The sequence below is a fragment of the Parasphingomonas halimpatiens genome (assembly GCF_036663795.1).
Lineage (GTDB): Bacteria > Pseudomonadota > Alphaproteobacteria > Sphingomonadales > Sphingomonadaceae > Sphingomonas.
This window is the reverse complement of record NZ_JAXOJP010000024.1, coordinates 1-57671: the sequence shown is the minus strand read 5'-3', so window position 1 is coordinate 57671 and position 57671 is coordinate 1. Positions and strand designations below refer to the sequence as shown.

The 57671-nt window shown below is 65.1% G+C and carries 50 protein-coding genes and 1 tRNA gene (1 of these 51 running past the window's edge); 29 read left to right on the top strand and 22 right to left on the bottom strand.

Annotated features, from left to right (window positions below; genetic code table 11):
• The 19 genes from U1839_RS19410 to U1839_RS19320 all read left to right on the top strand — a co-directional run.
• A protein-coding gene (locus U1839_RS19410) for a peptide MFS transporter (RefSeq protein ID WP_332805231.1) crosses the window boundary here: on the top strand, positions 1-386 show its final stretch. It extends 907 nt beyond the left edge of the window; only the last 386 of its 1293 coding nucleotides appear in the window; the start codon falls outside the window, past its left edge; it ends in the stop codon at positions 384-386.
• Positions 383-1273, top strand: coding sequence for a M15 family metallopeptidase (locus tag U1839_RS19405; RefSeq protein WP_332805230.1), 891 nt, complete (start codon positions 383-385; stop codon positions 1271-1273). Before U1839_RS19410 ends, U1839_RS19405 begins: the two co-directional genes overlap by 4 nt.
• 56 nt (positions 1274-1329) lie before the next feature.
• Positions 1330-2175, top strand: coding sequence for a M55 family metallopeptidase (locus U1839_RS19400; RefSeq protein WP_332805229.1), 846 nt, complete (start codon positions 1330-1332; stop codon positions 2173-2175).
• A complete protein-coding gene (locus U1839_RS19395; protein ID WP_332805228.1) occupies positions 2172-3536 on the top strand; it encodes a peptide MFS transporter in 1365 nt (454 codons plus the stop codon). Before U1839_RS19400 ends, U1839_RS19395 begins: the two co-directional genes overlap by 4 nt.
• Positions 3533-3949 carry a DUF3830 family protein gene (locus U1839_RS19390; protein WP_332805227.1) on the top strand — a complete coding sequence of 139 codons (417 nt, stop codon included), beginning with the start codon at positions 3533-3535 and terminating at the stop codon, positions 3947-3949. The genes U1839_RS19395 and U1839_RS19390 overlap by 4 nt, the downstream gene beginning before the upstream one ends.
• Positions 3950-4221: 272 nt before the next feature.
• A complete protein-coding gene (locus U1839_RS19385) occupies positions 4222-6348 on the top strand; it encodes a TonB-dependent receptor (protein WP_332805226.1) in 2127 nt (708 codons plus the stop codon).
• A gap of 65 nt (positions 6349-6413) precedes the next feature.
• Positions 6414-7442 (top strand): amidohydrolase family protein, encoded by a 1029-nt coding sequence (locus U1839_RS19380; protein WP_332805225.1) that lies wholly within the window; start codon positions 6414-6416, stop codon positions 7440-7442.
• Positions 7427-8269, top strand: coding sequence for an urease accessory protein UreD (locus tag U1839_RS19375; protein ID WP_332805224.1), 843 nt, complete (start codon positions 7427-7429; stop codon positions 8267-8269). Before U1839_RS19380 ends, U1839_RS19375 begins: the two co-directional genes overlap by 16 nt.
• A gap of 4 nt (positions 8270-8273) precedes the next feature.
• A complete protein-coding gene (locus U1839_RS19370) occupies positions 8274-8576 on the top strand; it encodes an urease subunit gamma (RefSeq protein WP_332805223.1) in 303 nt (100 codons plus the stop codon).
• Positions 8573-8881 (top strand): urease subunit beta, encoded by a 309-nt coding sequence (locus U1839_RS19365; RefSeq protein ID WP_332805222.1) that lies wholly within the window; start codon positions 8573-8575, stop codon positions 8879-8881. The genes U1839_RS19370 and U1839_RS19365 overlap by 4 nt, the downstream gene beginning before the upstream one ends.
• Entirely contained in the window at positions 8881-10590 is a 1710-nt protein-coding gene (ureC, locus tag U1839_RS19360) for an urease subunit alpha (RefSeq protein ID WP_332805221.1), read from the top strand. Before U1839_RS19365 ends, ureC begins: the two co-directional genes overlap by 1 nt.
• A 9-nt stretch (positions 10591-10599) precedes the next feature.
• Positions 10600-11100 carry an urease accessory protein UreE gene (locus U1839_RS19355; RefSeq protein WP_332805220.1) on the top strand — a complete coding sequence of 167 codons (501 nt, stop codon included), beginning with the start codon at positions 10600-10602 and terminating at the stop codon, positions 11098-11100.
• Positions 11024-11800 (top strand): urease accessory protein UreF, encoded by a 777-nt coding sequence (locus U1839_RS19350; protein WP_332805219.1) that lies wholly within the window; start codon positions 11024-11026, stop codon positions 11798-11800. The genes U1839_RS19355 and U1839_RS19350 overlap by 77 nt, the downstream gene beginning before the upstream one ends.
• Before the next feature lie 3 nt (positions 11801-11803).
• On the top strand, positions 11804-12436 hold the full coding sequence (gene ureG, locus U1839_RS19345) for an urease accessory protein UreG (protein WP_332805218.1): 633 nt from the start codon (positions 11804-11806) through the stop codon (positions 12434-12436).
• A complete protein-coding gene (locus tag U1839_RS19340) occupies positions 12433-13038 on the top strand; it encodes a HupE/UreJ family protein (RefSeq protein ID WP_332805217.1) in 606 nt (201 codons plus the stop codon). The genes ureG and U1839_RS19340 overlap by 4 nt, the downstream gene beginning before the upstream one ends.
• Positions 13039-13276: 238 nt before the next feature.
• Entirely contained in the window at positions 13277-13507 is a 231-nt protein-coding gene (locus tag U1839_RS19335) for a hypothetical protein (RefSeq protein ID WP_332805254.1), read from the top strand.
• Between the two features lie 649 nt (positions 13508-14156).
• Complete coding sequence (locus tag U1839_RS19330) at positions 14157-15281, top strand: efflux RND transporter periplasmic adaptor subunit (RefSeq protein ID WP_332805216.1); 1125 nt, start codon at positions 14157-14159, stop codon at positions 15279-15281.
• A complete protein-coding gene (locus U1839_RS19325; protein ID WP_332805215.1) occupies positions 15265-15984 on the top strand; it encodes an ABC transporter ATP-binding protein in 720 nt (239 codons plus the stop codon). Before U1839_RS19330 ends, U1839_RS19325 begins: the two co-directional genes overlap by 17 nt.
• On the top strand, positions 15981-17225 hold the full coding sequence (locus tag U1839_RS19320; RefSeq protein ID WP_332805214.1) for an ABC transporter permease: 1245 nt from the start codon (positions 15981-15983) through the stop codon (positions 17223-17225). Before U1839_RS19325 ends, U1839_RS19320 begins: the two co-directional genes overlap by 4 nt.
• A 291-nt stretch (positions 17226-17516) precedes the next feature.
• On the opposite strand, the gene U1839_RS19315 is transcribed toward U1839_RS19320, so the two are convergent.
• The 14 genes from U1839_RS19315 to U1839_RS19250 all read right to left on the bottom strand — a co-directional run bounded on the left by U1839_RS19315 (position 17517) and on the right by U1839_RS19250 (position 35048).
• A complete protein-coding gene (locus U1839_RS19315) occupies positions 17517-18626 on the bottom strand; it encodes a hypothetical protein (protein ID WP_332805213.1) in 1110 nt (369 codons plus the stop codon).
• Between the two features lie 435 nt (positions 18627-19061).
• The gene (locus tag U1839_RS19310; RefSeq protein ID WP_332805212.1) at positions 19062-19994 is read right to left on the bottom strand and encodes an amidohydrolase family protein; all 933 of its coding nucleotides are present in this window, start codon (positions 19992-19994) and stop codon (positions 19062-19064) included.
• A gap of 5 nt (positions 19995-19999) precedes the next feature.
• A complete protein-coding gene (locus U1839_RS19305; protein ID WP_332805250.1) occupies positions 20000-20785 on the bottom strand; it encodes an HpcH/HpaI aldolase family protein in 786 nt (261 codons plus the stop codon).
• Complete coding sequence (locus tag U1839_RS19300; RefSeq protein WP_332805211.1) at positions 20785-21705, bottom strand: cupin domain-containing protein; 921 nt, start codon at positions 21703-21705, stop codon at positions 20785-20787. The genes U1839_RS19305 and U1839_RS19300 overlap by 1 nt, the downstream gene beginning before the upstream one ends.
• A gap of 110 nt (positions 21706-21815) precedes the next feature.
• The gene (locus U1839_RS19295) at positions 21816-22262 is read right to left on the bottom strand and encodes a nuclear transport factor 2 family protein (RefSeq protein ID WP_332805210.1); all 447 of its coding nucleotides are present in this window, start codon (positions 22260-22262) and stop codon (positions 21816-21818) included.
• A 112-nt stretch (positions 22263-22374) separates the two neighbouring features.
• Positions 22375-23661, bottom strand: coding sequence for an MFS transporter (locus tag U1839_RS19290; RefSeq protein WP_332805209.1), 1287 nt, complete (start codon positions 23659-23661; stop codon positions 22375-22377).
• Between the two features lie 170 nt (positions 23662-23831).
• The gene (locus tag U1839_RS19285; RefSeq protein WP_332805208.1) at positions 23832-25871 is read right to left on the bottom strand and encodes a nuclear transport factor 2 family protein; all 2040 of its coding nucleotides are present in this window, start codon (positions 25869-25871) and stop codon (positions 23832-23834) included.
• Positions 25872-26022: 151 nt separating this feature from the next.
• A complete protein-coding gene (locus tag U1839_RS19280; RefSeq protein WP_332805207.1) occupies positions 26023-26868 on the bottom strand; it encodes an amidohydrolase family protein in 846 nt (281 codons plus the stop codon).
• Between the two features lie 19 nt (positions 26869-26887).
• Positions 26888-27622: an SDR family oxidoreductase gene (locus U1839_RS19275; protein ID WP_332805206.1), complete on the bottom strand. Its 735-nt coding sequence runs from the start codon at positions 27620-27622 to the stop codon at positions 26888-26890.
• A 163-nt stretch (positions 27623-27785) separates the two neighbouring features.
• Positions 27786-30305 (bottom strand): TonB-dependent receptor, encoded by a 2520-nt coding sequence (locus tag U1839_RS19270; protein ID WP_332805205.1) that lies wholly within the window; start codon positions 30303-30305, stop codon positions 27786-27788.
• Between the two features lie 274 nt (positions 30306-30579).
• Entirely contained in the window at positions 30580-31515 is a 936-nt protein-coding gene (gene kce / locus U1839_RS19265) for a 3,5-dioxohexanoate:acetyl-CoA acetone transferase (RefSeq protein WP_332805204.1), read from the bottom strand.
• A 10-nt stretch (positions 31516-31525) separates the two neighbouring features.
• Complete coding sequence (locus U1839_RS19260; RefSeq protein WP_332805203.1) at positions 31526-32995, bottom strand: NAD-dependent succinate-semialdehyde dehydrogenase; 1470 nt, start codon at positions 32993-32995, stop codon at positions 31526-31528.
• A 117-nt stretch (positions 32996-33112) separates the two neighbouring features.
• A complete protein-coding gene (locus tag U1839_RS19255) occupies positions 33113-34132 on the bottom strand; it encodes an AraC-like ligand-binding domain-containing protein (protein WP_332805202.1) in 1020 nt (339 codons plus the stop codon).
• A gap of 130 nt (positions 34133-34262) precedes the next feature.
• Positions 34263-35048 (bottom strand): GntR family transcriptional regulator, encoded by a 786-nt coding sequence (locus U1839_RS19250; RefSeq protein WP_332805201.1) that lies wholly within the window; start codon positions 35046-35048, stop codon positions 34263-34265.
• Positions 35049-35323: 275 nt separating this feature from the next.
• Here U1839_RS19250 and U1839_RS19245 point away from each other — a divergent pair, with 275 nt between their 5' ends.
• A complete protein-coding gene (locus U1839_RS19245) occupies positions 35324-36445 on the top strand; it encodes an iron-containing alcohol dehydrogenase (RefSeq protein ID WP_332805200.1) in 1122 nt (373 codons plus the stop codon).
• Between the two features lie 694 nt (positions 36446-37139).
• Here U1839_RS19245 and U1839_RS19240 read toward each other — a convergent pair.
• The 8 genes from U1839_RS19240 to U1839_RS19205 form a co-directional block, all read right to left on the bottom strand.
• Positions 37140-37216, bottom strand: a tRNA-Arg gene (locus U1839_RS19240).
• 53 nt (positions 37217-37269) lie between these two features.
• Complete coding sequence (locus tag U1839_RS19235) at positions 37270-37644, bottom strand: hypothetical protein (RefSeq protein ID WP_332805199.1); 375 nt, start codon at positions 37642-37644, stop codon at positions 37270-37272.
• Positions 37645-37648: 4 nt separating this feature from the next.
• Complete coding sequence (gene nth / locus U1839_RS19230; protein ID WP_332805198.1) at positions 37649-38299, bottom strand: endonuclease III; 651 nt, start codon at positions 38297-38299, stop codon at positions 37649-37651.
• Positions 38296-39024: a 4-hydroxy-tetrahydrodipicolinate reductase gene (dapB, locus tag U1839_RS19225; protein ID WP_332805197.1), complete on the bottom strand. Its 729-nt coding sequence runs from the start codon at positions 39022-39024 to the stop codon at positions 38296-38298. The genes nth and dapB overlap by 4 nt, the downstream gene beginning before the upstream one ends.
• 92 nt (positions 39025-39116) lie before the next feature.
• Entirely contained in the window at positions 39117-42356 is a 3240-nt protein-coding gene (locus U1839_RS19220) for a DUF3857 domain-containing protein (protein ID WP_332805196.1), read from the bottom strand.
• A gap of 95 nt (positions 42357-42451) precedes the next feature.
• On the bottom strand, positions 42452-43081 hold the full coding sequence (locus tag U1839_RS19215; RefSeq protein ID WP_332805195.1) for a phosphatase PAP2 family protein: 630 nt from the start codon (positions 43079-43081) through the stop codon (positions 42452-42454).
• Between the two features lie 59 nt (positions 43082-43140).
• Positions 43141-45420 (bottom strand): TonB-dependent receptor, encoded by a 2280-nt coding sequence (locus U1839_RS19210; RefSeq protein WP_332805194.1) that lies wholly within the window; start codon positions 45418-45420, stop codon positions 43141-43143.
• A gap of 139 nt (positions 45421-45559) precedes the next feature.
• Positions 45560-48190 (bottom strand): DUF4118 domain-containing protein, encoded by a 2631-nt coding sequence (locus U1839_RS19205; protein ID WP_332805193.1) that lies wholly within the window; start codon positions 48188-48190, stop codon positions 45560-45562.
• A 417-nt stretch (positions 48191-48607) separates the two neighbouring features.
• Here U1839_RS19205 and kdpF point away from each other — a divergent pair, with 417 nt between their 5' ends.
• The 9 genes from kdpF (at position 48608) to U1839_RS19160 (ending at position 57527) form a co-directional block, all read left to right on the top strand.
• A complete protein-coding gene (gene kdpF, locus U1839_RS19200) occupies positions 48608-48697 on the top strand; it encodes a K(+)-transporting ATPase subunit F (RefSeq protein ID WP_281127651.1) in 90 nt (29 codons plus the stop codon).
• Between the two features lie 14 nt (positions 48698-48711).
• Positions 48712-50415 (top strand): potassium-transporting ATPase subunit KdpA, encoded by a 1704-nt coding sequence (kdpA, locus tag U1839_RS19195; RefSeq protein WP_332805192.1) that lies wholly within the window; start codon positions 48712-48714, stop codon positions 50413-50415.
• 130 nt (positions 50416-50545) lie between these two features.
• Complete coding sequence (gene kdpB, locus U1839_RS19190; RefSeq protein WP_332805191.1) at positions 50546-52576, top strand: potassium-transporting ATPase subunit KdpB; 2031 nt, start codon at positions 50546-50548, stop codon at positions 52574-52576.
• Between the two features lie 142 nt (positions 52577-52718).
• Positions 52719-53297, top strand: coding sequence for a potassium-transporting ATPase subunit KdpC (gene kdpC, locus U1839_RS19185; RefSeq protein WP_332805190.1), 579 nt, complete (start codon positions 52719-52721; stop codon positions 53295-53297).
• 151 nt (positions 53298-53448) lie between these two features.
• Positions 53449-54132 carry a response regulator gene (locus U1839_RS19180; RefSeq protein ID WP_332805189.1) on the top strand — a complete coding sequence of 228 codons (684 nt, stop codon included), beginning with the start codon at positions 53449-53451 and terminating at the stop codon, positions 54130-54132.
• Positions 54133-54202: 70 nt separating this feature from the next.
• Positions 54203-54895: a pentapeptide repeat-containing protein gene (locus U1839_RS19175; protein WP_332805188.1), complete on the top strand. Its 693-nt coding sequence runs from the start codon at positions 54203-54205 to the stop codon at positions 54893-54895.
• Between the two features lie 61 nt (positions 54896-54956).
• Complete coding sequence (locus U1839_RS19170; protein ID WP_332805187.1) at positions 54957-55877, top strand: MBL fold metallo-hydrolase; 921 nt, start codon at positions 54957-54959, stop codon at positions 55875-55877.
• A 138-nt stretch (positions 55878-56015) separates the two neighbouring features.
• On the top strand, positions 56016-56816 hold the full coding sequence (locus U1839_RS19165) for a hypothetical protein (protein ID WP_332805186.1): 801 nt from the start codon (positions 56016-56018) through the stop codon (positions 56814-56816).
• Between the two features lie 3 nt (positions 56817-56819).
• Positions 56820-57527, top strand: coding sequence for an NAD-dependent deacylase (locus U1839_RS19160; protein WP_332805185.1), 708 nt, complete (start codon positions 56820-56822; stop codon positions 57525-57527).
• The last annotated feature ends 144 nt before the right edge of the window (positions 57528-57671 follow it).

The window sequence follows — 57671 nt, the reverse complement described above, 5'->3', positions numbered from 1 at the left end:
TCGGCGCCGCCGGCATCGGCGTCGCCTATCTGCTGCTCGCCGTCACCAGCTTTGCGACCACCGCGCCGGGCGCGCAGACGAGCTGGGTGTGGTTGAGCCTGTTCCTGACTGTCCTCACGGCGGCGGAATTATGGGTGCTGCCGATCGGGGTGGGCCTGTTCGCCCGCCTCGCGCCGCCGCATATGAGCGCGACGATCATCGCGGCGTGGTTCCTGGCGACCTTCGCCGGCAATCTCCTGGCGGGCTTGCTGGGAACGTTGTGGAGCTCGATGCCTCCCGCTGCTTTCTTCGCGGTGATGGGAGGCGTCGCGGGAACCTCTGCGCTCGGCCTGTTGCTGCTCAAAGGCCCGGCGACCCGCGCCGAGGCGGCCAGGAGCGGCGCGTGACAGCGCCGCCTCCGCCCACTGCCGACCTCGCCCCAATGATCGGGCAATATGGCCGTTCGGGCGCGTTGCTCGACATATTCGAGGCCGACGGTGCGCTATGGGCGACGGGTCTCGGGAACGCACCCGAGGCGCTGGAACGGATCGACGCAACCCTGTTCAAAGGGCAGGGCGGGAAACGACACGTCGCGTTCGAAGCAAATGGCGGATGGGCTCTGGTCGACGGGGAACGGTTGCTGCGTTGCGACGTCGGTGCCGAGCTGGTCGCGGCCTTTCAGCAATCGCTTGACGCCGAAGCTTATGCTGCCTCGCCGCAATCGTACGCTTCGCCGTCGGAGGCACTTGTGTCGCTCGCTGACATCGCCGGTATCCGGCTCGACATCCGCTACGCGACCCCGAATAATTTCATGGGCTTTGCGATCTATGATCGCCCCTGCGCTTATGCGAGGCTGGCGGTGGTCGAGGCCGTTGCCCGAGTGCAGGCGGTACTGGCCGCCCAGGGCTATGGCCTGGTGGTTCATGACGCCTATCGGCCCTGGTCAGTCACCAAAATGTTCTGGGATGTGGTGCCACTGGCGTCTCGGGCGTTTGTGGCTGATCCTGCGATCGGGTCGAAGCATAATCGCGGCTGCGCGATTGATCTGTCGCTCTGCGATGCGAAAAGGGGCGCGCTCCTCGAAATGCCGTCGCGTTACGACGAACCGACCGGGCGCGCGCACAGCCTTTATCACGGCGGTACGAGCCTGGCCCGCTGGCACCGGGATCTGCTGCGCGCGGCGATGGAAGCCGAGGGTTTCGCGGTGCAGGCCGATGAGTGGTGGCACTTCGATTTCCACGCCTGGCGGGACTATCCGATCGAGAATGTCAGCTTCGCTGCCCTGGGCGGCTAATAGCGGCATTAGCTTTCGGCATTTGTCTTTGCGGGGCGGTTGGGCTGGCTTGGCCCATGACCCACAGCCTCTCCGCCAAGCGCTTCTACATCTCCGCCGACATCGAAGGGATCGCTGGCGTCGCCTCGCGCGACAATCTGGCGCCCGGTCGGTTCGAATATGAGCAGGCCCGCGACTGGATGACCGATGCGGTGCTCGCGGCGTGCGAGACGCTGAGCGAGTTCGGCGCGACCGAAGTGGTGGTCAGCGATTCCCACGGGAACGGGCAAAATATCCGGTACGAGCGGATGCCCGAATATGCGCGCCTGGTCCGCTCCTGGCCGCGGCCTTTGGGGATGATGCAGGGCATCGAGAGCGGGCGATATGATGGCGCGTTGCTCATCGGTTACCATGCCGGCGCGGGCAATATCGGCGGCACGCTGTCGCACACCGTCAGCGGCCATTTCTTCCAGGAGATTCGGCTGAACGGCGTGCCGGCTTCGGAGGCGCTGATCAGCGCCGCGATCGCCGGGCACCATGGGGTGCCGGTGCTGCTGGTCGCGGGAGACGATGTGGCGGTGGCGGAGACCAGCGCGCTCCTGCCCGGGATCGCGACTGCGTGCCTCAAGAGCAGCCACGGATTTCTTTCCACCAACACCCTCTCGCCGCGCGCCGCCGACCGGGCCCTGCGCGAGGGCGTCGAGGCGGCGATCGGGAAAGTCGGCACGATCGAGCCCCATGTCGTCTCCGGCCCGATCGACCTCGAGCTCCGCCTGCGCAGCCGCTTCATGGCCGAATGGCTGAGCTATCTCCAGGGTGTCGAGCGGATCGACGTCTTCACGATACGCCACGCCTGCCCGGATATCGTCGCAGTGTCCCGCTTCCTGCAATTCCTGACATCGGCAAAGGAAGCGCTGGCGTGACGCCGCCGACCTTTCTCGGCCATCCGCGGGGCATCGCGTTCCTCGCCTTTTCCGAGGCCTGGGAGCGTTTCTCCTATTATGGCATGCAGGCGCTGCTCGTCCTGTACATGGTCAGCGAGCTGCTGCTGCCGGGCCATATCGAGCATGTTGTCGGCCTGTCGCCGCTGCGGGCGCTGCTGGAAGATGGACGGGGGCCGCTGTCCGGTCAGGCCCTGGCGTCGGCGATCTTCGGGATCTTCGCGGCGTGCGTCTATCTCACCCCCATCCTGGGCGGACTGCTGGCGGACCGCCTGCTCGGGCGCCGGCGCACGGTAATCCTCGGGGCTGTCCTGATGGCGGTCGGCCATTTCCTGATGGCGTTCGAACAGCCATTCCTGCTGGCGCTGGTGCTCCTCATGCTCGGTGCTGGCTGCTTCAAGGGCAATATCGCGTCCCAGGTCGGCGGCCTTTACGCAGCTGGCGATCAGCGCCGCGCCGACGCGTTCCAGATCTTCTATCTCTGCATCAACGCCGGCGCGATTATGGCGCCCCTGGTCTGCGGGACGCTGGGCGAAATGGTGGGCTGGTCCTGGGGATTCGGCGCAGCCGGCATCGGCATGCTGATCGGGCTCGGCATCTATCTTGCCGGCCAGAAATATTATCCCGAGGAGGCGCCGCGCAAGGCGCGCCATCTCGCTGTGCCGCCGATGAGCAGGCGCGACTGGCAGGTCATGGCGCTGTTGCTGGCGATGCTGCCTGTGTTCTCGGTGCTGCTCGTTCCCAACCAGCAGGTCGGCAACGCCTATCTGCTCTGGGCGAAAGCGCATGTCGACCTACACGCTTTTGGTCACGACCTTCCGGTGACCTGGCTGCTGACGCTGGAATCGATCGCGACGATCATCTGCCTCCCCGGATCGGTAGCGTTCTGGCGGGCCTGGGCGCGGCGGCGGCCCGAGCCCGATGAAATGACCAAGATCGTGATCGGCGCCGCCTTTCTGTGCGCCGCGCCGGCGCTGCTCGCGCTCGGCTCGATCCAAGCGACAGCGGTCGGCGGCGAGGTCGGTATCGGCTGGCTGGTCGGTTTCGCTGTCCTCAACGAGGTCGGCTTCGCCAACGTCCTCCCGGTCGCGCTTGCGCTTTACGCGCGCGCGGCCCCGCGCCGCTTCGCCGCGACCATTATCGGCATTTATTATCTTCAGCTCGTCGGCGCAAACTTCCTGATGGGGTTGGTCGGCGGTCTGCTCGGTCCCCTCGGGCCAATCCGCTTCTGGAGCCTCCATGTCGTGCTGGCCGGCGGCAGCCTGGCCGCCTTGTTCCTCATCCGCACTGTTTCGCGAGCTCTGCTGGCGACGCAACCCACGCCAGCCACGAGTATGTCATGACCAGAATAAAGATCACTGCCGGCTCGCTTCACTTCGTCGCGCGCCTCGAGGAGGAGCTCGCACCCAAGACCTGCGCCGTGTTCCGATCCATGCTGCCCTATCGCGAAAGGCTCGTGCATGTGCGCTGGAGCGGGGAGGGTGTGTGGATCCCGCTCGGCGATCATGATCCCGGGCTGCCCTTCGAAAACGCCACCAGCTATCCGGCGCCCGGCCAGATCATCTTCTATCCCGGCGGCTATGGCGAAACCGAGATCCTGATACCCTATGGCGGGGTGCGCTTCGCCAGCAAGCTCGGCCAGCTCGCCGCCAACCATTTTATGTCGATTATCGAGGGACTTGACCAGCTACCGGAGCTTGGCCGCCGAGCGTTGTGGGAAGGCGCGCAGGAGATAGTGTTCGAGCTTGCCGATTGATCCGTCCCGGCCGGCGACGCCGCTAATGGATGCATTAGATAAGACAGGTTGTCTCGAAATTGTAAATCAATTCTCCTGCGCTGACGCCAGCAGGTAAATGCCGCGGCGCAACAAAGGGGTCTTATATGTCCTACCTCATGATCAATTTGAAAAGCGCACCCCGTCGCGGCGTTGCAGCAAGCTGCGGCATGCTCCTCTGCGGGGTGGTAATGTCTGTCATGATGAACTCCGCCGCGAGCGCTCAGTCGCAGGCCGGTGCCGGTGCGGAGACCGTGTCAAACGGTGATATCGTCGTCACCGCGAACAAGCGGACCGAACGGCTGCTGGACGTTCCGGCACCCGTCACTGCCGTCAGCGCCGAAGACCTGGCGCGCACCCATGCCAACAAGCTCGAAGATCTGGCCGCGCACACCGCCGGGCTCAACCTGGCGACGACGCGCCCCGGCGAGACGCAGATCATCCTGCGCGGCATCACCACCGGCTCGCCGATCAGCTCGACGGTTGCCACCTATATCGACGATACCGCTTTCGGATCGTCAACGACACAGGCGCTCGCCGGCTATCTGAGCCCCGATCTGGATCCGAGCGATATCAAGCGGATCGAAATTCTGCGCGGGCCGCAAGGCACGCTCTATGGCGCGAGCTCGCTTGGCGGCCTGGTCAAATATGTGACGGAAGAGCCCGATCTGAAAAAGATGCACGGGCGCGTCGAGGCCGGCGTCAACGGCGTCAGCAAGGGCGGAACGGGCTTCGATTTCCGGGGCATGGTCAACCTGCCCGTTGTCAGCGACATGCTCGCGCTGCGGGTCAGCGGCTATAAGCGCCGGGACGCCGGCTTCATCGACGACACGCAGCAAGCCAAAAGCGACGTCAACCGGGCCGATACCGAGGGAGGCCGCGCCGCGCTGCTCTTCAGGCCAAGCGACCATTTCTCGGTCGAGCTGACCGCGACGCTGCAGAATCTGGAAGGGCAGGGGACGTCCGACGAGGACGTCACCGTGACGGGGGCCAGTCTGGCGGCAACGCACGGCGATCTCACGCATGTCCGCTATACGCCGGAGCCGCTCAAGCTGCGCTCTCGCCTTTACAGCGGCACTATCGCCTATGATCTCGATTTTGCGCGGCTGGTGTCGATCACCAGCTACAGCACGCTCCGGCAGGTCGCGACCACCGACCAGACGAGCCAGCTTGGCCCCACGCTCAGCGGTCTGCTCGGCGTGCCGGGCGTCGGCTTCAGCGTGGGCTCGGATCTCAACCTGAGGAAATGGACTGAAGAAGCGCGCGTGGAATCCCATGCCAACACGACGCTGGAATGGCGCCTGGGCTTTTACTACACCCACGAGACGACCGCTCGGCTCGAGCCGAGCTCGACATTCTTGTATGCGACGCAGACGAAGGTCCTGCCCGACAATACGATCTTCTTCGCCAATCTTTACTCGCATTACACGGAATATGCGGGCTTCGGCGACCTGACCTGGCATATCAGCCCACGCTTCGATCTTTCCGCCGGGTTGCGGCACAGCGGCAACTCGCAGGATTTCAGCGAAACTTCGGGCGGTCTTGCTGTCGGGGCGACCAGCACGGTTGGCCAGACTTCGTCCGACAAGAGCACGACCTTCCAGGTGTCGTCGAAGTTCAAGCTTGATCCGGACAGCATCCTCTATGCGCGTATCGCGTCGGGATATCGTCCCGGCGGCCCCAATGCGGTGACGCCAGCGCAAACCGCCGCCGGCGTGCCCTCGCAATACCGCCCCGACACCCTCACCAGCTACGATATCGGCTACAAGGCGGCGCTGTTCCACCATGCCGTGACGCTTGACCTCTCGGCCTTCTATATTTCCTGGCAGGACATCCAGCTGCTGACCCGGTTCGGCGGGTTCACCAGCGCCGGCAATGGTGGCACGGCCCGCAGTCAAGGTGTCGAGGTGAGCGCGACATGGATTCCCGTCAGCGGCCTGCATCTGTCCGGCAACGCGAGCTACACGGATGCCACGCTGACCGAGAACGCAACGGGCGTGAACGGCCACAATGGCGATCGACTTCCCAACGTGCCCAAATGGGCAGGCGCCTTGTCAGCGGACTATGACTTCACGCTGGGGAGCGGTGTATCGGCCTATGTCGGCGGCGGCGTGCATGCTGTAGGTGCGCGTCGCGCTGGCTTCGTCTCGGGCTCGCCCGCTAGCTATGTCCGTCCGACGCTGCCGGCTTATGCGACAGTCGATCTACGCGCCGGTGTCGATCTGAAGAATTTCAGCGTGTCGGTCTACGCCAAGAATATCGGCGACAAGCGTGCCTTCAACTATATCGCCTCGCTCAACAACAGCGCCTATCTGGCGCCCTATTCAGCGACGGTCATTCAGCCGCGCACGATCGGGGCGACCTTTTCGGCTAAATTCTGACCATGTGCCGGGTGTGGTTTCGCAGACACGAAAGGATTTCGATGAAGGCGTTCCTCACCCGGTTCATGACTGCACTCGCTTGCATGACGGTCGCCGCACCCCTTGCGGCGCAGGTGGGCGTGCCGGCCGAAACGCCACTCGCCGATCACCATATTCATATCTTCTCGCCCGATGCCTCGGCGGTTCTGAAAGCGATTTGCAAGGCGGTCGGGCCGAAGCGCTGCCCGGAAGAAATCTCAAAAGAACCGTCGACCGGTGACGATGTCGTGCGTGCGCTCGATGCGGCCGGGATCAGGAAAGGCGTGTTGCTGTCGGGCGCCTATTTCTTCGCGTCGCCGGCGGCGGCGGTACCTCCCGACAAGCTGGCGCTCGAAATTCGCGCCGAAAACAGCTTCATCGTCGCCCAGGCAAAGGCGCATTGCGGCCGCCTGGTGCCGATCATCAGCGTCAACCCGCTCCGGCCCGGCGCGATTGCGGAAATCGATCATTGGGGAAAGGTCGGCGGCGCGGCCGGACTGAAACTGCATCTCGGCAATTCCGGCTTCGATTTCCGCGACCCGGCCCAGGTCAGGAAACTCGCCGCGGTGTTCGCCGCGGCCGATCGCAATCATCTCGCGATCGTCATCCATCTCCAGACACAGCTTTCGTCCTACGGTCCCGAGGATGCGCGGATATTCCTGAACCGCGTGCTCCCCTCAGCGCCGCACGTCGCGATCCAGATTGCCCATGTCGGAAGCGGCGGCGGCCTCGACAAAGGCGCGCTTTCCGTACTGGCCGTGTTCGCGGATGCCATCCATGACAAGCCCACCGTCACCCGCCACCTGGTGTTCGATCTTGCCATGGTGCCGGATCTCTTCTCGAACACGCGCAAGCTGTCCGCCGCGGCGACGGACGACGCCGCGCTTCGCAGCATGATGCGCGGCATCGGGCTGGAGCGGTTCGTGCCCGGTTCCGATTACACCTTCGGGCTCGATCTGCGCGCCTATTATCGCAATCAAAAGGCATCGCTTGCGTTGGGCGAACCGGAGTGGCGCACCATCGCGAACAATCAGGCGCCTTATGTCAGGCACTGGGCACCGTGCCGGCACCATTGACCGCCGAGGGCGGCCGGATCGCCGACGCACTGGCGATGATGCCGGTCCGCAGTCTGGGAGCGCTCGATCTGAGTTTCGACCGCAGCGGCGCGGTCACGCGAAACCATCAATCAGGCTGCATGCGCATGCGCATGCCCCGCGGCGATGACCCGACCGCGGTCTTGATCAACACGGGTGGCGGCCTGGCTGAAGGCGACCGGATCGTTCAGCGGCTCGAATGGCAGGAGGGCGCGGCGGTGACCGTCACCACCCAGGCGTGCGAAAAAGTCTACCGCGCGATGCATCACGGCGCCGAGATCGAGACCGAGCTTGCGATCGGCGCGCACGCATCGGCCGAATGGCTGCCGCAGGAAACCATTCTGTTCGATGCAGCACGTCTTGCGCGCTCGACCAGGGTCTCCCTGGATCGGGACGCGCGCTTTCTCGGTCTGGAGGCGGTGGTTCTTGGACGGACGGCAATGGAGGAGCAGGTGCTGGCGGGCCTGTTGCTAGACCGCTGGCGGATCGTCCGCGAGGGTCGGCTGATCTACGCCGACGTGCTGCGGCTCGATGGACCCGTGAGCGCGCTGATGGCGCGCGCCGCGCTGGGCGGCGGCGCGCGCGCGATGGCGGTGATCATATTGGCGGTGGCGGCGGCGGGCGCGCTGCTCGACGCGGTCCGGCAGGCACTCGGTACGGCTCGGGGGCTCGCTGCCGCGAGCAGCTGGAGCGACCTGCTGGTCGTGCGTCTGCTCGCGGGCGACGGCGCCACGCTGCGCGCGGATATCGGGCTTGCGCTCGCCGCGCTACGACCTGGACGGACATTGCCGCGTGTGTGGCGGTGTTAGGGCGATGAACCTGTCGCCGCGCGAGAAGGACAAGCTGTTGCTGTCAGTGGCCGCGATGGTCGCGCGCCGCCGGCTCGAACGCGGCGTCAAGCTCAACTATCCCGAAACGATCGCGCTGATCTCCGACTTCGTCCTCGAGGGCGCGCGCGACGGTCGCGCCGTCGCCGATCTGATGGAGGCGGGTGGCCATGTCGTAACGCGCGAGCAGGTGATGGACGGGATCGCGGACATGATCCACGACGTGCAGGTCGAAGCGACCTTCCCCGACGGCACCAAGCTCGTCACCGTTCATCATCCCATCCGATGATCCCGGGTGAGTTCCTCTACCGCGAGGGCGAGCATGTCCTCAACGCCGGTCTGCCTGAAACGCGCCTCAGCGTCGCCAATACAGGCGACCGCCCGATCCAGGTCGGCAGCCATTATCATTTCGCCGAAACAAATGGGGCGCTGCACTTCGATCGCGGCGCGGCCCATGGCCAAAGGCTGGACATCCCGGCGGGGACCGCGGTCCGCTTCGAGCCCGGGCAGGTCCGCGAGGTCGTGCTCGTTCCCTATCGCGGCGCGCGAATAGTGATCGGCTTTCGTGGTGCGGTGATGGGTACGCTCGACTGATGGCCTATCGGATCGCACGCTCAGCCTATGGCGACATGTTCGGACCGACCATCGGCGACCGTATCCGGCTGGCCGACACCGACCTGATCATCGAGATCGAGCAGGACCATGCGATCCTCGGCGACGAGGTAAAATTCGGCGGCGGCAAGGTCATTCGCGATGGCATGGGCCAGTCGCAGCGTACCGGGGCGGAGGGCGCGCCCGATACGGTCATCACCAACGCAGTCGTGATCGACCATTCGGGCATCTACAAGGCGGACGTGGCGCTGCGCGGCGGGCGCATCGCGGCGATCGGCAAGGCCGGCAATCCCGATGTCCAGCACGGCGTCACCATCGCCATCGGTCCCGGCACCGAGATCATCGCGGGCGAGGGGAAGATCCTGACGGCTGGCGGGATCGACGCGCATGTCCATTTCATCTGCCCGCAGCAGATAGACGAGGCGCTCGCCTCGGGAATCACGACCATGGTCGGCGGCGGCACTGGTCCGGCGACCGGAACCAACGCGACCACCTGTACGCCCGGCGCCTGGCATATCGAGCGGATGCTGCTGGCGGCCGAGGGGTTGCCGGTCAACCTGGCCTTTGCCGGCAAGGGCAATGCGAGCCGGCCAGATGCCCTGGTCGAGCAGATTCGCGCGGGGGCCGCGGCGCTGAAACTGCATGAGGATTGGGGCACGACGCCTGCCGCAATCGACTGCTGCCTCGCCGTCGCCGATGCGTACGACGTGCAGGTAATGATCCACACCGACACGCTCAACGAGAGCGGTTTCGTCGACGATACGATCGCCGCGTTCGCCGGCCGGACGATCCATGCCTTTCACACCGAGGGGGCGGGTGGGGGCCATGCTCCCGATATCATCAAGCTAGCCGGGCTGGCGAACGTCATCCCGTCCTCGACCAACCCGACCATGCCCTTCACCGTCAACACGATCGACGAGCATCTCGACATGCTGATGGTGTGTCATCACCTCGATCCACAAATTCCCGAGGATCTCGCCTTCGCGGAAAGCCGAATCCGCAAGGAAACGATCGCGGCCGAGGATGTCCTTCACGATCTTGGCGCGCTGTCGATCCTGTCGTCGGACAGCCAGGCGATGGGTCGTGTCGGTGAAGTCATCACGCGCACCTGGCAGACTGCGCACAAGATGAAGGCGCAGCGGGGCGCGCTGGCGGGAGAGGTCGGCGACAACGACAATCTGCGCGTCCGACGCTATATCGCGAAATACACGATCAACCCGGCCGTTGCGCAGGGGATCGCGCACGAAGTGGGATCGATCGCGGTCGGCAAGCTCGCGGATCTCGTGCTGTGGACACCGGCTTTTTTCGGCGTGAAACCCGATCTAGTGATCAAGGGCGGCATGATCGCCTTTGCGCTGATGGGCGACCCCAATGCCAGCATCCCGACGCCGCAGCCCGTCCATGCGCGGCCGATGTTCGGCATGTATGGGCACGCGATGGCGGCGTCCTGCGTGACCTTTGTCAGCCAGGCCGCGCTTGACGATGGCGTCGGCACGCGACTGGCGCTGACGCGCCGCGTGCTCGCGGTGAAAAAAACCCGCGGCATCGGCAAGGCCGACATGGTGCTGAACGACGCGCTGCCCGACATCTCGGTCGACCCCGAAACCTATGAGGTTCGCGCCGACGGCGTGCTGCTGACCTGCGCGCCGGCCAATGTGCTGCCGCTCGCGCAACGCTACTTCCTCTATTGAAGGACCAGGATGCGCCGGATCGTCGATGTTGTCCCCGCTTCCGACACCGCTGCCGACAGCGTGTCGCTGGATTATGACCGGCGTTCACGGCGGCGCATGGTGATGACGACCGCGGCCGGCACCGACATCGTGCTCGACCTGCCGCGTCCTCTGCCGCTCCGGGCAGGCCATGGATTGGTCCTCGATGACGGCAGCATCGTCCGCGTCGATGCGGCCCCCGAGGCGCTGATCGAAATCCGGGCGCATGATGTCGCCGCGCTCGTCCGCATCGCATGGCATCTGGGGAACCGGCACCTGCCGACGCAACTCCTGCCGGGTGCTGATGGGGGGTGCCTCCGCATCCGCGCCGATCATGTCATCGCCGACATGGCGGCAGGGCTGGGCGGCACCTGCATCGCTATCGACGCCGCGTTCGACCCGGAGGGCGGTGCCTATGCGTCAGCTGGCGAGCATCTCCATCATGCGGATCACCACGGGGATGGGCACGGCGATCACGACAGTGAGCGGTGACGATGGATCGGGTGATGAAACACTCTTCGATCTGCTCAGCTGGATGTCGCCCGCCTGGCCGATTGGCAGCTTTGCTTTTTCGAGCGGCCTGGAATGGGCGGTCCAGGCGCGATCCGTCCACGATCGCATCTCCGTGCAGTACTGGATTGCGGATCTGCTCGGACATGGCTCGCTCTGGAATGACGCGGTGATCTTCGTTCATACCGGTCGTGCGGCCATGGCCGGGAATGCCGGGCGGCTTGCCGGGCTTGTCGAACTGGCGGCTGCGCTGCTGACGGGCGCGGAGCGGCGCCTGGAGTCGACCGCTCAGGGTGCCGCCTACCGGCGCATCGCAAACGATGTCGCGCCATGCCGCGAACTGGCGATGCTGTCGGATGTTGCGGACGACGACCTTGCCTATCCGATTGCAGCGGCTTGCCACCTCGCCGGGCACGGGGTGGATGCGCGCCTTGCGCTCACCGCGCTGCTGCATGCGGCGGTCGCCAATCTGGTATCGGCCGCCCAGCGCCTCGTTCCGCTCGGCCAGACCGATGGCCAGCGCGCGCTTCACCTGCTTCGCGCAGATGTACTGGCGACCGTTTCACGAGCGGTGGCGCTGGATGACAGCGACCCCTTCGCCGCGATCGGGAGCGCCGCGCTGTTCGCGGATTTCGCCGGCTTCGCCCACGAGACCCAATATACGAGGTTGTTCAGGACATGACGGATGGGCCCAAAAAGTGCGCTGCGTGTCGGCATCGGCGGTCCGGTGGGGTCGGGCAAGACGGCGCTGATGGACGCGCTCTGCAAGGGCTTGCGCGACACCTATGACATCGCCGCCATCACGAACGACATCTATACCAGAGAGGACGCCGAGTTTCTGACGCGCGCCGGCTCGCTCACCGCCGACCGGATTCTCGGTGTCGAGACTGGCGGATGTCCGCATACCGCCATCCGCGAGGATGCGTCGATGAACCTTGCCGCTGTCCGAAAGCTCGAACGTGCCTTTCCCGACCTTGATCTCATCCTGATCGAAAGTGGCGGCGACAATCTCGCTGCCACCTTCAGTCCCGAACTCGCGGACCTGACAATCTATGTCATCGACGTGTCGGCAGGCGACAAGATCCCGCGCAAGGGCGGGCCTGGCATAACCCGCTCCGATCTCCTCGTGATCAACAAGATCGACCTTGCCCCGCATGTCGGCGCGAGCCTGGAGGTGATGGACCGCGATGCGCGCATGATGCGTGGCGAGCGGCCTTTCGTCTTCGCCAATGTGCGCGCCGGTCAAGGGGTCCCGGAGATTCTGCATTTCGTGGAAAAACAGGGTGGACTGACGAATTCGCGGGAGAAAAACGCATGAAAATATTCAGGCTCGCACTCGCCTTTCTTGCGGCCACGGCGTCAGCACCGGCTTGGGCACATCCTGGCCACGATGCGGGGAGCAGTTTCGCCGCCGGAATGCTCCATCCACTGACTGGTTTCGATCATCTCGCGACGATTATTTTGGTGGGCGCGATCGCGGGGCTCCTGCGCGCGCGCCGCGGCCTTGCGCTGCCAGTCATGTTCGTCGGCATGATGATTCTGGGCTTCGCCCTTGCCGGCGCCGGCGGCGGCTTCCCGTTCGCTGAAACGATCATTCTCGCGTCAATGATAGCGTCAGCAGCGGCGCTTGCCCTGCTATGCTTCAGCGGTCGGGATCTTCCGCTTGCAAGTTCTCTGGCACTGGTTGCATTGTTCGGCGCGGCGCATGGTTTTGCCCATGGAGAAGGGCTGTTAGGCGGAGTTGGTATCCTGTCGTTTGCGATCGGCTTCATCGCGACGACAAGCTTGTTAATGGGCGCCACCTATCAGCTGATGCGGCGGTCGAGAAATGCGATTTCGGCCTATGCTGCGGGTATCGGCATTGTGGCGCGGCAAGCGGCAACACGCTCCGCGATGCTGAAGCCCCGGCCCGAGGCCTAGCGGCACAGCCGCGAGGATTTCCGCGACCGATCGTCGATCCCTACGAGCATCCCGGCCGGCCGGGCGGAAGGAACAACGGTTCCGCGGCGCAGCGCGTGTATGCTGGCCCACCGCCCTGCCGGCACCAGCCGAGAGGTGCTGCTCGTGCATCCGGGCGGGCCGTTCTGGCGGAAGAAGGATGTTGGTGCCTGGCAAATTTCGAAAGGCCTGATCGAGCAGGACGACGAAACGGCGGCGCGTGTTGCTGTTCGCCTGGGTCCTGGTGATCCTCGCCTTCTTCATCCTCGCCGTACAGATGTTTGTGACGATCATCCAGTTCAAGCTGACGAGCCTTGCTGGCTTCCGGGGGCTGCGCATGGGGCTGCCCATCCGGCTGGTCGCGGCGATTCACGACACATCGGTCGCGATGATCGAACGGCATTACTCGCGTTGGATTACCGAAGGGTTCCTTCTTCACAAACATGGATGATCGCGGGGCAGCATCTTTTGCATGATGGGCTGCGCTGCGGTTTTGCTTTGTGCGAAACCGGCCGGTACTTGACGGTCCGCCGCCACCGGAGGTTAATCACTGTCCGATGAACCGGAAGACCATTTCGATCATGCGTAAGCGAGGCGCCTGACGACGGCAGAGGAGCTAGCGTTGCGGGATCGGCGTCAAAAAAGCTTCGACGTGTTCTACGGGGAGCTGCTGCCGGTCCTGGTCGACGATGGATGGAAACGGATCAGGGGCGGAAAGCACTTGTCACAGGCATCGGCGGTATCGGCTTTGCACGTGCCCTCCACTCGAAGGGCTGGGCAGTCTTGCTCGCTGGCTGGGGCAACTGGCGTATCTATCGGGTATCCTTCGTAGATTGGTCGTTTGACGTCGAGCCTGCTTTCCTTGAAGACAGCGTTGAGTAGCAAGTCGTGAAGCGTTGGCTGGCTGGAGTCGGGCTAGGCGGCCCAGGCCGGCATTGGGACGACAACGGGCAAAGCGGGGATCGGTAATGTTGCGGAGAACACGGGGTTGGGTCGGGCGCCATCCTAGGTGGTCGATCGCGATCGCCCTCGTCTTTGCTTTGGGGCTATGGGGGGCACTGCGCACCACGCCAAGGAACTATGAATATGTCACGCAGGCCGTGGACAAGGGTGAAGTCGTGCGCCGCGTCACCGCTTCAGGCAAGCTGCGCGCCCTGAACACGATAAAGGTGGGTGCAGAGGTTTCGGGCCAGATCACGCGCGTCCTTGTCGACTTCAATTCTCCGGTGACAAAGGGGCAAGTGCTCGCCGAGATCGATCCGACGCGCCTTCGTGCACGCGTCCAGCAATCGCGCGCTCAAGTCGCGCTGGCGCAGGCGTCATTAGCCCAGGCCGAGGCTTCGATTAGCCGTGCCCATTCGGACGCCGGCACTCAAGAGCGTGATTATCGCCGCCGCGCTTCACTGGCGAAGAGCGGCTTCATATCGACTGCTGGGTTGGACACGTCTGCCAACGCATTGGCGGCTTCGCGCGCTGGCGCGCGCACTGCCGCCGCACAGGCGGCGAGCGCGCGCGCGCAGATCGCACAGGCCCAGGCGGAGCTTTCGTCGGCGGAGCTCGATCTGTCGCGCAGCACCATCGTCGCGCCCGCAAGCGGGGTGGTCATTAACAAGCTTGTCGAACCCGGTACCACGGTCGCGGCAAGCTTTCAGACACCCAATCTCTTCGAAATCGCGGCTGATACGATGCGGATGCAAGTCGAGGCATCAGTCGACGAAGCCGATATCGGTCAGGTGCGAGGGGGCCAGCCTGTGCGTTTCACGGTTGACGCCTACCCTGGCGAGACCTTTGCCGCGACGGTCCGCCAGATTCGTAAATCGGCGACTGAATTGCAGAATGTCGTTAGCTATCTCGTCATCCTCGACGTGGACAATAAGGACGGGAAGCTGCTGCCCGGCATGACCGCGAATGTCGAGATTATCACGGGTGAGCGTCCGAATGTCGTTCGAGTGCCGGCGACCGCGCTCCGCTTCCGGCCGCGCGCCACCGATCGATCGGGCGAAAAAGACCTGCCTGCCAACACGCCTGTCGTCTACATCGCCACCACCGACGGGTTTCGCCCCGAACGGCGCACCGTCAAGCTCGGCCTCCAGGGTGAGGATTATGTCGAGATTATCAACGGAATCACGCCGGGGGATAGGCTGGTCACCCGCAGCAGGTCGACCATCAAGAAAAAGGCATTTGAAGACGTCGACGATGCGAGTGACAATGCCAGCGGAAGCTGAACCGCCGCTCCTCGAAACGCATGACCTTGTGAAGGACTACGTCCTTGGGGGCGAAACGGTTCATGCCGTGGCAGGAGTCTCGCTGAGAATCGCCCGCGGCGAGTTCGTCGCCATCATGGGGGCGTCGGGGTCCGGAAAATCCACCTTCATGAACATGATCGGCGCTCTCGACGTGCCGAGCGCAGGGCGTTTGCTGCTCGACGGCATCGACACTGCCGGGCTGTCGAGCGACGAGCTGGCCGACATTCGCAACCGCAAAATCGGTTTCGTGTTCCAGCAGTTCAATCTGCTCGCGCGCACATCGGCGACCGATAACGTCGCCGTACCGCTCATCTACGCCGGCTTGGGGGGCGCCGAGCGGCGCGCCCGCGCCGAAGCGACTCTGCGCGACATGGGGCTGGGCGACCGGTTAAGGCACACGCCGGCGAAATTGTCGGGCGGGCAGCAGCAACGTGTGGCGATCGCGCGTGCGTTGGTGACTAAACCCTTGATGCTGCTCGCCGACGAGCCAACAGGCGCGCTCGACACCAAGACGTCCGAGGACATCATGGGCATTTTTCAGCGACTCAATGACGAGGGTATTACTGTCATCGTCGTTACGCACGAACCCGACGTCGCCCAATATGCCGGCCGCAGGATTTTGTTTCGTGATGGCATGGTGATCGAGGACGCGCCCGTCGTGGATCGCAGGCGCGCGACGTGAACGTAGCGCGCGTCTTTGCAGCCTGGGGCATCAATATCGCGATCGCTTTCGTCGCACTGCGTACCAACCTCATGCGATCAATCCTCACGACCTTGGGCGTTCTGATCGGCGTGCTTGCGGTCATCCTCGCGGTCGCGATCGGCGACGGCGCCAAGGCAAGCGTGATGAATTCGATCAACCAATTGGGATCGAACATGGCGATCGTATTTCCCCAGCCGGACGTTCGGGGTGGACGGCCTCCGGGCGGTCGCGGCCGCCTGACCGAGCGCGACGCGGCTTCGATCCAACGGCTCGTTCCCGGCGTCAGCGGAATGGCGCCGCAACTCCGATCAACCGTCCAGCTGGTCATCCAGGGACGGAACTCGACCACGACGGCGGTCGGCGTTACGCCCGATTATGGACGGGTCGCCAATTTCGAAATCGATACGGGCCGCTTCATCGCCGAAGCCGACGTTCGCACCGCCGCACGCGTTGTCGTGCTCGGTCCCAGCGTCGCTGCAAAGTTATTCGGCAGCTTCGACCCGCTGGGACAGACGGTTCGCATTTCTCGCGTCCAGTTCGTGGTCATCGGTGTTTTGGAGACTAAGGGATCTTCGTTCGGGAACGACAACGACGACATCGCGCTCGTGCCGATCACGACGGCGCGCCAGCGTTTTGCGACCGCGACCGGCCAGGGACCGGACGATCTTGCGATCTTGTTCGTAGGCTTCGAGAACGGGGTCGACCTTGCAAACGCCAAACAGAACATCATCCGTGTGCTGCGGGCGCGAAACAATGTGCCGAAGGGTGAGGTCAGCCCCTTCACCGTGAACACTACAGAGGAGTTCATGAAACAATCGAGCGTGGTAACCGCGATTTTTCAGGGCGTGCTGGTTGCAATCGCATCAATCAGCCTGCTTGTCGGCGGCATCGGGATAATGAATATCATGCTTGTGAGCGTCACTGAACGCACCCGCGAAATCGGTCTGCGCATGGCGCTCGGCGCAAAACGGAGCGACATTCGAAACCAGTTTCTTGTCGAGGCGGCCGTCCTTTGCGTAATCGGCGGCTCAATCGGACTAGCAATAGCAGCGATACTTGCCCAGGTTTTTGAGAATCTCGCTGATTTTCCCGCGCCGATTGGCGCCGGAACGGCTATCGGCGCCATCTTGTTCTCGGCATTTATCGGCCTGGCTTTCGGCAGCTATCCTGCGATCCGGGCGTCACGTCTCTCCCCGATTGACGCGCTAAGAAGCGAGTGAGTGCTAGGCTGCTTCGCGCCCAATGTACGAATCCGCCAAGCGGGGGAGGTGCTCCATCAGATCTCAGGAAATCTCACGAAAAATGTGGGGAAAAATGTGGGGTAGTCGCTGTCAGCATTGCAAAATATGCTTATCTTTCATGTTATTAGAGGGAATTCTGGGATTCCTCCCGCTCCGCCGTGATGGCTGGTTCGGTTGCGCGCGGCCTCGCGTTTCCGGAGCCGGGCAAGGGTCGGCCAGAAGCCGAATCTCCTTGGCACGCTCCCACCTCCCCAAGCTGCCGGCAAGTGTTCACGTCTCGCCATCGCTATCAGATGGTGGTTTTGTTTTGGAAGCTGACTGGGCATCGGAGCCGTCGGTCAGCGCCAACACGGGATCACCGCTCGGTTTGGGGAATGACAGCGTTTCAGAGATCGATGAGAACGCAGCCTTTTCTTCCTCGGTGGCATCCTCCTTACCCTCCGGAGCCTGCAACAATCGAATTTCGACGGTCATGCCACGCTCGATTCGTTCTAGCAGTTGTCGCAGATAAATATTGAACGCGCTTTCGAGTTCATTCTTTCGCTCTTTTTCTTTCATACCAGAAACGAGGCGTGCTGCCTCCGCTTTGATTTCAGCACTGATTTGATCTTTGATCTTTCCGTCAAATATTTTCCCTATCTCGGCCTCAGAGAAAGATTTTAGACCGGCGGCGCGCGATCGAATCTCCCGGATTTCCTCGACAGATTTCCAGCTACTCAACGCCCATGTCACCGTCTGCCCCACCCGCTTCGCTACAAAGAAGCTCACGCCGAGAAGAATAAGTGGATCGGTAGTGGAGAGCGATGATACCTCAATGTCACTGCCATCCTCGCCTAGCGTCTCGTACACGCTACTCACAAAGCGTTTGAGAAATTCCAACTCCTTGATAAAGTTATCAAAGCGGTTTTCGAATATGTTGCGGGGGATCGTAAACCCCAGCTCCGCAATTTTGTCATGGTTGACGTCGGTCGCCCAAGCTAAACGCTCCGACAGAGCCTTTGTCGCGCGTAAGTCGTCCAGTAAACCGTTTCGTGAATTTACGATCTCCTGAATGAAATCACGAGCGACAGCGGGTGTCGTCGGGTTCGAGTTAACTGAAGCGACAATCTGCTCGTACAGCGAGCGGTCGAAGAAGTTGCGAGCTCCCAAAAGTCTGAGTCGTTCGTGTTCAGCGGGGCTGAGGTCCGCAGTAACTTTGCTGATTGATACATCTAATGCCTCAAGGTTCGACGCGAGGGCAGTTTGTTGGCTCGGGTCCTGCGGATTGCTGGCCATGCCGCCTATCGCGTTCAGGACCTCTTGCAGCCGATCCTGAATACGGCCTGCTTTCTCCAACTCAAGCGCGTAGGTGATTACTTCGATTGCTACTCCGAGATTCATTTTTTTGCCCCTCCCTGACGTTCGGATGTAGGTCCGACCGTTCGGTCTTTCCAGTGTACGAGCTGCGTCAAAGATCGGAACGGCTTGTCGAACGGCACCATGCCTGTTGCCGGTCGCTACACGTTAGATCGGCGCGCGCTTGATCAATCTCAACTGAGCTGAGCGCTAACCGATTGCCGCTCACGTGGCCGAACTTTGGGTTTGGGAAATGACGCGGGCCAAGCTGAACGACTTAGACTAGGCGCGAATTTGTCGCGCCCGAGGTCGCTGCACGTGTGACTGTCGGAGAGCAAATTCATTCCAATAGATACCACGCCGTGCAGTGACTGCCCGGCCATTGTGTGGGACGAAATGTGGTCGCGACCAGCGCGTGCTGAACGAAATATGTTATCTACCAAGCGCTTAATGCTTGACGATGGTGCCGGTTGCAGGCCGCTACCGGGCCGACGCGGCCAGGCCATAAACGCGCGCGGCATTGTCATGAAGAAAGCCACGTTGTTCGTCGGCGTCGAGAAAGTCGGCAGCGGCACGCGCCATGGCGGTCTTTTCGGCATAGCTCCACAACATGCTCTGGCCCACATCGGACCCCCATAGCAGGCGGTCGGGGCCGAAACTGTCGACCATCCGCCGCACGATGCGCGCCGGGCGCACATTGGCGGCGGCGCACCGCTCCATATTGATCTCCGTGATCTTGAAATGGACGTTGGGCACGTCCTCAAAGATATTGATCGTGCGGTCGATCCCGAAATCCGGCGCGGGCGGCATGATCACCGCTTCGCCGGCCTGGTCTGCAAGCATCACCTCATATTGCGTCATGCCAAACGGCATCGCCCCATGGTCGAGCAGGATCGGCAGGTCAGGAAACTGGCGCGCGATGATCCTGACCAGCGGCAACAGATAGGGCAGCTGGTTCATGAACAGGATCAGCGTCATCGGCGTGCCGAGATCGGCGCAGGCCCGCCACACCGCCATCGCCGCAGGCGAACTCATCCATGCCGTGTCGAGCAGCCAGGGCCTGGCATTGGCCATGCGAAAGCCTCGGACATGATCGTTACGTACCATATCGCGATAGCGTTCCGGGGTAGCCGGGTCCTGCGGATCGAGGATCACCACCGGGTGCAGCCGGTCCGGGAAGGCGCGCGCCGAATCGATGATGTAGCTATTGTCATAGCCATAGACATGGCCACGCTGGACGAGACAGGCGCGTCTTACCGCATAGGCGTCCATCATGCCGATCAGCGCCTCGACCGTGACGCTGTAGGCGGGCCGCTCGGGTATCGGCAGATCGGGCGTCAGGGGCAACGCCTTGTAGCGCCCCCAATCGTCGGCGATGAGATGGGCGTGGGTGTCGAACAGCGGCGTTTCCACGGATGCTAGCCCCCGGCGTCGAAAGCGTGACGCGCGGCGAGCGCGGCTTGCCGCAGCAGGCCCTGGTCGGACGCTACGAGGAAGGCGCTGACGCCAGCCTCGGCGAGCTGCGCGATGTCGCGGTCGTCGCCCGCGCCGACATGAGCGATGAGCGGGAGGTTGTGGCGCCGTGCCGCATCGCCGATCCGCGCGACGACCGAAGCAATCACAGGGTCGCTGACATTGGGTGCGCCGAGCCGCGCCGAGAGGTCTCCACGGCCGATAAAGCCGGCGCTCAAGCCCTCGACCGCGAAGATTTCGTCGAGCCGATCCAGCGCTTCGGGATCCTCGATCATCGCGATGATCGAGGTCGAAGCATCGGCGTTGGCGATATGCTCGGCAAAGCCCCGCGCGCCATAGTCGCCGGCGCGCGGCGAATTGGAAAAGCCGCGCGTCCCACCCTGGTAGCGGCACGCCGAGACGATCGCGCGAAGCGCTCCCGCACTCGCGACATGCGGCACCAGCACGCCGGCCGCGCCGCAATCCAGCGCCTGGAGCAGGTGCGCGTCGTCGGCTGACGCGACCCGAACGACGCTGGCAATGCCGGCGGCGCGCGCCGCCAGCATCAGCAGATCGATATCCCCCGCCGAGAAAGGCGCATGCTCGGCATCGACCACGACGAAATCGAAGCCGGCCGTGCCGAGTATTTCGGTCGCATGGCTCGTCGGGGTTTTCAGGAAGGTGCCGAGCAGACGCTCCCGGCCTGCCAGTCGCGCACGGAAGCGGCGCTGCACCTCGGCATGCACGTGCATCACGCCACCTTCGGCGAGGGGTAATCGTCGGCGTTCAGCACCCAGCCCGGCATGTCGGAAAAGTCCTTGCGCGGTGGCGAGAAGATATCGACCAGCAGATTATTCTCGGGTTCGATTGACGCTGAGGTATGAATCGCCCTTGGCGGGATCACCGCGAGCGAGGGCGCGGGGCAGGTCATGTGCTCGTCGTCGCGCCAGTCGGACAGCTTCGCGGTCCATGGCCAGCGCAAATGATGGACAAAGGTGCCGCCCATCGCCAGCGAGCCTTGCTCGAAATCGTCATGGTGATGCGGGGACAGCTTGTCCGGGTCGCGTGGACCGGCAGGTTCGAACACATTGACCATGAAGGTGGTGCAGCGCCAGATGCGCCCGAAGCGCCCTTCCACTGGTGCAACGTTCAGCGAATATTTGCGGATATGGAACCCGCCCGGCGGATCGGGCCAGCGCAGCAGCGGCGGGATGCTCGGGGCTGGCTCGGCATAGGTGGCGGCGTTCGAGCACAGGGCCGCAAGGTCGGTTGCCGCGCTCGTGAACAGCCGCACCATCTCGCCGCCCTCAGGCAGGTAGATGCTGCTGTCGCCCGGGGGAACAAAGGCGATATGCTCGCCCGAGACGACGACATTGTCACCGCCGGCGGACACGACAGCATGCGGTTCCGGGCGCTCGATCAGCAGGACATATTCGTCCGCCTGACCGTTGCGCGCGAAGGTCGCACCGGGATTTGCCAGCGTGTAGGCGACGATGAAATTCTGGCCGCGCGCAAGCCAGGTTCGCCCGGTTTCGTCGTCGATCTGCGGTGCGCTGTCGCCGAACAGCGCATAGGAGGACGCGCCGAACCCGCTCGCGCTGGGTGGCGTGACCGCGGCACTGGCGGTCGCCAGCCGCGATCGGGGGTCAGCATCGGCGTACACGGTTGACATGGCTCAGCCTCTCTTCGGGTTTGCGGACACAATCATGATGACCGCCACACTATTTTCCGGCAACGCGCACCGCTTACTCGTCGCGGCAGATGCGGTTGACCGCATGTCGGTTACAGCGTCGGGTTGGTGATCGGCGTGTCGCCCTCGAACCAATGCTCGAACCGGCGATAGGTGCACAGCCAGCGGTCGCCGACACGGGCATATTTGTCGGTCGCCATTGAGATCGTGATCGGCGGATGCGTCGGGAGCACCTTCACGCCGTTGGCGGCATAGAGGAACAGATAGCAGCTGCTCTCGGCGGTGTCGGCGCCAGTGAACCAGGCGCGGAAATTGGTGAAGCTGTGCACCGCGAGCCGCGGCCCCTGCGCCACGCGCCAGTCGTAGAATTGCTGGATCTTGGCCTTGCCCTCATAGGAAGCCATCTGGCCGTGGAAAACCGCATCGTCGGTGTAGAAGCTGCCCGCCGCGCGCCCGCCAGTGGTGTCGATTTCGTGCCAATAGTCGGCGAGCTGCTGCTGCAGTTCGAAGGTCAGCTCGGCAAGCTTGGGATCATACATCTACAGGGTCCTCGCAATGGTCGTGCCCAACCGTATGCGCGGCGCCATAGGCGGCTTGATCGACGTGGCAAAGATGCTTGCTTGCCCGGTCGCACCGCCGTGCGGCGTCGCGTCATGCCGCCGGCAGGTTTGCCGGTACCGGCGCCTCGTCGTCGCGCAGACTGTGCAGCGCACGACCCGCCGTCTCGGGCAGGGCGAGCGTCGCCAGCATAGCACAGGCCATGCCCAGGATGGCGAGCACCGCCATCGCTGCGCTCAGCGGCAGCGTCCTGGCGAGCAGGGAAACCCCGGTTATGAACAACGCACTCGCGCCGCGCCCGAAATTATAGGCGAAGGCCTGGCCCGTGGCGCGCATCTCGGTCGGGAACAATTCGGTGAAGAAGGGGCCGAACGAGGCGTAGATGCCGAACTGGAAGAAGCCGTACACCAGCCCCATCGGGATCAGCACGGCCGGCGCGTTGCCCAGCGGCGCGAAGAGATAGATGGATGCGGTGACGATGAAGCCCGCGCCGAACAGCCGGAACGCGCCACGCCGGCCGACATGGTCGGAGATATAGGCGTTTACCAGGAAGCCGAAGAAGCCGCCGACGCTGTTGAACAGAACGCAGAACCCGGCCATCGACACGGTCATGCCGCGCTCGAGGGTCAGAAACGACGTCAGATAGTTGCTGACGGCAAACGCCGCTCCTTGCGTGCCGAGCGAGAGCATCGACGCGAGGAGCGTGATGCGAACGACCCGCTTTCCGAAGATGTCGGAGATTTTCGGCCGCTTGCCCGCTTCGGCTGCGCGCTGCGCCGCGGCGCGATAGATTTCGGGATCGTCCGAGCCGCGCCGAACGAAGAACACCAGCAGTGCCGGCAGCAAGCCGATCCAGAACACCGCACGCCAGCCGATATCGGCGGGCAGCGCTGCCGCGAACGGCCCCGCCAGCAACGCAGCGATTCCCGAGCCGATCGCGGCGCCGCTATGCACGGTGCCGAGCGCCTTGCCGCGGTGCTGCGGCGCGATCATCTCGCCGAGGAGCACGGCGCCGACTGCCCATTCTGCGCCAAAGCCGATGCCCTGCAAGACGCGCGCGGCGAGCAGTTGCTCGTAGCTCTGGGCAAATCCCGAAAGGAACGAGAAGATCGAGAACCACAGGATGGTCAGCTGGAGGATGCGCGCGCGCCCGAAGCGATCGCTCAGCCAGCCGCCGAGCCAACCGCCGATTCCGGCGGCGATATAGTTGGCGCTGGCGATGTAACCGGCCTGCGCGAGCGTCATGCCGAAGGCGACCATGAGCACGGGGATCAGATACTGGAAAACCAGCCCGTCGGCGGTATCCATCGCCCAGCCGGCACCGCACGTCCAGAACACCCGGCGCGTCTTGCGATCCGACTCGCGGTACCAGGTCATCATCGACGTTTCATCCTGTTCTTCGTGCGAGATGCGCACCCCGGGGGGCGCCTCGGACGAACCTGGGCGATGTCATACAAATGCCCGTCGCCCGACCTGGCATATTGGACCACCGTATCGGGCCGCCGCCCGGCGTCTTGTCCCGGTCGGTGCCGAAAGTTGCCCGCGCGCCCTCAGTGCTTCTTTGCGTCGGTCAGATCCAGGCCGTCGATCTGCGGCCCGGTCGGCGGCATCTCATAGCCATGCGCCGTCATCCGCGCGTCGGGAAGCTTCTCGCACGGCACACAGTCGGGCCAGTAGCGTTCCGGGACACGGCCGCTTACCGGGTTACGGTAGTTGAACCACATCGGCAGTATCCCGGGCCACTCAATCGTCTTGCCGGTGCCGCCGCGAAAACCTTCCTCGCGCCGCCCGAGATCGGAGATCTTCACATCCGGAGGGTATTTGGCCAGCAACGGGCTGGGCGGTGGCACTTCCCCGGCCGGGCGATCGACCGCTGCGGCCCAGCCGCCCTTCCAGTCGGGCGATGCGAAATAATGCTCGTCGATGGTCACGCTCCAAAGCCGCCAGATTCCGTTCTGGAGCACGGCCTGTTCATTCGGATACATCCCGGCATGCACGCCGCCCATGTAGAAATTGCTGGGCGTGGCGGCAGGCGCCTTCGACGTGCGCGGCTGGAACAGCCGGGTGCGCAAATTCGCCGACCGCCCGTCATGCGACACGTTGATCACCGGCTGGATGCGCCAGTGAAAGGAAATCGCGGCGCGCAGCTTGGCCGCGGGGCCCCAACTGGCGTTCACCGCGCCGAGTATACGGTCACGGCCGAGGAAATAGCCCGCGAATGGCGATTGCTTGTTGCCCTTGAGCGCAAAGATCGCCGCCATCTGCGGCCATTGGAAATCGTCGATGTAAAAACCATAGGCCGACGAGACATTCTCCACCCCGTCATAGGCTTGCGAGCGCGCGAGCCGCCGCGCGAGATCGCGTAGCGACGAGGCAGTCACGGCCGGCCTGGCACCCGCGCCCGGCTGGGCGGTCACGGTCTGCCCGGCCTTCGCAAGAAACGGCGGCGTCGATCGTCCGCCCAGCTGCAATGCGATACCGCCATTGCCCCAGCCATGCGCATAATCGGCACGCATCAGCGGGGTGATGCTCAGCGCCTGCAGCTTCCACACGCCCCCCTGCTTGACGAAGCGGTTGCGGAACGTCGAGAATTCCCAGAATCCCTCGTGCTTGTCGGCATCGCCCAGCATGCCGATCTCGATCCCGCGCGCGAAGGCTTCGCGGCCACCCGGCGATATCTCGACGGTCAGATCGAAGATCGGACGGTCGTTGAGCTGGCCGTGGTTGAGACCCTCCGGGCCCATGCGCTCCATCGCGCGGCGGACGCCGGCGCGACCGGCAAAGTCGCCCGCCCCGGCAATGTGCACCGCGGCACCATCCGCGAACAGATCGACGACATCGCTCCACATGCGACGATCGACATAATAGCCATAGGCGTTCTGCACGTTGCGGACGGCGTCTTCGTCGTTGAGCCGGGCGATCCTGGCTGCCAAGTCCTGCGCCGTTGCCCGCGTTCGCGGCGCGGCGCCTGTCGCTGGCGGGATCGGTACGCCGCTCTCGTTGGTGGTGAAGTGCACCGGGACGATCGGCAAGTCCTTGCCGCCGACATTGGTCCAGCCATCGGCATAGTCCCCTTCATATTGCGGATGATAGACCAGCGTTGCGATCCGCCAGCCGCCCGCTTCGCGGACATACTCATTCTCGTAGAGACCGCCTTCGATCCGCGCCGTGCCCTTGCCGTCGCCGAGAAAACGCATGCCCATCCAGCGGGCCTTGGCAGTGGTGCCGTCGGGTGACAGATTCTCGAGCGGCTCGTCCACAATCTCGGTGTGGAGCGAGCCCGGCGTTGCACCATTCATCGCGCCGGCATGCGCGCGGAGCCATGTCGCTATGGCCGCGCGCCCGGTTACCGCTTCATCGCCCCAGCGCAGGGTGGCATTGTCGGCGAACAGGGCGGCCATCGCATCCCACTGCCCAAACTGGCTGTACTGGGCATAATGGCGCTGCAGATTCTTGACCGCGCGGGCCGATTCGACCCGCTCGACGTCGCGCGCGAGGGCGTCGATCGGGCGCGGCGCCGGCACGCTCGTTGCCGCCGTCGCCATCATCATGAGGGTGGCGGACAATGCCGCCCCATATCGCCGTGCCATATCGCTATCCTGACCGTTGCCGTCGTTTCGTGCGGTGCCGCGTGCTGGCACGGGCACCCTCGCACAGGCAATGCTATCGATTCGGCACCGGCCAGGCTTGTTCAAAAAGACCCAACGTCTTGCCTTTTGGTGACGAATCCCGCCCGATCGCTCAGCTGAAGTAGAAGCGCAGAGCGGTGTCGGACAAGGCGCGCCGCGTTGCCGGATCCGGTACCCAGCGCGCCAGTTGCGCCAGCGCGCGCTCGTAGCTCATGCGCCTCTCATACCCGACAAAGGGTGCATCGCTACCCCAAAGCAACCGCTCGGGACCGGCTTGAGCCAGCAAGGCCGCCGCCGCCGTCTCCGCGATCGCCTCCGCGTCCGCAATGTCCGGGTTACGCCACGCCTCGGTACCGGCGAGCCGAAAGCCGCCCGACAATTTGATCCAGATCCGGCCGCGCTCCACCGCCTCCAGCGCCGCCTGGAACCCGGTGCAGGCAAGCCCCCGCGCCGGCTCGGGGTGACCGAAATGGTCCAGCACGATGCGCACGCCCGACTGCTCGAGCGCCGCAAGCACCGGCGGCAGGCGTTCGCCTTCGATCGCCACATGCACATGCCAGTCGAGGTCGCGCACCCGCCGCAGCAACAGACGGTGTGCTTCGTCGCTGAAGTCGGGCAGCGCCGTGCGGCGCGCGAGCTGGAAGCGGATGCCTACCACCCCGTCGTCGCGCATGCGGCGCAGGACATAAGGGTCGGTGTCGGGCGCGACGATCGCGGTGGCGCGCAGGCGCGGGCTGAGTCGCGCCGATGCGATGGTATAGTCGTTGTAGAAGCCCGAAATGCTCAGGCCGGACAAGACCCCGAAATGCACGCCGTGGCGATCGAGCTCGGCGAGATAGTCATGCGCCGTATAGTCGTAGTCAGGCGCCATCCACGCATCGCCGACAAGGGGAAGGTCTCGCGTGAAGACATGCGCGTGGCAGTCGACGATCGGCGCGGCACCGGGGGCTGGATCCAAGACGTCATTCCTCCATCACTCAGCGCGCACCCGCTACGTCGATATTAGCGCCAGCGATATAGGAAGCCGCATCCGATACTAGAAACATCACCGCCGCCGCGACCTCGTCTGGCGTACCTTCGCGTCGCATTGGCAGCGAATCACGGATTTCGTCGAGCCGCCCCGCGGCATGGATCTCGGTCGCGATCGGGCCGGGCGACACGCAGTTGACCCGGATGCCTTCGCTCGCGACTTCCTTGGCAAGGCCGATGTTCAGGCTGTCGATACCGCCCTTCGACGCCGCGTACCAAAGATGCTGCGCCGGCGCGCCGAGCGCAGCCGCGCGCGATGAGATCAGAACGATGGAACCGCCCCGGCCGCCCAGCCGGGTCGACATGCGCTTCACCGCCTCACGGCAGGTCAGCAGCGCCCCGGTCAGATTCACCTCGATGACCTTCGCCAGCGTCTCGTCCGACTGATCGGCCAGCACCCCGGTCCCGCCGGTTATCCCGCCATTATAGGCGAGGGCGACCAGGGTGCCGTGCGCGTCGACCGCCGCGAAGGTCCGTGCGATATCGGCGGGGTTGCCCGAGTCCGCCTGGATCGCCTCGCCGCGGCCGCCGCCCGCGCGAATCGCGTCGATGACCTTCTGCGCCGCCTCGGCGCGCCCGGCATAGGTCAACACCACGAAATAGCCCTGAGTCGCGGCGGCGCGGGCGATCGCCTCGCCGATCCCGCGACTGCCGCCCGTGACCAGAAAGATGCCCTTGCTCATTGGCCGTTCGAATACGTCATGGGGATATGCCTCTTTGCCGTCACGTCATGGGGGTCGATATCGCCGATCGCAGCCTCCTCAAAGGGAAAGCCCGCCGGCGATGACCGGCGGACTTCCCCCCTTTTCATCGTGCACCCAGTTAGGTGCACGTTTCACAGCGCCGTCAGAACTTCTTGCCGATCTCGACCGACCACTGGCGCGGCGCGCCGGGCTGGCCGTTGTTGCCGGGATAGCCGATGTCCTGATAAATGAAGAAGTTCTGGTAATAGAGTTTGTTGAACAAGTTCGTCACGCCGAACGCGAGGGTCACGTCATGATCCTCGTTGTAATAGGTGAGGCGGGCATTGAAGAGTGAATAGGCCGGCTGATTGAAGGTATTTCGCGCCGCGCTGGGGTCGATCGAACCGGTATAGGACCAATCGAGCCGTGGTGTGATCTTGCCGCCCAGGGACTCGACCGGCAGCGAATACTGGATGCCGGCGCTGGCGTTGATCTCCGGGATTCCCGCCAGCCGATCATTGGCGCGCGTTGCCGCACTCAGATCGGGGGAGGTGAACTTGGAATAGCCGATCGAGCCATTGATGAGCAGGCCCGGTAGCGGATTGGCCTCCGCCTCGATCTCGAACCCCTTCACTTTGCCCGGTGTGTTGACGAAATAGGTGCGCGGTATGCAGGTTACCCCGACGCCGTTGGCAAGGTTGGCCACCCCGTCGGTTGCCGCGTTGTAGGTACGGCACGTCGTGGCGCCGGCCCCGCCTGCCGGCAAGGAGACGACCGTCTGGTTGCCGGCGACGACAGCACCGGTCAGCAGATTCGGCTCGGCGCCGGTCACTGATGTGATGCGCGTCTTGTAGTCAGTGTAGAAGGCGGTGGCGTTGATCCGCAGCTTGCGGTCGAACAGGTCGGTCTTGAAGCCCAGTTCATAGGCCAGCGTTTCGTCACCGGCATAAGAGGACACCTGCGACGGCTGTTGCGGCCGGGTGTTGTAGCCCGGCAGGCGCGCACCGGTCGCTGCCGAGGCATAGACCATGACGTGATCGGTAAGATGGTAGTCGGCACCGGCCTTCCAGTCGAAGCGTTTGGCGTTCGGATTCACCTGGAAGATGGTGTCACCGACATGCGAAGACGTACCGGCGTTGGTGTCGAGCACGTTGCTGAAATCGACCGGCTTGCTGTCGTCCGAATAGCGCCCCCCCAGCGTGATATCGAGGCCGCTGAGCGGCTTTACCGTGACGTTGGCGAAGACAGCCTTGCTGACCGGCTTGTAGATGATGTTCTGGATTTTGTAGGCGCCGGTCTGGGGCGAATAGATGATTGCATGGGTGAAGCCGCTGCCCTCGAAGTAGAAGCCGCCGGCGACCCAGTCGATCAATCTCGACTTGCCGGACAAGCGCAGCTCAGCATTGGTATAGTGCTCGCCGATGTTGAGCAGGGTGTGCTCGAGCACGAGAGGCGAGGCATCGATGTCGAAGGCGTGGTGCTCGGTGAGATTGCGATAGCCGACGACCGCGGTCAGATCGATCCTGTTGGTTAGCCCGACGACGAGGCGGCCGGAGACGCCGCGGTTCTCGAGATCGGTGTTGGGGCTGAAATTGGCACCGCCGCGATTGGACCTGCCGTTGTGGAACGTGCTCCCCGGCACGACGACCCCCGATCCCACCGGATCCGAATAGGTGGCGTAGGTCGTGTAGGGATTGCCGGTCACGAAGCGGCTGTCATACGCCACGCCGAAATAGGCTGCCTCGGCCTGGAAATTGGCTGAACCGGGCCCGGTCACCGACAGCAGCTGGTCGGCCGGATTCTCCGACTGGTCATGGGTATAGTCGGCACTGACGGTGAGGCGGATGTTGTCGGCCGGCGCGAACAATATCGCGCCCCTGATCGCACGGACATCCTCGCCACCCTGATGGCCGATCGTGCAGTCGGTCGGCGCGGAGTTGCTCGCCGACGTGTTGATCGCGCTGGAATAGGGCAAGGAGCCCGCGAGTGCCGGCGTGCCGCGGCGCTCCATCTCGCAGCGGAAATCAAGAACGCGCTGATAGCCGTCGCGCTTCTTAGAGACCGCGCCGATCTGGATCGCCAGCATGTGGTTGAGCGGCAGGCTGAACCCGGCGCGGAAATCGTGACGGTTATAATCGCCGACCGTCACTTCGGCATAGCCGCTGGCCTTGGTCAGGCTGGGCTGCTTGCTGACGATGTTGATCGCACCCGCAAGCGCGTTGCGCCCGAACAGCGTGCCCTGCGGGCCGCGCAGCACCTCGATATGGTCGAGATCGAGCAGGTCGAAGTTCGACCCGAGCAGCAGCGGATAATAGACGTCGTCCACATAATAGGCGACCGCAGGCTCGGATCCGAGGCTGGTATCGGCCTGGCCGATGCCACGGATGAACGCGGTCACGCCCGGGCCGAAAGCGCCCTGGGCGCGACGGAAGGTGGCGTTAGGCACGATTGCCGAGAGATCGGCGGTGCTCTTGAGACCACGCTCCTGGAGCTGGTCCGACGTGACCGCGGTGATCGCGATCGGCGTCGATTGCTGGTTGGTCGGCTGGTGCGTCGCGGTGACGACGATGTCCTGGATGTCCGACTGGGTTTGATCAGATGCCTGCGCGTCGCTCGGCGCGGCCTGGGCCTGGGCCGCAGTGGTCGCCTGCGCCCCAGCGTGAGCCGCTGGGGTCATTGCCATGAACGCCAGGGTAGAAGCCGACGCTAAAATCGCCTTGTTCGCCATAAATCCTCCCAATTATGTTATCTCTTCACGGGCGAAGGCCTCCCCCCGGGAAGTATCCTCATCCAGCGATCGTCACCCTAGCGTCGGCATGTCCTTAAACTTGCCTGCATCGGCACCCCCATTTGCGGCGAATGGGGGCTATTGCAGAAAGCATGCGCGAAAGTGGGCTGTCTGGGATGAAGCCTTTTGCTCCACCGCTTCGCGCGCCCGCCAACCGGCTCGCCGGTCTTCAGAATGCGACAGCGTCTCCGCCCTTGAGGCCCAGCATTCGGCGCGCTTCGTCGGGCGTCGCGACGTCGAGCCCCAGTGCCTCGATGATGCCGCGGATCTTGGTTACCTGATCGGCGTTCGATTTCGCGAGTTCGCCGCGACCGATATAAAGGCTGTCCTCGAGCCCGACGCGCACATTGCCGCCGAGCAGCGCGCTTTGCGTGCAGAACGGCATCTGGTGCCGCCCCGCGGCAAAGGCCGAAAAGACATAGTCGTCGCCGAACAGGCTGTCGGCGATCGTCACCATATGGGCGAGGTTACGCGGATCGGCACCGATGCCGCCGAGAATCCCGAACACGCCCTGGATCAGGAACGGCGGCTCGATCAACTTGCGTTCAGCGAAATGCGCCAGGGTATAAAGGTGCCCGATATCGTAGCATTCGAACTCGAAGCGCGTACCGAATCCCTGCCCGATCTCGCGCATGATGCGCGCGATAAAGGCGTTGTCATTGTACATGATCCGCCCGGACGAGCCTTCGACATAATCGCGCTCCCAGCTGTGCTGCCATTGTTCGACACGCGCGCCCGCCCCGCTGAAGTCGAAGATCAGCGGCCCCATGTTGAGCGAGCAGAGCTCGGGCTGAAACGTCATCGCCGCCTCGAGGCGCGCGTCAAGCGACATCGTCGCGCTGCCGCCGGTGGAGATATTGATGACCGCGTCGGTCGCCTGCTTGATGCGCGGCAGAAACGCGCGGAAATGCTCCGCTGAAGGGCTTGGCCTGCCATCGATCGGATCACGGGCGTGCAGATGCAGGATCGAAGCGCCCGCCGCCGCCGCATCGATGGCGGCGTGTGCAATCTCGTCGGGCGTGACCGGCAGATGCGGCGACATCGACGGCGTGTGGATCGACCCGGTCGGCGCGCAGGTGATGACGATCTTCTTGGATGAACGCATGGTCGGGATCCTAAAGGCCGGCGTGACAGAGATATTTGTAGTTCAAATACTCGGCCATGCCATGATGCGAACCCTCGCGCCCGATTCCGGACAATTTGACTCCGCCGAACGGCGCCGCGGCGGTGGAGATAAGGCCGGTATTGATCCCGACCATGCCGGTTTCCAGATCGCGGCCGGCCCGCGCGATGATCTGCTCTCGCGTGGCACACACATAGGCGGCGAGGCCGAAGGGCGTATCGTTCGCCATCGCGATCGCCTGTTCGTAATGGTCGAACGCAATCACGCCGGCCAGCGGCCCGAAGGTCTCTTCGCGCGCAAGCAAGGCGTCGGGCGGCACGTCACGCAGCAGCGTCGCCGGGGATAAAAGCGAACCGTCGCCTTTGCCACCGGTCATCAGGCGCGCGCCGCGGGACAGTGCATCATCGAGATGGCGCTCGACCTTCTCGACCGCGCGTGCATTGATCAGCGGTCCGATGTCGGTTGCGGGGTCGAGTCCGTCGCCGACATTCAAGGCGGCGATGCGCGCCTGGAACGACATCAGGAACGCGTCATGGATTCCGCGCTGCACATAGATCCGGTTCGCGGCGATACAGCTTTGCCCGCCGTTGCGGAACTTGGCGATCATCGCGGCCTCCACCGCGACATCGAGATCGGCGTCGTCGAACACCAGCAGGGGCGCATTGCCACCAAGCTCGAGCGACAGCCGCTTGATGGTCGGAGCCGACCCGGCCATTAGCCGCGCGCCGATCGCGGTGGAGCCGGTGAAGCTGATCTTGCGCACCACGCTCGATGCGGTGACGATGTCGCCGAACAGCGCCGGCTCGCTCGTGACGACGCTCAGCACACCGGCCGGAACGCCTGCCTCCTCCGCCAGGGCGGCAAGCGCGAGCGCGGTAAGCGGCGTCTCGCTGGCGGGCTTGCAGACGATCGTGCACCCTGCCGCCAGGGCCGGCGCGATCTTGCGCGTCAGCATCGCCATCGGGAAATTCCAGGGCGTGATCGCCACGCAGACGCCGATCGGCTCGCGCTCGGCCATCAGGCGGCGACCCGGCATGTTGGGCGGCAGGATCTCGCCGATGATCCGCGTCGCCTCTTCGGCATAGAGTTCGATGAAGCCCGAACCATAGGAGACTTCGGCGCGCGCCTCGTTCAGCGGCTTGCCATTCTCAAGCGTGATCAGCCGGGCGAGATCTTCCTTGTCGCGCTCGATTACCGCGAGCCAGCGGCGCAGCAACGCCCCGCGCTCGCGGTGCGGTGTCCGTCCCCAGCGCGGAAAAGCCGCAGCAGCAGAGGCGATCGCGGCGTTGATCTCGGGCGCCCCGAGCGACGGGACCTGCCCGATGGTCTCGCCTGAAAACGGGTCGGTCACGTCGAAGGTCGCGCCCGAGGCGGCACCGTGCCATGCGCCGCCATAATATGCCTGCGCGCGAAGCAGGTCCGGTCGTGTCAGTGTCGCCCGGCGTGTATGCGTCGTGGTCAAGGTCCGTCCCATCTATGCGCGTTCAGCGCGAGCCGGCAGGATTGCCGCCCGGCCTTCGTACCGCGGCATGGCGTGCGGACTTTCCTTCATCGGCACACCGGGTTGCGCGGAACGGCGTCAGGCTGCCTGCGCGCCTTGCTGCGCCATGTGGCGGGCCGGGGACGCGCGCCGGAAGGTCGTTGCGCTCTCGTCCAGCTTGAGCCGGCGATATTCCCGCGGCGGCATGTCGTAGCGGTCGCGGAAGGTGCGTGTAAAATGCGGCGCGCTGTTGAATCCCCAGCCGAACGCGATCTCAGTCATCGAATGGCCGCGCCATGCCGGGTCGGCGATCTGCCGTGCGCATTGCTCCAGGCGCCGGCGCAGGATGTAGGCTGATACCGTCTCATTCTCGCTGGCGAAGATCATGCGGAGGTAACGCGACGAGAGTTTCATCCGCGCCGCGATCGAGGACGGGGTCAACTCGGGATCGCGCAGATGCTGCTCGATGAACAGCTTCACGGTCGCGCAGCGGCTACTCACGATCGCTGAACGCGATGCGGGCGTGTCGAAGGCAAGGGCATAGGCCGTGGCGATGATATCGAGCAGGTGACGGGCGACGCGCTCCTGATAGTGCAGCGATAATCCTGCCTCGAGATGGCCGAACAGGCTGAGCGCCATCCCCACTGCCGTCGCGGTCAATCCTTCACCGGCGCGCAGCGCCCGACCGCAAAAGCATTCGGGCGAAGGCAGATGCTCCTTGAGCGTGGAGGCTGCGACCTTTAGGAACAGCGCCTCGACATCGCCGGCAAACTTGATCTTCAAGGGCGCGACGCTGTCGCACAGCACGCAGTCGCCTTCGGCAAGCGTGATCGTGTTCCCATAGTGGCTGATCTCCCCGCTGCCGCGGATCTGCAGCATCAGGAAATAGGTGGGCGATGCGGTGCGGGCGATGTGCGCCGCGCCACGTTCGATCCCGGTCTTGGCGCAGGTCAGGCGAGCGATGCGCAGCGGGCCTAGGTCGCTGTCCGCCAATTCTGCCGAGAACCCCTCCAGCTTGGCTGGCTTGAAATCCATCGCTTCGACGCGCGCCGCGAAACCGTCATTCCACCCGCCGATCGCGGATCGAACCTTCAGATCACTCGTGCTGAAAACGTTCACAGAGCCATCTCCTACGACCAGGAGTTATTCCTCCCTGCGCACCTCCTATATCATATAGGAAATATGAAAAGCGAAAACTGTATCCCACACAAACGATCGCGTGAAATGAAGGTGGTCGCTGAAGGTGAGGTTACGCGTCGGTGAACGGTACGACGCGGGCGTAAGATCGCTTGATGTGCTCGCGCATCGCAGTTTCGGCCGCCTCCGGATCGCGCGATGTCAGTGCGTAGATCAGCGCGCCATGCTCGTTGACGGCCTCGGTTGCGACCTCGCTGTGGAAGCGCAGTCGGAAAATATGAAGATGCGAATGCAGCCGCGCAAGCGACTCGCGGATGATCTCGTTGCCGCTGCCCGCCGCCACCAGATCATGGAGCTCGGAATCTTGGTCGGCGAACTTGTCGTACGAGTCGCGCGAATCGCCCGGCGCCATAGCATGCGCCAACGCGACCAGATCGGCCATCGCGACATCGTCCATCCGCTCGGCGGCACAGCGCGCCGCGAACGGTTCGATCAATAGCCGCGCTTCGTAAAGCTGATCGAGTTGACGGCGGTTGAGTTGTGGCGCGCTGCAATAGCCGATGAAATGGCGCTTTGTGACGAGACCTACTACTTCAAGCATGCTGAGCGCTTCGCGGATCGGCGTCTGCGATACGCCCAGCCTGCGCGCCAGGCTGTCGATGGAGATACGCGTATCGGGAGGAATGGCGAGCGACATGATGTCCGCCCGGATCACCTCGAAGACTTCCTCAGCGAAACCGGGCGACCGCTTGATGCGATGCTGGTCGGCGCCGGGCTGTTCGGGATAGCCGCCATCGGGCTTCGCGCTCGCGCCCGCTTGCAGGATGGGGGATCGGCGCGCCACTTGGGCCTCCTCAATGAAACACGACGTGAGCGGCCCCCTCGCCACGATCGGCATCGGTCAGCTGTTGCCCACACCTACCATGGATATAACCCCCCCGCGAGGGAACAGATAGGCGTTGTTACCGTCATCGGCGTCAGCGCCTTGCTCCGGACGGCACGATTCTTTCCACGTTTCGCGCCGCTTGCGCCCGCCAATCGCCCCCGACGCAAGTCGCAGTGCCTCCTTGAGCAAGTCGCTTCATCCGGCCGGCCCTAGTCATTGTTTTTCAGGGACCAGGAAAAGCGAGTACGATGGCGTTGGGGGAACAGAGGCTGATCACGATAGCGAATGTGGGCACGCTCACCTTCGGGCCGGGAGCATTGTCGCAATGCGCTGCCGACCTGATCGGACGGCAGGCACGATCGGTCTTCATCGTCACCACCGAGCCGACCCTTTTCCTGTGCGCGCCGCTCGTCGACGCGCTCGAGGCTGCCGGAGTCGCGGTCACCCTTTGGTACGAACTCCCCGGGGAGCCGACCTTCGGTGAGTTCGACGCTGCCCTGACGGCGGCGCGCGCCTGTAGCGCTGACGCCGTGGTGGGCCTCGGTGGCGGCAGCGCGATGGACGTCGCAAAACTTGTCGCTGCGCTCGCCGACGGCACTCAGCATATCACCGACGTCGTTGGATCGGATCTGCTGGCCGGCCGCACCCGCTGGCTGGCCTGCATCCCGACCACCGCAGGCACCGGCAGCGAGGTAACGCCGATCGCCATTCTCGGCGACGTCGACGAAGACCTGAAGAAGGGAATCGTCAGCCGTTATCTGGTACCGGACGCCGCCTATCTCGATCCGGCCTTGACCGTGACGATGCCGCCTGCAGTGACCGCGGCAACCGGTCTCGACGCCCTTACGCACTGCATTGAAGCCTATGCCAACCGCTTCGCGCATCCGCTGGTCGACACCTATGCCATTGCCGGCATCAGCCTGATCGCGGAAAACATCGTGCGTGCCTGCATGGACGGCAGCGACATCGCCGCGCGCTCGGCGATGATGCGCGCCAGCCTTTACGGCGGGCTGTGCCTCGGCCCGGTCAATACTGCGGCCGTCCATGCGCTCGCATATCCCCTCGGCGGCGAGTTCCACATCCCGCACGGCGTCGCGAACGCCCTGCTCCTGCCGCACGTGCTGCGCTTCAATATCGCGGCGACGCCCGAACGCTATGCTGCCATTGCGCGGGCACTCGGCGCCGACTGCATCGGCGACGACGCGGCGGACTCGCTGGCGGGTGTCGAGCGCGTCATCGCACTGGCCGAGGCGTGTGGGATCAAGCGTCGCCTGTCCGACTTCGGCATTTCGCGCGATGCGATTCCGCGTATGTCGGCCGCGGCGATGACCGTCACGCGGCTGCTCGACCGCAACCCTCGCACCGTGACCGAGGTCGACATCCGCGCGATCTATGAGGCCGCCTGGTAAGGAAGGACGCGGCAGCTACCGATCCAGATATGCCGCAAGCGCGGGCGGTGCAATCGAGGCGCTCCGAAAGGGCACCGACTCAGGCAATGGCCGGCTTGGACGGAATGTCCTTGCCTCGGTGGTTCGCAGACAGTCTGCTCCTCGATCCACCGCCGATGCAAGCTGCTGTCGTCCCGAGTCCTTGAAAAGGTCATTGGCCTGAGGCCAGGCGTTCGTTCCGCGTTAGACAACGTCGCGAGCGGTCGGTTGACCCCTTGCCGCGCGTGAGGCCTACTTTCCGAGAGAGAGGGTCGATGAACATAATGGGATCGATATCGGAGACCGAAGCCGGGACTGCTGGTCCGAGAGTGCCTACAATCAGACCTTTCTGGGAATTCGCTCGCGGTCCGTTTCTCAGCGTTCGGCGCGGGTTCGTGTCCTGATTTTGGCAGGGGCGACGCTGGGACCACCCAAAGGCGCGGCAGTCGACAACGGCGCGATATCAGCGTGTTAATTGACGACTTCTAGTCCTGTAAGCGTTCGAACCTGCCCGGCTGGATGATTCGATGCGGCATCGTGATTCGAAGAGCCTCGACAGGGCCGACGGCTGCGACCCTGCACGATCGTGAGCTGATTCGTGTTCAAATTGTCCAGAGATGTTTTTCGTACATTTTCCGTACAGAGCTCTTGCGCGCAAGCTAAGTATTTGAAAATATGGCGCACCCGACAGGATTCGAACCTGTGGCCTCTGCCTTCGGAGGGCAGCGCTCTATCCAGCTGAGCTACGGGTGCCTGTCGGCAGCGACTAGCAGAGGCTTTTCGCCCCCGCCAGCGCTTTCCGCGTGTCAGTGCGTCAGCGTCACCGGCTGGAACTGGCCGAGGCCGCAACTCGGGCCGCGCATCGGTGGGCTGGTGGTGAAGACATTGATGATGTCGGTCGAGCAAAGCTGGCTGAGCGACGTCTCGTAACTGAAATGCTCCTCGAACCCGAGGCTGGGGCAGGCGGCGGGCAGGGTGTTGCGATAGACCTTGTTGCGGCCGTTCATCTCGAAATCGATGATCTGGTCGCTGCGCACATGGCTGGCGCGGATGCCGCTCAGCGGAATGCACGACACCGCCGGGCCGGTCGGCGTCGCCTCCGGGATCTTGCGGGCATCGCGCGCCAGGGCGGGGGCGGTGACGAGGGTGGCGGCGAGGGTCAGGGCGAAGAGCGGGCGCATCGGATCACTCCTTCTTGGTCGGGGCAGGCGTCTTGGGCTTGAACGCACAAAGGTCGCAAACGACGCAGCGCCAGCATTCCGGCCGCCGCGCCTTGCAGACATAGCGCCCGTGCAGGATCAGCCAATGGTGCGCGTGCAGGCGGAAGGGCTGCGGCACGGCCTTGTCGAGCTTGAGCTCGACCGCGAGCGGCGTTTTGCCGCGCGCCAGCCCGGTACGGTTGCCGACGCGGAACAGATGCGTGTCGACGGCGAAGGTCTCCGCGCCGAAGGCGACGTTCATCACGACATTGGCGGTCTTGCGCCCGACACCGGGCAGTCTTTCCAGCGCGTCGCGATCCGCCGGCACCTCGCTGCCATGCTCTGCGATCAGCGCCTCGCTCAGCGCGATGACGTTCTTGGCCTTGGTGTTGAACAGGCCGATCGACTTGATGTGTTCCTTCAGCCCCGCCTCGCCCAGCGCGACCATCGCCTCGGGCGTGGTGACCTGCGCGAACAACGCCCGCGTCGCCTTGTTGACGCCGATATCGGTCGCCTGCGCCGACAGCACCACCGCGACGAGCAGGGTATAGGGATTGACCGATTCGAGTTCGGTTTCGGGATGCGGATTGTCGGCGGCAAGGCGCGAGAAGAAATCGACGATGTCGGCCTTGTTCACAGGCCGAGCACCTCGCTCATCGCATAGCGCCCGGCGGGCTTGCCGGCGAGCCACAGCGCCGCGGTCACCGCGCCGCGCGCGAAGATCGAGCGGTCGTCGCCGCGATGCCCCAGTTCGATCCGTTCGCCCTGGCCGGCGAAGATCACCTGATGGTCGCCGACCACCGAGCCGCCGCGCAGCGAGGCGAAGCCGATCGTGCCTTCGCTGCGTGCGCCGGTCAGCCCGGCGCGGTCGCTGACGCGCACCTCGGCGAGCGTCGTGTTGCGCCCCGCCGCCGCCGCCTCGCCAAGCAGCAGCGCGGTGCCCGACGGTGCGTCGATCTTGTGGCGATGGTGCATCTCGACGATCTCGATATCCCAGTCGGGGCCGAGCTTTTCCGCCGCCTCGCGCACCAGCCGCGCGAGCAGGGTGACGCCGAGCGAGGTATTGCCGGTCTGCAGCACCGCGATATCGGCCGCCGCCGCGTCGATCAGCGCATGGTGATGGGCATGCAGCCCGGTCGTGCCGATCACGATCGGCGTACCGGCGGCGCGCGCGGCGGCAAGGTTGGCCGCAAGCGCTGTCGGCGTGGTGAAATCGACCAGCACATCGGCGGCCCGGGCGAGCGCGGCGGGGTCGCCGCCGGCGTCGATTCCGCCGGCCAGCGTCGCCCCGAGATCGGGGATCGCGGCGGCGATCGCCTGGCCCATTCGCCCCGCGCTGCCGAAGATACCGATCGCGGTCACAGGTCCTGCTCCCAAAAACTCCGCTGCGCGTTACCGGCATCGGCGGCAGGATGCCAAGTGCTAAAGGCGAATAGCCGCCGGACGGGCGGAGATTACGGCTTCAACCCATAGCCGGCATAGACCTGCGCGATGCTCGGGTCGATGCGCAGCGCTGCGGCGATGTCCGCCTTGCTGTCCGCCGCCCGGCCGAGACGAGCACGCGCCAGCCCGCGACCGTAAATGCTGCTCGCATTGCGCGGTCGCATGGTGACGGCGCTGCCATAATCGTCGGCTGCCTTCGCCCAATCGCCGCGCTGCAGCCACACCAGGCCGCGACTGTCGAGGATCATCGCGTTGGGCTGTTTGGCGACCGCCTTGTCGCATTGCGCGACGGCTGTCTCGAGCGCGACCCGGAAGGTCGCGTGTCGCCAGCAGGCGTCGTTGAGGCTGTCGGCATCGTCGGGTGCCTTGGCGAGTTGCGCATCGCCGCGCGCGACATAAGGTTTGGGGTCGCCGCCAATCGCCAGCATCAGGTCGCGCTCGTTGGCGACGCCGTCATTGCCGCCACTTGCGTCGAGCGCCGCATCGTACGCCGCGACGATCGCCGTCCGTGCCGCCGGATCGACGAGCAGCTTGCGCAGCGCCGGCGCGGGCACGTCGTACGCCGGCGCGAGCTTGATCAGCGCCAGCATGTCGGCCAGCCGATTCTTGTCGTCACTGAGATCGTAGCTCAGCCGGGTGTAGTAGGCGCCGATGCTCGGCGCGATCGCGATCGAGCGCACAAGCTCGGTCGCCGCTTCGCGCCGTTGCCCCGCCGCGACGAGGATGCGGCCCAACAGGGCGTGTGCATCGGCATCGTCGGACTGGGGCCGTACCAGCGCGCGCGCCTGTTCGATCGCGTCGCCGGGCTTGCCCTGTTCGAGCAGCAGCTGCGCGCAGACGTCATGGGCCCAATAATCATCGGGCTTCCGGACCAATACGATGCGCGCGTCGGACATCGCGCCGGCGGCGTCGCCGAGCTCGAAGCGCACCTCGCCGCGCTTGCGATAATTTTCGACCGCCTCCGGTCGCAGCAGGATGATCCGGTCGTAAAGGATCAGCGCATCCTCCAGCCGGCCGGCATCGACCAGCATCTGCGCCTTGCCGAGGATCGCGACCGGTTCGCGGCGATCCGTAGCGAGCGATTCGTCATAGGCGATGCCGGCATCCTTGGTTCGACCGAGGCGAACGAGCACCTGGCCGCGCATCGCCAACAGCGCCGCGCCGCGCTCGCCGCCGGTGATCCGGCGGTCGATCAGCTTGAGCGCGTCGTCATTCTTGCCTGCTACCGCCAGGCGGTTGATCTCGGTGAGGCTGGCATCCGCCGCCGGCTCGCTGTTGGCGGCCATGGTCGCCGCGGGCGCGCCGCCGGTTTCGTAATCGGCCGGCGCGCGAAGGAAGAGTTGCCGCGCGAACAGGCCGTCGGTCAGCTTGTCGGCATCCTTCGCCGCCGCGTAGTTTACTTCGAACGGGCGGTTGCTGCTCGCCGCGCTCATCTCGAACCGGCCGTCCTTCAGCGCGACGGTGCGAACATAATGCACCCCGCCGACGGTCTTGTCGAAGGGATCGCCCTCGATCGAAAAGCCCTTGCCGTTATCGGGCAACAGGATGGTTTCGCGCGAAAGCGAATAATCGCCGTCGACCGCCACCGGTGCGGCATCGGCATCGCGTTCGCGCTTTGGCGCGATGTCGCGGCCCAGCCGTGCATAATCGGCTTCGTATCGCTGGGCCGAGTCGAGTCCGCCACTTTCCCACGTCATCCGCGCCTTGCCGGTGAACGACATGCTGACGTCGCCGGTCTGCTCGTCGACCGCATAGGTGACGGTGTCGAGGTCGATCCAGTTGTAGCGGTCGCGCCAGGTCTTGCGCATGATCTCGTCGCGCTGCGCCGCGGTGACGAACGACAGCGACACGCGCATCTTGCTGCCGGTATCGCCGCGAAAGGTGACCGATCCGCTTGCCTTGGCCGGCTTGGCCAGACCATCGCGCGCGTCGAGCGCCAGGCGATATTCGGTGTCGGGCAGGCTCGGTTCGGTCGCCACCAGCGCGGCGAGCGCGGGCCGGGCCGCGTCGATCGGCAGCGCCCATTTGAAGTCCGGAACGGCGAGCGCATCGATGCCGCGATCGCCGAGGCGGGTGCCGTCGAGCCAATAGACCTTGTCGCCGATAACGGCACGCGCGATCACATGGTTGAACCGTCCCGGCATCGGCAGCGACGTGTCGAGTCCGTCGCCATCGGTCGCCGAGACGAGCGCCGGCTCGGCGGTGATCCCCAGCGCGTGCAGCAGGGCGAGCAACAGCACCGTCTTGCCCTTGCAGTCGCCGCTCTTGCCCGACCAGACGGTGTCGGCGCTTTCCGGGGTGTAATTGCCCAGTCCGTCGACGCGCGCGATATAGCGCACCTGCGACTGCACGACGCGCAGCGCCTCGCCGGCGCGCACCTTGGGATCGGCCGACAGCGCCGCGATCCGCTTCGCCTCGACCATCACCGGCGAATCGGGCGCGGCCGTTGCGGCCTTGCGGTAAAGCGGCCGCATGACCTCGGCGACCTGACCCCAATCGGTGAAGTCGGCGATCTGCAGCAACCCGCCATTGGCGAAGCGGCCCGGCGCACCGTTGGGAAGCTCCGGCGTCGTCCAGCCGTCGCGGGCCAGCGTGAGTATCTGCCAGCCATCCTGTCGCGTCAGCACGCCCTTCGGTGCCAGCGGACCCGCCGCCCATTTGACCGAACGGGCAAGCGGCCAGGAATAGCGCAGCGACATCCGGTCGGTCGACGGCATCTTGGTCAACGGCGCCGACACCTCGATATGGCCGCCGAGCACCGGATTGGCTTCGTCGATCGTATAGGCGACTTCGAGTTCGTCGCCGACATGCAGATCGGGGACCTGCAGGATGGCGGTGAGGACGCCGGTGATCATGAGCGACTCCAGCCCCGCCTCGCGCCGCAGGATCTGGAAGCCCTTGCCGTCGCCCAGCACGTCGATCGCCTGGGTGCCGCGATGGATGGTGACGCGGTGAACGGTGACGCCGCCGAAGGCCGGTTGCCACGCGAGCCCGACATTGCCCATCGCCAGCAGCCCTTCGGGCGCGTTGATGCGCGTGATCTGGCGGTAGAAAGTATGGGTGCCGCGTTCGTCGAAGCGCACCTGACAATCGATCAGGCGCGCCGTCACCGCGCCGTCCGCCGGCTTCCCGACGGGTGCCGAGAGCGGCGTTACCCAGGCCGGTGCCGCGCCGACGTGCAGCGCATCGTCGGCATAAGCCGTTCCGATGCACAGCATCGCGGCCATCACCGTCAGCATCAGCCGGATCATCTTCGCACCCCCGAGAAACCTGCGCGGCGGCAGCCTAACCTGCGGGTGATGAAAGACAATGGTCCGGACAATCGATCATGATGCCGGTGGTGCGATCAGTGTTGCGCAATCCGGGCGGCGATCAGCTCGCTTCGCGCTTCGGCAAAGGCGGCCTGGAATTCGGCCTTGGTCATCAGCCGCTCGACGATCAGCCCGCCGAGCAATTGCCCTGCGGTTAAGTCGCTGCGGAAATGCTGGCCGCACACGATGCGGCTCTGGCCGTAGCGCGCGGCGCGGGCGAGCAGCGCGGGCGCCTGGGCCGGCACGAGCCGCGCCAGCGTTTCGCCCATCGAGAAGGCCATCGACGTGTGCCCGCTGGGATAGCTCGACAGCGGATCCTCGTTGCGCTTGCAGCTCTTCAGCCCAGGCTCGACCGCATAGGGGCGCGGGCGCCTGAATTCGTCCTTGCCGGCGTCGACCACCGCCTTCTCGCTGGCACGCACCAGCGCCATCAGTCGTGCCGTCGCGGGCAGCTTGTCGAGATCGAAACGCGGGCCGAGCACGACCGCAAAGATCGTCGCGTTCTTGGTGTCGCCATCATGGCGTGCATCGGCCTCTTCGTCCGGCGTGCGTGCCGCCTCGGCGGCGTGCAGTTCGGCGAACTCGGCCGCTGCCTGCGCGCTGCCCGCCGCCGGGGGCGGCGGCAGCACGCGCGCCGGGTCGAGATCCGTCGGCGACAGCAGCACCGGAGCGTGCTGCGCTGGTGCTGCGGCGGCGAGCGCCGCCGCCGCAACGTAGCTTAGGTTCAGAATTTGAACGTCACCTGGCCCGAAACGGCGCGACCAGCCTGATAATAATATTGTGCTGTCGGGCTCGCCGGCACGCTCTCACCCGAAATCTGGTTGATCTTCTGCGAGTCGAGCAAGTCGGTCACGTTGATCCCGACGCGAACCGGGCCGATGTCATAGCTCGCGGCCAGATTGAGCGTGTTGTACGGGTCGATCCGGATCAGGTCGGCCTGATCGGCGAACTGCGGGCCGGTCCATTTATCGGTCAGCGAAAAGCGGATCGGGCCATGCTTGTAGAGGATGCCGCCAGCCGCCGTCGACAGCGGTGCCTTGGCGACCTGCGGGCGAATGCCGGCTGCCGTCAGCGACTTGGCCTTGGCATAGTTGCGCGAGGCGTTGGCGAACAACGCGAAGCCGTTGTTGAACGCATAGGTCACCTGGCCTTCGACGCCCTTGTAGAGCGCGCCGCCAATATTGGTGAAGATCACACCCTCGCCCGGAACGGGCGAGGTTGAGCTGGCAAACTTGTTGGTGAAGTCGATCGAATAGACGTCGGCGTCGATCGACAGATGGGTGCCGTGATAGACCACGCCGAACTGGTAGTTGGTCGATTTTTGCGGGTCGACCGAGGAGAGATCGGGCCGCGCGACATAGAGCTGGCTCAGCGGCGGCGCGAGGAAGCCCTTGGCATATTGGCCGTAGATCGTGAGGTTGTCGAACGGCTGATAGTTCACCGTCAGGAACGGCAGATCCGCCGTGTAGGTCTTCGACAGCCGCTGCGCGTAACGCGTGGTCTGGTTATACAGCGCGTCGATACGCCGGTTGAAATCGACATGCTTGAAGCCGGGCGTGATCTTTAGCCCCGGGAACGGCCGCAGCTCCAGCTCGACGAATTCCTCGGTGTGGTTGCCCTTCGAGTTCTGGTCGAACTTGATGTAGAGCGGCGTTACCTCGCCGGGCCGCAGGCCCGTCGCCGGCGCGGTCACAGCTTTTTCGACATAGTTGAACGCGCCGGTCGTGAGATCGACGTCGCGCTGCTGGCGGTAGGTATGACTGAATTCGAGCCATGCGCCCGCGGTCAACGCGCCAAAACCGAAATCCCAGCGGAACTTGGAGATGTCACCATAGACGCGATACTTGTTGGTCTTGGTATAACCGGGAATGTCGCCGGCGATCTTGGTCTTCCCGTCAGCGGCAGTCGTGGAATAGGTCGCGCCCGGCAGCGTCGTCACGTCGTTGGCCGAAAGCGTCTCGTTGTCGTAATAATAGGTGTAGGCGCGGCTGTCGAAGGTAAAGTTGGGCGTAATATTCGCCTCGAATTTGACGATCTCGAAATCTGTCGTTTTTGTCGTGTGATTGAAACCGAAATATTGCGAGGTCTTGGGATCGTCGTTGAGCGCGTAATAGCGCCCGAACAGCGCTTGCTGTGCAAGTGTCGATCCGTCGCTGTCGGCCTGGTTGAACTTGTTGTGGTTGTACGTCGCGAGGAACGTCAGCTTCACGTCGGGTCCGACCGGCACGATGACCTTGCCGAACAGATTGTAGTTTTCGTAGGGCGAGTGGGTCGACCGGCCGTCGCTGTGGACATATTGGCCGGTGAACACTGCCTCGGTGCCGCCCAGGCCCTTGATCTCGCCGGTCTCGAGCAGGCCGCGCAGAAGATAGGTGTTGAAGCTGCCATAGCTTCCTTCGAGTTGGCCGCCGAACTTCTCGCGCGTTGCGCGCGAGAAGAGGTTGAACGTACCACCGAAGGTCGCTTGACCCAGCTGGCTCGCATTGCCCGGGCCACGGTCGACGACCAGCGTCTCGACGGTGTTCGAGGGGAAAAAGGTGGTCGAGTGGTGCGTCGGGTCGTTGGTGTCGCCGAACGGCACGCCGTCATAAGTGACGTTGTATTCGCCGTCCTGGAAGCCGCGGATTTGCGCCTTGGATTCCGACAGGCCGATGCCGTTGTTCCCGCCATAGTTGCTGACGCTCGGCGTGATCAGCGCGATCTGGTTGAAATCCGCCGTCGCGGGAAGCGACTCGTCGATGAACGAGCGCGAGACGATCGCCTGAGGCTGCGTCGTCTGCAACGACGCCGTCACCGGTGCGATCTCGTTGGCGCGTGTCGCGGTGACGATGATGTCGGAGCTTTCGGCGATCTTCTGCTGGTCGTCGACCGCCGGCGCCGCAGCCGGGGCGGCCGGCTCGGCCGGAGCAGCGCGCATCTCGGCGGTGGCGGCGAGCGACAATGTGGCCAGGATGATCGCGCTCGCGCCGCCCAGCAGGCGGTGCGCCAGAATGGCGTTCGACATTGTTTCGATTTCCCCGTTTGGCGCCCTGTCGGCGCGTTAGGGTCGCGCTAGGGAGAATCGATGACTCTTCGGCGGCAGTATCGTTACGGATCGGTGACAATTACGCAGATGACACATTTGTCATCGAGAGGGTGAGTGATCAGGCGGCGACGACCTCCCGGAATTTCAGCCCGAACGCCGCGCCGCCATCGGGATGGTTGGCCGCGCTGACGCCGACATCCATCGCATCGGCGAAGCCCTTGACGATCGCCAGCCCCAGCCCGCTGCCCCCCGCCCGGTCGCTGCCCGCGCCGCTGACGAAGAGGTCGAACACGCGGTTGCCGAGTGTCGGGTCGATCCCCGGGCCATCGTCGCGGATCGTCAGCCCGATGCCGTCGGTCTCGCGCCGGCCCTCGACGGTGATCGTGCCGCCGGCGCGACCATGTTCTGCGGCGTTGGCGAGCAGGTTGATCAAGACCTGATGGAGCAACTTGGGGTCGGCGCGCACGAAGGGCAGGCTCGCCGGCACCTTGAGATCGATATGTTTGCCGCGCAGCGGATCGCGCAGGTCGTGCACCGCCCCGCCGATCGCATCGGTCAGATCGATCACCTCGGAGGCGAGCGTGAGCGCGCCGGATTCGAGCCGCACCATCGACAGCAAATTGCCGAGGAAGCGCTCGAGCCGCTGCACCTCGGCCTGCGCGACGCGCACCGGCTCGGACGCCGGCTGTTCGGCGGCGAGCACGCCGATCGCCGAGCGCACCGAGGTCATCGGCGTACGCAGGTCGTGGCCGATCGAGGAGAGCAGCGCGATGCGCAGCCGGTCGCGCTCCTTGAGCACCGAGAGTTCGCGCACCTCGCTTTCGAGATGCAGCCGCTCATGCGCGAGCGAGGCCTGGGCGACGAGATTGGCGAGCAGCACGGCATAGTCCGACGGCACCGGATCGCCGCCGTCGCTGCGCGCGACGCCGAGCACCGCGAGAATGCCGAGCGAGGTCTTGAGCGGATGAAACTGCCAGTCCGAGCCGTTGAGCGTCGCGGTGCCACTGCCCGATGCCTCGCCGCGGGCAAACGCCCAGTCGAGCGCGGCGCGGTCGATCGGGGTCAGCGGATCGCCTGGCGGCACCGCCGCGAGCATGTCGGGCTCGCCGTCGCGCAGCACGAACAGCCGCGCATGCACGTCGAGCAACCGCGCCGCCTCGGCGACGACGGTCTCGGCCGTGCTCTGCGCGTCCGACACGCGCGTCAGCGCCTGGGCGAAGGCAGCGAGATCGGCATTGGTCCGCGCATTGCGCACGCCGATCGCGGCGCGTGACCGCGTCGCCCCGGTCAGCCGGCTGGTGAAAGTGGCGATACCGAGCAGGATCATCACGGTGATCACGCTTTGTGGGTCGGTGATGGTGAAGGTGTAGACCGGCGGCAGGAAGAAGAAGTTGTACGCCAGCGCCGCCGCCACGCCGGTGACCAGGCCCGGCCCGAGGCCATAGCGATTGGCCGCGACGATCACCGGCACGAGATAGAGCAGGTCGAGCGGCCCCGACCCGATCAGCGGCTGGGCGACCACGCCGACGATCGTCGTCGCCGCGACCAGCGCCGCGATCGCCAGATAGACCAGCGGGTCGATGTTCGGCGGCACCCAGCGCTGCTTCGGCGCGCTGTGCTGTGTCGCGTCGGCGGGGATGACATGGACGGCGAGGCCGTCGCTCGCATCGAGCATCGTCTCGACCACCGAGCCATGGCGCAGCGTGAACCACCAGTTGCGGCGCGACTTGCCGAGCACCAACTGCGTCGCGCGCATCGCCTGCACCTGCGCGGTCAGGCCGGCGGTGACGCTCTCGGCGGCGATCGTCGCGATCGTCGCGCCGAGCGTCGCGGCCAGCCGCAGCGTCGCCGCGACCCGCGCCTTCTGCTCGGGCGAGAAGTTCTCGGCGCGCGGCGTCTCGATAAACACCGCCGACCATGGCGCGCGCAGCGCATCGGCAAGCCGCTTGGCGGTGCGCACCAGCGCATCGGCGCCGGGCAACTCGCTGACCGCGACCAGCACGCGCTCACCGGCGGCGAACGATCCCGCGACCGCGCCGGCGTCGAGATCCTCGAGCATCCGCCGGTCGACCGTGTGCGCCGCCTGGCGCAACGCCATCTCGCGCAAGGCCGACAGATTGGGCTTGGAGAAGAAGTGCCCCAGCGCGCGCGTCGCCTCGGCCGGGACATAGACCTTGCCGTCCTTCAGCCGCGCGATCAGCTCGTCGGGCGGGATGTCGACGATCTCGATCTCGGCATCGTCGAAGATCGCATCGGGCACCGTCTCGCGCACCCTGACGCGCGTAAAGCTCGCGACGACGTCGTTGAGGCTCTCGATATGCTGGACGTTGAGCGTGGTGTAGACGTCGATCCCGGCGTCGAGCAGCTCGACGATATCCTGCCAGCGCTTCGGGTGCCGGCTGCCCTCGACATTGCTGTGCGCGAGCTCGTCGACCAGCGCCAGTTTCGGGTGGCGCGCGAGGACGCCATCGAGATCCATCTCGGTCAGCGTCTGCCCGCGATAGTCGATCGTGCGGCGCGGCACGACCTCGAACGGCGCGACCAGCGCCTCGGTCTCGGCGCGGCCATGCGTCTCGACGACCGCGACGACGACATCGACCCCCTCGCGCAGCCGCGCGGCGCCCTCACTCAGCATCTCGAAGGTCTTGCCGACACCGGGCGCGGCGCCGAGAAATATCTTCAACTGCCCGCGCGCTTCGCGCGTCGCGGCGCGCAGCAGCGCGTCGGGCGAGGGGCGCTTGTCGGTCAAAATTAACTCCCCTCCCCTTCAGGGGAGGGGTTGGGGGTGGGGCCGTGCCGCAAGCGCCGCGCTCGTGGAGAGGCCACACCCCAACCCCTCCCCTGAAGGGGAGGGGCTTGACGGAGGAACACGCTGCGCTCCGATCTCTGAAGCTTGTTCATCATCATCCCCCAAATCCTATGCACCCCCGCGCCCAAACGCCACGCCCAACCGCCCGACTTTATGCAAACTTAACGCCCCCGCCGCGCATTCGCCGTCGCACCTTTACGCCCCCAACTCCTATCTGCGCTGTCGACCCGGCCCGTTCCCCGCGCCGGCACAAATCAGGGCGTTTCCCGATGACCGACATCCTGTGGCTCGCCGCGCTGGCCGGCCTGTTCCTGCTCACGCTGGCTTATTGCCGCCTGTGCGACGAGGCCTGAGCACATGACGCTCCACCTCATGCTGGCGGCGATCACCGCCGCCGCGCTGCTGCTCTATCTCGTCGCGGTGCTGCTGCGCCCCGAACGCTTTTAGAAAGGGACCACGCCATGACCTTTGCCGGCTGGGCGATGATCGCCCTGTTCACCATCATTCTCTGGGCGCTGGCCAAGCCGGTCGGCCTGTGGCTGTTCGCGCTCTACGAAGGCCGCCGCACGCCGCTCCATCTGGTCCTCGGGCCTGTCGAGAGCGGCTTCTACAAGCTCGCCGGGATCGATCCCAATGCCGAGCAGGGGTGGCGCCGCTACGCCGTGCACATGCTGGCGTTCAACCTCGCGCTGCTGCTGCTGACCTATGCTGTGCTGCGGCTGCAATTCTACCTGCCGCTCAACCCTAGCCATTTTGCCGGCGTGTCGCCCGATGGCGCCTTCAACACCGCGATCAGCTTCACCACCAACACCAACTGGCAATATTATTCGGGCGAAGTCGCGATGTCGAACTTCAGCCAGATGTTCGGGCTGACGATCCACAACTTCCTCTCCGCGGCAACCGGCATCGCGCTGGCCTTCGCGCTGTTCCGCGGTTTCGCACGGCGTGAATCGAAGACCGTCGGCAATTTCTGGGCCGACTGCACGCGCGTCACGCTCTATCTGCTGCTGCCGATCTCGATCGTCTATGCTGTCTATCTGATCGCCAGCGGCGTGCCGCAGACGCTCGCCATGTCGGTCGACGCGACGACGCTCGAAGGCGTCAAGCAGACCATCTCGCTCGGCCCGGTGGCGAGCCAGGAAGCGATCAAGATGCTCGGCACCAATGGTGGCGGCTTCTTCAACGCCAACAGCGCGCATCCGTTCGAAAACCCCAGCGCGATGACCAATTTCGTCCAGATGCTGTCGATCTTCCTGATCGGCTTCGGCCTGACCTGGTGCTTCGGCAAGGCGGTCGGCAACACGAAACAGGGCTGGGCGATCCTCGCCGCGATGACCATCCTGTTCCTCGCCGGCACCTCGATCGCCTATTGGCAGGAAGCCGCCGGCAACCCCGTGCTGCACCAGCTCGGCGTCGCGGGCGCCAATATGGAGGGCAAGGAAGTGCGCTTCGGCGCCGCCGCCTCGTCACTCTTCGCGGTCGTCACCACGGATGCGTCGTGCGGCGCGGTCAATGCGATGCACGACAGCTTCACCGCGCTCGGCGGCATGATCCCGCTGATCAACATCCAGCTCGGCGAGGTCGTCGTCGGCGGCGTCGGTGCGGGCATCTACGGCTTCCTGCTGTTCGCCATCCTCAGCGTGTTCGTCGCCGGGCTGATGGTCGGTCGCACGCCGGAATATGTCGGCAAGAAGATCGAGGTACGCGAGGTCAAGTTCGCGGTGCTGGCGATCGCCGTGCTGCCGCTGCTGATCCTCGGCGGGACCGCGATCGCCGCGGTCACCACCGCCGGTCAGGCGGGCCCGCTCGCCAAGGGCGCGCATGGCTTCTCCGAGATCGTCTATGCCTTCAGTTCGGCCGTCGGGAACAATGGCTCGGCCTTTGCCGGGATCACCTCCGGCACGCCCTTCTACAATGCGCTGCTGGGGCTGGCGATGTGGGGCGGGCGCTTCTTCATGATCGTGCCGATGCTGGCGATCGCCGGCAGCCTCGCGGCGAAGAAATACACACCGCCGTCATCGGGCTCTTTCCCGACCACCGGACCCTTGTGGGTCGGGCTGCTGATCGGCGTCATCCTGATCATGGGTGGCCTGACCTTCCTGCCCAGCCTCGCGCTCGGACCGATCGCCGATCATCTCGCGATGATCTCGGGGAAGCTGTCGTGAACCGATGTCACTTAACCCGTCATGCCGGACTTGTTCCGGCATCCACTCCTCCTCGCACGCCGCCGTGCCCGAGGCACGGTGGACCCCGGAACAAGTCCGGGGTGACGCACTCCTTTGATCGGAAACCCCGATGACCCAGACCACCTCGATCTTCACCGTCAATCTGCTCCTCCCGGCGATCGGCGATGCCTTCAAGAAGCTCGATCCGCGCCAGCTGATCAAGAACCCGGTGATGTTCACCACCGCGACCGTCGCGGCGTTGCTCACCGTGCTGCTGGCGATCGGTGGCGAGCCGCTCGCGATCGGTTTTCAGCTCCAGCTGATCGTCTGGCTGTGGCTGACGGTGCTGTTCGGCACCTTTGCCGAGGCGCTGGCCGAGGGGCGCGGCCGCGCCCAGGCCGCGTCGCTGCGCGCCGCCAAGGCCGATCTCACCGCCAAGCGCATGCTCGGTGTCGGCGAGACCTGGGAACTGGTCGCGGCAAGCCGGCTGGAAAAGGACGAGATCGTCCTGGTCGAGACCGGCGACCTGATCCCCGCCGATGGCGAGGTCATCGCCGGCGTCGCCTCGGTCAACGAGGCCGCGATCACCGGCGAGAGCGCCCCCGTCATCCGCGAGGCGGGCGGCGACCGCTCCGCCGTCACCGCCGGCACGCGCGTCATCTCCGACCAGATCAAGGTTCGCGTCACGCAGGAGCCCGGCCAGGGTTTCCTTGACCGCATGATCGCGCTGGTCGAAGGCGCCGAGCGCCAGAAGACCCCCAATGAGATCGCGCTGACCATCCTGCTGGTCGGCCTGACGATCATCTTCCTGATCGCGGTCGGCACCATCCCGGCCTTTGCTTCCTATGCCGGCGGCGGCGTGCCCGTCGCGATCCTCGCCGCGCTGCTCATCACGCTCATCCCGACGACCATCGCCGCGTTGCTGTCGGCGATCGGCATCGCCGGCATGGACCGGCTCGTGCGCTTCAACGTGCTCGCCAAGTCGGGCCGCGCGGTCGAGGCGGCCGGCGACATCGACGTGTTGCTGCTCGACAAGACCGGCACGATCACCATCGGCGATCGCCAGGCGAGCAAGTTCCACGCGCTTGCCGGCGTCACCGTCGACACGCTGGCCCACGCCGCGCTGCTGTCGAGCCTCGCCGACGAAACGCCCGAGGGCCGCTCGATCGTCGTGTTGGCGCGCGAACGCCACGCCATCCCGACGCTCGCCATGCCCGACGGCGCCGAGATCATCCCGTTCACCGCGCAGACGCGCTTTTCGGGTATCAAGGTCGGCGACAGCGTAATCCGCAAGGGCGCGGTCGATGCGATCCTGCGCACCGAACCCGGCCTCGGCGCGACCGCCGCCGCCACCGAACTGCGCAAGATCACCGACGAGATCGCGCGTGGCGGCATGACCCCGCTCGCCGTGTCGAAGGACGGCAAGCTGCTCGGCGTCATCGCGCTCAAGGACATCGTCAAGGCCGGCATCCGCGAGCGCTTCGGCGAGCTGCGCCAGATGGGCATCCGCACGGTGATGATCACCGGCGACAACCCGCTGACCGCCGCCGCCATCGCCGCCGAGGCCGGGGTCGACGATTTCCTCGCCGAGGCCACCCCCGAGGACAAGCTCGCGCTGATCCGCAAGGAACAGCAGGGCGGCCGGCTCGTCGCAATGTGCGGCGACGGCACCAACGACGCCCCCGCGCTCGCCCAGGCCGATGTCGGCGTGGCGATGAACACCGGCACCCAGGCCGCGCGCGAGGCCGGCAACATGGTCGATCTCGACAGTGACCCGACCAAGCTGATCGAGATCGTCGGCCTGGGCAAGCAGCTGCTGATGACGCGCGGCGCGCTGACCACCTTTTCGGTCGCCAATGACGTCGCCAAATATTTCGCGATCATCCCGGCGATGTTCGTCGCGCTCTACCCCGGGCTCGGCGTGCTCAACGTGATGGGGCTGGCGACGCCGCAATCGGCGATCCTCTCGGCGATCATCTTCAACGCGCTGATCATCCCGCTGCTCGTGCCGCTCGCGCTCAAGGGCGTGACCTACAAACCGATGCCGGCCGGGCCGCTGCTCGCGCGCAACCTCGCCATCTACGGCCTTGGCGGCCTGATCGCGCCGTTCATCGGCATCAAGCTGATCGATCTGTTCGTCACGGGCGTGCACCTGGCGTGATGACCGCCACCAGCGGCTCCCCCAACTACTTCCCCGGCGAAGGCCGGGGCCCAGTTGGGAAAGCCGCGGTGACGACGCGCCGCACGCCGTTTCTAGCCGCCCGTAACTGGGCCCCGGCCTTCGCCGGGGAAGGAGAAAAAAGATGCTCACCGATTTCAAGACCGCGCTCCGCCCCGCACTCGCGCTCACCATCGCCTTCGCGCTGCTGCTCGGCATCCTCTACCCGCTGGCGCTCACGGGCATTGGCCAGGTCGCCTTCCCGGCCCAGGCGAATGGCAGCCTCGTGACCGACAATGGCAAGGTAATCGGCTCGAGCCTGATCGGCCAGGGATTCGCCAGCGAGCGCTATTTCCACAGCCGTCCGTCGGCTGCCGGCAAGGGTTATGAGGGCAACAACTCCTACGGCTCCAATCTCGGCCCGACCTCGCAGGCGCTCGCCGATCGCGTGCGCGGCGACGTCAAGGCCGCGCCCCCTTCACCGGGTCAACACGTTCCCGCCGATCTGGTGACCACTTCCGCCTCGGGGCTCGACCCCGATCTGAGCCCCGAGGCGGCTTTTTATCAGGTCGATCGCGTGGCCAGGGCACGGCATGTCGATCCGGCCTTGCTGCGCCAGCTGATCGCGGCGCAGACCGAACAGCCGTTCCTCGGCATCATCGGCGAGCCGCACGTAAACTTGCTCGCGCTCAACCGCGCGCTGGACCAGGTGCCTCACCGATAAGCGCGACTTTCCCTCTCCCCTCCGGGGAAAGGGCAGGGAGAGGGGTGTGTCTCGCAGAGACCAGCGTTCGTGATACGCGCCAAAAAACCCCTTCGCCCCCGGACGCGATCCGACCTGACTCACCAGGGCGAACGGGCTAAAGCTCCGCGACATGACCACCCCCCGGATCCTGATCGTCGAGGACGACGCCCATATCCGCCGCCTGCTGCGCGCCACCGTCGAGCGCGCCGGCTATCGCGCGGGCGAGGCGGCGACGGCGCGCGAGGGGTTGTCGCTGCTCGACATCGACAAGCCCGATCTCGTGCTGCTCGATCTCGGCCTGCCCGATCGCGACGGGCTCGAGCTGATCCAGCTGATCAAGGCCAAGGGCGCCGCCGTCATCGTCGCCTCGGCGCGCGAGGAAACCGCTGAAAAGGTCGCCGCGCTCGATCTCGGCGCCGATGATTATCTCACCAAGCCGTTCGACACCGAGGAACTGCTCGCCCGCATGCGCGCAGCACTCCGCCACCGCCTCTCGGGCACCACCGCCCAGACGATCGTCACGATCGGCGACGTGGCGATCGACCTTGCCGATCGCCGCGTGACGCGCGCCGGCGAAGCGGTGCACCTCTCGCCCAAGGAATTCGGCGTCCTCGCCCAGCTGGCGAACAAGCCCGGCCGCATCCTCGGCCACACCCAGCTGCTGCGCGACGTGTGGGGCCCCGCGCACCAGGACCATGTCGAATATCTCCGCATCGTCATCCGCAACTTGCGCCAGAAGCTCGAGGCCGATCCGGCACGCCCGGCGCTGATCCGCAACGAGGTTGGGGTGGGGTACCGGTTGATCGACGGCTAGCGAACCACGGTCGGTTATCGCGTACCGGCCGCGCGTGGCCAAGCCCGGTTGATCCGTCTAGCGTCGCCCGATGGACGACGTACTTCCCGATGTTACCGTACGCGAGCGGACGCTGTCGCGCGACGAAATCGAGCGGCTGCGCGCCTCAGCGGCGCCACCGCACCTGATCGACTGCGATCTGGAGGAGGCCGACCTGACCGGGCTCGACCTGTCGCGCTGGACCTTCGAGCGATGCAACCTGCGCCGCGCGGATCTTACCGGCGCAAGGCTGGAGGGCACGCTCTGGCAGTCCTGTCGCGCGGCCCATGCGAACTTCGTCCGGGCCGATCTGAGCGATGCGCGCTTCGTCGCCAGCGACCTCAACAATTGCGCCTTCCGCCGCGCGACGCTCGCCGCCGCGCTGTTCGAACGATGCAAGCTGACGGGCGCGGATCTGTCGGATGCCAGGTCGCTCGATGTGCGCTTCGACGAGACCCTGCTGATCCACGCCAAGCTGCCCGGCTATTCGTTTCGCAAGCAGGCCATCAGCAAGATCGACTTCAGCGAGGCCGATCTGCGCAAGTGCGATTTTCGCGGCACGACCTTCGAGGGGTGCAGCCTGCGCGATGCCAACATGCTGGGCTCGCGGTTCGATGGCGCCGATCTGCGCGGCGCCGACCTTGGCGGCTTGCGGCTGGTCGATGCCAGCCTGTTTCGCGGCGCGACGATCTCGCGCGATCAGGCGGGCCAGCTGCTCGGCGAACTGGGGCTAAATGTCCGGTAAAGGCGCGCCGGTGACCTTTTGACGCAAGCGCTTATGATGGTGTCTCGAACGGGGGGGCGGCATGACGGCGAAGAAACTGTGGCGCGGCATCGCGGTCACCATCCTGCTGTTGCTGAGCGTTTTGGCCGTGTCGGTCTATTGGTTGTTCTACGACACCGGCCCGTCCCCAAGGGCACCCTATCGCCTCGATCTCGCCGCAGTGCGTGCCGCAGCGCTGCGCGTGCCCGGCCCGCAGCCCAGCCGAATCGAATATGAAATCGTGTCGCACGACGCGGTACCGCGCATCGCGATGGTCGGCCGCACCGGTTGGAACAAGATCGATCTCGTGCGCGCGAGCTACCGGGCGGTCTTTCCCGACCGCGCGATCATCATCGATACCGGCTATGACGAGCAGGCCGCGCGCAACGTCGGCGCCGACCGCTTCGACCGCGCCGCCTATCGTCGCGTGATGCGCGGGCTCGACGGCGCCAGCCTGATCGTCGTCACGCACGAACATGGCGATCATCTCGGCGGCGCGCTGACCAGCCCGCATCTGGCGCAGTTCCTGCCCCGCCTGCTGCTGACCCGCGCGCAGGCCGACAGCCCCCAGGCACCGCCCTGGCCCGCCTCGCTGAAGGCGAGGCTGCGTCCGTTCGACTATCCTGCGATCGCCGCCATCGCCCCCGGTATCGTGCTGATCAAGGCGCCCGGACACACGCCGGGTTCGCAGATGGTCTATGTCCATGAGGCCGATGGCCGCGAGTTCCTGTTCCTGGGTGACGCCGCCTCGATGGCCGACAATGTCCACCTCCGGCACCAACGCTCGCGTTATGTGACGACCTTCATCAGCGGCGACGACCGCGCGGCGGTCGCGGCGCAGCTACAGGCGATCGCTGCGGTGGGCCGGGAAAATCCCGCGCTGATCCTCGTGCCGGGTCATGATGGCGCGACCATCGAGGCGCTGGCGGCGCAGGGGGTGTTGGAAAGGAATTTTCGCTTCTGATTATTCGCAGCCGCGCCCGTGGCGAGCCGCCTGATGGTCCGCCCTTCAAAGCAACTCGTCGCCGCGCGGCCAGCGAAGCGCCGTTGATCTTCGCGGGCATAGAAAGCATGGTCGCGCAAATGGATGGTGGGCCCCGGTATGCGCTTCTTCATTCCCGACCTGCAGCCGACACCGGAGAGGACGGGGTCCTCTGGCGGGCTGCTGTCGAAACTGTTCGGTCAAAATCGCGGTGTGCGCGATGACCAGACAGCCATTCGCGAACGACTTGGCGGCGTGCCCTTCGGCTTGGCAGCGTCGGCATGGCCTACCTGTAGCGAGTGCGGAAAATCGCAGTCGCTACTCGCGCAGTTCGAGCATCACCCGGAGCGGCTCGACCTTGGTCGGGAGGGGCGGGCGCTGATGGTCTTCCAGTGCAATCACGACCCTGGCATGTGCGCGACGTGGGAGGCGTTTTCGGGCGCGAATGCTTGCCTGGTTGTCGAGCCCGAGGATCTCGGGGATGCGGAAACGTCGGTGCCGGCGGACCAGCCGCCGATCGAGAATTGCGCCCTCGTCACGCAGTGGCTTGCCAGGACCGATCCGGTCCCCGAGGATCTTGCCGATCAATTTTATGCGGAAGCGAGTTATCGGCGCCTGGAGAGATCGCTGCTCGCGCAGGTAACGTGGTCGACCCGGCTCGGCGGCGTGCCGTGCTGGATTCAAAGCCCCGACGAGGCGCCCGGGTCGGGCTGGCGCTTCATCGGGCAGTTGGACAGCACCTACAGTTTCCTGCAACCACCCGTTCCCGGCCAGCCTTGGGTAATGGCCGATCCCGAAGCTTATGAGGGCAGGACCCATCTGGCCGCGGGACCGAATTTTGGCGGCGGGGGCTTGGCCTATCTATTCCTGCGCGAGGGCGAGCAGCGGCCCGACGTCGCAATGTTCTGGCAATGCGGCTGACCGGTGGCGAAACGCATCGACAACATCGTCATCCTCACCGGCGCCGGCATTTCCGCCGAATCCGGCATCGCCACCTTTCGCGGCCCCGGCGGGCTGTGGGAGGGGCACCGCGTCGAGGATGTCTGCACGCCCGAGGCGCTCGCCGCCGATCCCGATCTCGTCCACCGCTTCTACGATCTGCGCCGCGCTGCGCTAGCCACGGTCGCGCCCAACCCGGCGCATGACGCGCTCGCGCGGCTCGACGCCGCCTGGCCGGGCGAACTGCTGATCGTCACGCAGAATGTCGATGACCTGCACGAGCGCGCCGGGGCGACGCGGTTGCTGCACATGCACGGCGCATTGCTCTCGGCGCTGTGCGCGTCCTGCGGCGAGCAGCACGACTGGGCGGGCGACATGCCGCCGGGTTCGGTCTGCCCGGCCTGCGCCGCGCCGGCGCTGCGCCCCGACATCGTCTTCTTCGGCGAGATGCCCTATCAGATGGAGCGCATCGAGCGGGCGCTGGCCAGCGCCGACCTGTTCGTCTCGATCGGCACCTCGGGCGCGGTCTATCCCGCCGCCGGCTTCGTCCAGACCGCGCGCTATCACGGTGCGCAGACGCTGGAGTTCAACCTCGAACCCTCCGCCGGCAGCGCCTGGTTCGGCGAAACGCGCAGCGGCCCGGCGGGGGTGCTGGTGCCGGCATGGGTCGATGAGGTGTTGGGTGCCATCTAGAGCGTGCTGCACGAAATATGAATCGTGATGGATTCCCTTTTTCTTTGAGATGTGATTCACCGTGATCGGAGGTGGATCATGGGTAAAGCGCATTCGATTGATCTTCGGGAGCGAGTTTACGGGGATGTTGCGCTGGGCAAGTCG

Coding starts and splice junctions, on each gene's coding strand:
- U1839_RS19180 (WP_332805189.1), top strand. CDS start 53,449: ATGACCACCCCCCGGATCCTGATCGTCGAGGACGACGCCCATATCCGC.
- ureG (WP_332805218.1), top strand. CDS start 11,804: ATGGGCCCAAAAAGTGCGCTGCGTGTCGGCATCGGCGGTCCGGTGGGG.
- U1839_RS19295 (WP_332805210.1), bottom strand. CDS start 22,262: ATGTATGATCCCAAGCTTGCCGAGCTGACCTTCGAACTGCAGCAGCAG.
- U1839_RS19325 (WP_332805215.1), top strand. CDS start 15,265: ATGCCAGCGGAAGCTGAACCGCCGCTCCTCGAAACGCATGACCTTGTG.
- U1839_RS19270 (WP_332805205.1), bottom strand. CDS start 30,305: ATGGCAATGACCCCAGCGGCTCACGCTGGGGCGCAGGCGACCACTGCG.
- kdpA (WP_332805192.1), top strand. CDS start 48,712: ATGACCTTTGCCGGCTGGGCGATGATCGCCCTGTTCACCATCATTCTC.
- U1839_RS19210 (WP_332805194.1), bottom strand. CDS start 45,420: ATGTCGAACGCCATTCTGGCGCACCGCCTGCTGGGCGGCGCGAGCGCG.
- U1839_RS19380 (WP_332805225.1), top strand. CDS start 6,414: ATGACTGCACTCGCTTGCATGACGGTCGCCGCACCCCTTGCGGCGCAG.
- U1839_RS19235 (WP_332805199.1), bottom strand. CDS start 37,644: ATGCGCCCGCTCTTCGCCCTGACCCTCGCCGCCACCCTCGTCACCGCC.
- U1839_RS19300 (WP_332805211.1), bottom strand. CDS start 21,705: ATGTCAACCGTGTACGCCGATGCTGACCCCCGATCGCGGCTGGCGACC.
- U1839_RS19285 (WP_332805208.1), bottom strand. CDS start 25,871: ATGGCACGGCGATATGGGGCGGCATTGTCCGCCACCCTCATGATGATG.
- U1839_RS19315 (WP_332805213.1), bottom strand. CDS start 18,626: ATGAATCTCGGAGTAGCAATCGAAGTAATCACCTACGCGCTTGAGTTG.
- U1839_RS19220 (WP_332805196.1), bottom strand. CDS start 42,356: ATGATCCGGCTGATGCTGACGGTGATGGCCGCGATGCTGTGCATCGGA.
- ureC (WP_332805221.1), top strand. CDS start 8,881: ATGGCCTATCGGATCGCACGCTCAGCCTATGGCGACATGTTCGGACCG.
- U1839_RS19175 (WP_332805188.1), top strand. CDS start 54,203: ATGGACGACGTACTTCCCGATGTTACCGTACGCGAGCGGACGCTGTCG.
- U1839_RS19365 (WP_332805222.1), top strand. CDS start 8,573: ATGATCCCGGGTGAGTTCCTCTACCGCGAGGGCGAGCATGTCCTCAAC.
- kce (WP_332805204.1), bottom strand. CDS start 31,515: ATGCGTTCATCCAAGAAGATCGTCATCACCTGCGCGCCGACCGGGTCG.
- U1839_RS19170 (WP_332805187.1), top strand. CDS start 54,957: ATGACGGCGAAGAAACTGTGGCGCGGCATCGCGGTCACCATCCTGCTG.
- U1839_RS19355 (WP_332805220.1), top strand. CDS start 10,600: ATGCGCCGGATCGTCGATGTTGTCCCCGCTTCCGACACCGCTGCCGAC.
- kdpC (WP_332805190.1), top strand. CDS start 52,719: ATGCTCACCGATTTCAAGACCGCGCTCCGCCCCGCACTCGCGCTCACC.
- U1839_RS19390 (WP_332805227.1), top strand. CDS start 3,533: ATGACCAGAATAAAGATCACTGCCGGCTCGCTTCACTTCGTCGCGCGC.
- kdpF (WP_281127651.1), top strand. CDS start 48,608: ATGACGCTCCACCTCATGCTGGCGGCGATCACCGCCGCCGCGCTGCTG.
- U1839_RS19165 (WP_332805186.1), top strand. CDS start 56,016: ATGCGCTTCTTCATTCCCGACCTGCAGCCGACACCGGAGAGGACGGGG.
- U1839_RS19400 (WP_332805229.1), top strand. CDS start 1,330: ATGACCCACAGCCTCTCCGCCAAGCGCTTCTACATCTCCGCCGACATC.
- U1839_RS19305 (WP_332805250.1), bottom strand. CDS start 20,785: ATGCACGTGCATGCCGAGGTGCAGCGCCGCTTCCGTGCGCGACTGGCA.
- U1839_RS19340 (WP_332805217.1), top strand. CDS start 12,433: ATGAAAATATTCAGGCTCGCACTCGCCTTTCTTGCGGCCACGGCGTCA.
- U1839_RS19290 (WP_332805209.1), bottom strand. CDS start 23,661: ATGATGACCTGGTACCGCGAGTCGGATCGCAAGACGCGCCGGGTGTTC.
- kdpB (WP_332805191.1), top strand. CDS start 50,546: ATGACCCAGACCACCTCGATCTTCACCGTCAATCTGCTCCTCCCGGCG.
- U1839_RS19250 (WP_332805201.1), bottom strand. CDS start 35,048: ATGCCGATCGTGGCGAGGGGGCCGCTCACGTCGTGTTTCATTGAGGAG.
- U1839_RS19370 (WP_332805223.1), top strand. CDS start 8,274: ATGAACCTGTCGCCGCGCGAGAAGGACAAGCTGTTGCTGTCAGTGGCC.
- U1839_RS19275 (WP_332805206.1), bottom strand. CDS start 27,622: ATGAGCAAGGGCATCTTTCTGGTCACGGGCGGCAGTCGCGGGATCGGC.
- U1839_RS19350 (WP_332805219.1), top strand. CDS start 11,024: ATGCGTCAGCTGGCGAGCATCTCCATCATGCGGATCACCACGGGGATG.